47 protein-coding genes and 1 pseudogene (1 of these 48 only partly in view) are annotated in these 52,364 nt (G+C 68.8%); 23 read left to right on the top strand and 25 right to left on the bottom strand.

The genetic code is table 11. The annotated features are described in order from the left end of the window. A protein-coding gene (locus tag OEJ37_RS28355; protein WP_174418214.1) for an SDR family oxidoreductase crosses the window boundary here: on the top strand, nt 1–224 show its final stretch. 538 nt of this gene lie to the left of the window's left edge; only the last 224 of its 762 coding nucleotides appear in the window; its start codon lies beyond the left edge, outside the window; its stop codon occupies nt 222–224. Between the two features lie 228 nt (nt 225–452). Continuing rightward, a complete protein-coding gene (locus OEJ37_RS28360) occupies nt 453–2,345 on the top strand; it encodes an ArnT family glycosyltransferase (protein ID WP_174418213.1) in 1,893 nt (630 codons plus the stop codon). Between the two features lie 189 nt (nt 2,346–2,534). Here the strand turns inward: OEJ37_RS28360 and OEJ37_RS28365 are convergent, their stop codons facing one another. The 14 genes from OEJ37_RS28365 to OEJ37_RS28430 form a co-directional block, all read right to left on the bottom strand. Beyond that, a complete protein-coding gene (locus tag OEJ37_RS28365) occupies nt 2,535–3,152 on the bottom strand; it encodes a DUF924 family protein (RefSeq protein ID WP_263347744.1) in 618 nt (205 codons plus the stop codon). Then, a complete protein-coding gene (locus tag OEJ37_RS28370) occupies nt 3,149–3,880 on the bottom strand; it encodes an alanyl-tRNA editing protein (RefSeq protein WP_174418211.1) in 732 nt (243 codons plus the stop codon). Before OEJ37_RS28370 ends, OEJ37_RS28365 begins: the two co-directional genes overlap by 4 nt. 105 nt (nt 3,881–3,985) lie before the next feature. Next, nucleotides 3,986–4,396 carry a group II truncated hemoglobin gene (locus OEJ37_RS28375; RefSeq protein ID WP_174418210.1) on the bottom strand — a complete coding sequence of 137 codons (411 nt, stop codon included), beginning with the start codon at nt 4,394–4,396 and terminating at the stop codon, nt 3,986–3,988. A gap of 43 nt (nt 4,397–4,439) precedes the next feature. Then, nucleotides 4,440–7,001 (bottom strand): ABC transporter permease, encoded by a 2,562-nt coding sequence (locus tag OEJ37_RS28380; RefSeq protein ID WP_263347746.1) that lies wholly within the window; start codon nt 6,999–7,001, stop codon nt 4,440–4,442. Nucleotides 7,002–7,048: 47 nt separating this feature from the next. Beyond that, on the bottom strand, nt 7,049–7,666 hold the full coding sequence (locus OEJ37_RS28385) for a DUF4126 domain-containing protein (protein WP_263347747.1): 618 nt from the start codon (nt 7,664–7,666) through the stop codon (nt 7,049–7,051). Nucleotides 7,667–8,059: 393 nt separating this feature from the next. Beyond that, nucleotides 8,060–8,380: a quaternary ammonium compound efflux SMR transporter SugE gene (sugE, locus tag OEJ37_RS28390; RefSeq protein ID WP_152856397.1), complete on the bottom strand. Its 321-nt coding sequence runs from the start codon at nt 8,378–8,380 to the stop codon at nt 8,060–8,062. Between the two features lie 165 nt (nt 8,381–8,545). After that, on the bottom strand, nt 8,546–8,827 hold the full coding sequence (locus OEJ37_RS28395; RefSeq protein WP_034184857.1) for a DUF333 domain-containing protein: 282 nt from the start codon (nt 8,825–8,827) through the stop codon (nt 8,546–8,548). 159 nt (nt 8,828–8,986) lie between these two features. Beyond that, nucleotides 8,987–9,685, bottom strand: a complete 699-nt coding sequence (gene kdpE, locus OEJ37_RS28400) for a two-component system response regulator KdpE (protein WP_111016467.1) — start codon at nt 9,683–9,685, stop codon at nt 8,987–8,989. After that, complete coding sequence (locus tag OEJ37_RS28405) at nt 9,678–12,521, bottom strand: sensor histidine kinase (RefSeq protein ID WP_174418207.1); 2,844 nt, start codon at nt 12,519–12,521, stop codon at nt 9,678–9,680. The genes kdpE and OEJ37_RS28405 overlap by 8 nt, the downstream gene beginning before the upstream one ends. Nucleotides 12,522–12,764: 243 nt before the next feature. Next, nucleotides 12,765–13,346 (bottom strand): potassium-transporting ATPase subunit KdpC, encoded by a 582-nt coding sequence (gene kdpC / locus OEJ37_RS28410; RefSeq protein ID WP_174418206.1) that lies wholly within the window; start codon nt 13,344–13,346, stop codon nt 12,765–12,767. 18 nt (nt 13,347–13,364) lie between these two features. Beyond that, complete coding sequence (gene kdpB, locus OEJ37_RS28415; RefSeq protein ID WP_263347753.1) at nt 13,365–15,449, bottom strand: potassium-transporting ATPase subunit KdpB; 2,085 nt, start codon at nt 15,447–15,449, stop codon at nt 13,365–13,367. A gap of 54 nt (nt 15,450–15,503) precedes the next feature. Continuing rightward, complete coding sequence (gene kdpA / locus OEJ37_RS28420; protein ID WP_263347755.1) at nt 15,504–17,309, bottom strand: potassium-transporting ATPase subunit KdpA; 1,806 nt, start codon at nt 17,307–17,309, stop codon at nt 15,504–15,506. Continuing rightward, nucleotides 17,306–17,398: a K(+)-transporting ATPase subunit F gene (gene kdpF, locus OEJ37_RS28425; RefSeq protein ID WP_006752209.1), complete on the bottom strand. Its 93-nt coding sequence runs from the start codon at nt 17,396–17,398 to the stop codon at nt 17,306–17,308. The genes kdpA and kdpF overlap by 4 nt, the downstream gene beginning before the upstream one ends. A 299-nt stretch (nt 17,399–17,697) precedes the next feature. Beyond that, on the bottom strand, nt 17,698–18,672 hold the full coding sequence (locus OEJ37_RS28430) for a quinone oxidoreductase family protein (protein ID WP_175919308.1): 975 nt from the start codon (nt 18,670–18,672) through the stop codon (nt 17,698–17,700). 267 nt (nt 18,673–18,939) lie between these two features. Here OEJ37_RS28430 and OEJ37_RS28435 point away from each other — a divergent pair, with 267 nt between their 5' ends. Further along, nucleotides 18,940–19,347, top strand: coding sequence for a hypothetical protein (locus OEJ37_RS28435; protein ID WP_174418202.1), 408 nt, complete (start codon nt 18,940–18,942; stop codon nt 19,345–19,347). Between the two features lie 94 nt (nt 19,348–19,441). Here the strand turns inward: OEJ37_RS28435 and OEJ37_RS28440 are convergent, their stop codons facing one another. Beyond that, nucleotides 19,442–19,834 (bottom strand): methylglyoxal synthase, encoded by a 393-nt coding sequence (locus OEJ37_RS28440; RefSeq protein WP_152856404.1) that lies wholly within the window; start codon nt 19,832–19,834, stop codon nt 19,442–19,444. 55 nt (nt 19,835–19,889) lie between these two features. After that, nucleotides 19,890–20,669 carry an SDR family oxidoreductase gene (locus OEJ37_RS28445; protein WP_174418201.1) on the bottom strand — a complete coding sequence of 260 codons (780 nt, stop codon included), beginning with the start codon at nt 20,667–20,669 and terminating at the stop codon, nt 19,890–19,892. Between the two features lie 209 nt (nt 20,670–20,878). Here OEJ37_RS28445 and upp point away from each other — a divergent pair, with 209 nt between their 5' ends. The 13 genes from upp (at nt 20,879) to OEJ37_RS28510 (ending at nt 32,448) form a co-directional block, all read left to right on the top strand. Beyond that, on the top strand, nt 20,879–21,529 hold the full coding sequence (gene upp / locus OEJ37_RS28450; protein ID WP_047898646.1) for a uracil phosphoribosyltransferase: 651 nt from the start codon (nt 20,879–20,881) through the stop codon (nt 21,527–21,529). A 221-nt stretch (nt 21,530–21,750) separates the two neighbouring features. Then, nucleotides 21,751–22,479, top strand: a complete 729-nt coding sequence (locus OEJ37_RS28455; protein ID WP_111016453.1) for a YebC/PmpR family DNA-binding transcriptional regulator — start codon at nt 21,751–21,753, stop codon at nt 22,477–22,479. Nucleotides 22,480–22,583: 104 nt separating this feature from the next. Then, nucleotides 22,584–23,864 (top strand): phosphoribosylamine--glycine ligase, encoded by a 1,281-nt coding sequence (gene purD / locus OEJ37_RS28460; RefSeq protein WP_131946540.1) that lies wholly within the window; start codon nt 22,584–22,586, stop codon nt 23,862–23,864. A gap of 118 nt (nt 23,865–23,982) precedes the next feature. After that, complete coding sequence (gene hemF, locus OEJ37_RS28465) at nt 23,983–24,906, top strand: oxygen-dependent coproporphyrinogen oxidase (protein ID WP_175944955.1); 924 nt, start codon at nt 23,983–23,985, stop codon at nt 24,904–24,906. A 14-nt stretch (nt 24,907–24,920) separates the two neighbouring features. Continuing rightward, entirely contained in the window at nt 24,921–25,646 is a 726-nt protein-coding gene (locus OEJ37_RS28470; protein ID WP_175944953.1) for a nicotinate-nucleotide adenylyltransferase, read from the top strand. 4 nt (nt 25,647–25,650) lie between these two features. After that, nucleotides 25,651–26,100 (top strand): ribosome silencing factor, encoded by a 450-nt coding sequence (gene rsfS, locus OEJ37_RS28475; protein ID WP_174418198.1) that lies wholly within the window; start codon nt 25,651–25,653, stop codon nt 26,098–26,100. Nucleotides 26,101–26,119: 19 nt separating this feature from the next. Beyond that, entirely contained in the window at nt 26,120–26,590 is a 471-nt protein-coding gene (gene rlmH, locus OEJ37_RS28480; RefSeq protein WP_006484265.1) for a 23S rRNA (pseudouridine(1915)-N(3))-methyltransferase RlmH, read from the top strand. A gap of 51 nt (nt 26,591–26,641) precedes the next feature. Then, complete coding sequence (locus tag OEJ37_RS28485; RefSeq protein WP_263347771.1) at nt 26,642–27,274, top strand: Maf family protein; 633 nt, start codon at nt 26,642–26,644, stop codon at nt 27,272–27,274. An 8-nt stretch (nt 27,275–27,282) separates the two neighbouring features. Then, on the top strand, nt 27,283–28,752 hold the full coding sequence (gene rng, locus OEJ37_RS28490; RefSeq protein ID WP_152856411.1) for a ribonuclease G: 1,470 nt from the start codon (nt 27,283–27,285) through the stop codon (nt 28,750–28,752). A 126-nt stretch (nt 28,753–28,878) separates the two neighbouring features. Further along, nucleotides 28,879–29,214 (top strand): YggL family protein, encoded by a 336-nt coding sequence (locus tag OEJ37_RS28495; RefSeq protein ID WP_174418196.1) that lies wholly within the window; start codon nt 28,879–28,881, stop codon nt 29,212–29,214. 392 nt (nt 29,215–29,606) lie between these two features. After that, the gene (locus tag OEJ37_RS28500) at nt 29,607–30,575 is read left to right on the top strand and encodes a PRC-barrel domain-containing protein (RefSeq protein WP_175919305.1); all 969 of its coding nucleotides are present in this window, start codon (nt 29,607–29,609) and stop codon (nt 30,573–30,575) included. Continuing rightward, nucleotides 30,572–31,840 carry an MFS transporter gene (locus tag OEJ37_RS28505; RefSeq protein ID WP_174418194.1) on the top strand — a complete coding sequence of 423 codons (1,269 nt, stop codon included), beginning with the start codon at nt 30,572–30,574 and terminating at the stop codon, nt 31,838–31,840. Before OEJ37_RS28500 ends, OEJ37_RS28505 begins: the two co-directional genes overlap by 4 nt. A gap of 41 nt (nt 31,841–31,881) precedes the next feature. Then, nucleotides 31,882–32,448 (top strand): FUSC family protein, encoded by a 567-nt coding sequence (locus OEJ37_RS28510; protein WP_174418253.1) that lies wholly within the window; start codon nt 31,882–31,884, stop codon nt 32,446–32,448. 48 nt (nt 32,449–32,496) lie between these two features. Here the strand turns inward: OEJ37_RS28510 and OEJ37_RS28515 are convergent, their stop codons facing one another. Next, a complete protein-coding gene (locus tag OEJ37_RS28515) occupies nt 32,497–32,880 on the bottom strand; it encodes an RcnB family protein (protein WP_174418193.1) in 384 nt (127 codons plus the stop codon). Nucleotides 32,881–32,973: 93 nt separating this feature from the next. After that, nucleotides 32,974–34,725: a lipid A export permease/ATP-binding protein MsbA gene (gene msbA, locus OEJ37_RS28520; RefSeq protein ID WP_244130754.1), complete on the bottom strand. Its 1,752-nt coding sequence runs from the start codon at nt 34,723–34,725 to the stop codon at nt 32,974–32,976. Nucleotides 34,726–34,964: 239 nt separating this feature from the next. Between msbA and OEJ37_RS28525 the strand changes: the two genes are divergently transcribed. From OEJ37_RS28525 to OEJ37_RS28535, 3 genes are all read left to right on the top strand, one after another. Further along, the gene (locus tag OEJ37_RS28525; RefSeq protein WP_175919304.1) at nt 34,965–35,717 is read left to right on the top strand and encodes a glycosyltransferase family 2 protein; all 753 of its coding nucleotides are present in this window, start codon (nt 34,965–34,967) and stop codon (nt 35,715–35,717) included. Between the two features lie 143 nt (nt 35,718–35,860). Further along, complete coding sequence (locus tag OEJ37_RS28530) at nt 35,861–36,703, top strand: glycosyltransferase family 2 protein (RefSeq protein ID WP_263347781.1); 843 nt, start codon at nt 35,861–35,863, stop codon at nt 36,701–36,703. Nucleotides 36,704–36,835: 132 nt separating this feature from the next. Then, a complete protein-coding gene (locus OEJ37_RS28535; protein WP_175944943.1) occupies nt 36,836–38,116 on the top strand; it encodes an O-antigen ligase family protein in 1,281 nt (426 codons plus the stop codon). Between the two features lie 131 nt (nt 38,117–38,247). Here the strand turns inward: OEJ37_RS28535 and OEJ37_RS28540 are convergent, their stop codons facing one another. From OEJ37_RS28540 to dnaE, 3 genes are all read right to left on the bottom strand, one after another. Then, nucleotides 38,248–39,426, bottom strand: a complete 1,179-nt coding sequence (locus OEJ37_RS28540; protein ID WP_263347785.1) for a glycosyltransferase family 9 protein — start codon at nt 39,424–39,426, stop codon at nt 38,248–38,250. A 204-nt stretch (nt 39,427–39,630) separates the two neighbouring features. Next, a complete protein-coding gene (locus OEJ37_RS28545; protein ID WP_175919345.1) occupies nt 39,631–40,719 on the bottom strand; it encodes a glycosyltransferase family 9 protein in 1,089 nt (362 codons plus the stop codon). A 270-nt stretch (nt 40,720–40,989) separates the two neighbouring features. Beyond that, nucleotides 40,990–44,523: a DNA polymerase III subunit alpha gene (dnaE, locus tag OEJ37_RS28550; RefSeq protein WP_263347788.1), complete on the bottom strand. Its 3,534-nt coding sequence runs from the start codon at nt 44,521–44,523 to the stop codon at nt 40,990–40,992. A 216-nt stretch (nt 44,524–44,739) separates the two neighbouring features. Here dnaE and OEJ37_RS28555 point away from each other — a divergent pair, with 216 nt between their 5' ends. Both OEJ37_RS28555 and gluQRS read left to right on the top strand, forming a co-directional pair. Next, a complete protein-coding gene (locus OEJ37_RS28555) occupies nt 44,740–45,594 on the top strand; it encodes a sulfurtransferase (RefSeq protein WP_174418185.1) in 855 nt (284 codons plus the stop codon). A 19-nt stretch (nt 45,595–45,613) separates the two neighbouring features. Further along, entirely contained in the window at nt 45,614–46,507 is an 894-nt protein-coding gene (gluQRS, locus tag OEJ37_RS28560) for a tRNA glutamyl-Q(34) synthetase GluQRS (protein ID WP_175919301.1), read from the top strand. A gap of 171 nt (nt 46,508–46,678) precedes the next feature. Here the strand turns inward: gluQRS and OEJ37_RS28565 are convergent, their stop codons facing one another. From OEJ37_RS28565 to purT, 4 genes are all read right to left on the bottom strand, one after another. Continuing rightward, complete coding sequence (locus OEJ37_RS28565; RefSeq protein WP_175919300.1) at nt 46,679–48,250, bottom strand: DEAD/DEAH box helicase; 1,572 nt, start codon at nt 48,248–48,250, stop codon at nt 46,679–46,681. Between the two features lie 388 nt (nt 48,251–48,638). After that, a complete protein-coding gene (locus OEJ37_RS28570; RefSeq protein ID WP_174418182.1) occupies nt 48,639–49,019 on the bottom strand; it encodes an MliC family protein in 381 nt (126 codons plus the stop codon). Nucleotides 49,020–49,085: 66 nt separating this feature from the next. Then, a complete protein-coding gene (locus OEJ37_RS28575) occupies nt 49,086–49,271 on the bottom strand; it encodes a DUF6726 family protein (RefSeq protein WP_263347794.1) in 186 nt (61 codons plus the stop codon). A gap of 18 nt (nt 49,272–49,289) precedes the next feature. Next, a complete protein-coding gene (gene purT, locus OEJ37_RS28580; RefSeq protein ID WP_175944934.1) occupies nt 49,290–50,504 on the bottom strand; it encodes a formate-dependent phosphoribosylglycinamide formyltransferase in 1,215 nt (404 codons plus the stop codon). 214 nt (nt 50,505–50,718) lie between these two features. Between purT and OEJ37_RS28585 the strand changes: the two genes are divergently transcribed. Both OEJ37_RS28585 and OEJ37_RS28590 read left to right on the top strand, forming a co-directional pair. After that, nucleotides 50,719–51,264: an META domain-containing protein gene (locus OEJ37_RS28585; protein WP_175919298.1), complete on the top strand. Its 546-nt coding sequence runs from the start codon at nt 50,719–50,721 to the stop codon at nt 51,262–51,264. Between the two features lie 177 nt (nt 51,265–51,441). Then, nucleotides 51,442–52,364: pseudogene (locus tag OEJ37_RS28590) on the top strand (DNA translocase FtsK); the annotation flags it as partial.

Here is a 52,364-nt window from a genome sequence, read left to right on the forward strand (position 1 = left end):
TCGGTCCGCACGGCGTGCGCGTCAACGCGGTGCGCCCCGGCCTGATCGAGACCGAAATACACGCGAGCGGCGGCCAGCCGGGCCGTGCGGCCCGCCTCGGCGCGCAGACGCCGCTCGGCCGCGCGGGCGAAGCGCAGGAGATCGCCGAAGCGATCGTCTGGCTGCTCGGCGACGCGGCGTCCTACACGACGGGCGCCCTGCTCGACGTCGGCGGCGGCCGGTAGCCGCACGCGCAGCACATCAAAATCGCCGCCTCGAACAATTTGTCGTCACGGCACCACAAATCTCCACAATTTCCTGACGGCTTCAGTAAACATTCGTAATCGTTCCGTGATCTACTAGCGGAAATTCTGACGGGCGTGATAATCGCCTGTTTCTTGCCGCCCTGATGTGGCCCTTATCGGTCCGGCCCATGTCGCCGAACCGGCTCGACTCGACCCGAGATCTTTTCCATGCCTGGAACCGCAGCGCCCAGCCGGCGACGCACGTCCGTGCCGGCTCCGGACCCGCACACCCGCTCGACCGCCAACGCCGACCTCACCGCGAAGCTGGACGCCGCCGGCACGCCCGTCGTCGCCGCGACCACCGCAGCCGGCACCACGCGCGACCGCTCGCTCCTGCTCGGCTGGCGCGCGTGGCTGCTCGTCGCCGCGCTGGTCTGCGCGTATGTGCTGCCCGGCGTGCTCGGCCATGATCCGTGGAAACAGGACGAAACCTACACGTTCGGCATCATCCAGCACATGCTCGAGACGGGCGATTTCGTCGTGCCGACCAATGCCGGCCTGCCGTTCATGGAAAAGCCGCCGCTTTACGCGTGGGTCGCGACCAGCCTCGCGTGGCTGCTGCAGCGCGTGATGCCGCTGCACGACGCGGCACGGCTCGCGAGCGCGCTGTTCGCGGCACTCGCGTTCGGCTTCATCGCACGCGCGGCGCGCGTCACCAGCCGCGCGGACAGCTGGTTCGACCTGCGCGTGATCGGCCCCGTCGTGCTGAGCGCGGGCACGCTCGTCGTCATCAAGCACATGCACGACATGATGACGGACGTCGCACTGTTCGCCGGCACCGCAATGGGCTTCTGCGGACTGCTCGAACTCGTGATGCGGCACGTCGCGCGCGCGCAGCAGATGCGGCACGGGCTGCCGGTCCGGCCGTCGGGCCGCTGGGCCGCGCCGATCTTCGGCGCGGGCGTCGGCATCGCGCTGATGACGAAGGGGCTGTTCGTGCCGCTCGTGTTCGCGGCCACGCTCGTCGGCACACTGGTGCTCTACCCGGCTTGCCGCACCCGCTCGTTCGCGCGCTCGCTCGGCGTCGCCGCGCTCGTGTTCGCGCCATTCGCGCTGATCTGGCCGACCGCGCTGTTCCTGCGTTCCGAGACGCTGTTCATGACATGGTTCTGGGACAACAACGTCGGCCGCTTCTTCGGCTTCTCCGTCCCCGAGCTCGGTGCGGAAAACGACAAGCCTTTCTTCATCCTGCGTGCGTTCCTGCTCGTCGGCTTCCCGGTCGCGCCGCTCGCGATCGTCGCGCTCGCGCGCGGTGCGTGGCGCGACTGGCGCACGCCGCGCATCGCGCTGCCCGTGCTGTTCGCCGGCATCGGGCTCGCGGTGCTGCAGGTGTCCGCAACATCCCGCCAACTCTACATCCTGCCGTTCTTCGCGCCGCTCGCGCTGGTCGCCGCACAGGCGATCGAACGCATTCCGCGCACGCTGCATCTCGCGTGGGACTACTTCAGCCGCGTGCTGTTCGGCACGGCCGCCGCACTCGCCTGGGCGATCTGGGCAGTGATGGCCGATCCGGCCGCGTCGCGCGCGGATCTCGCGCCGCTCGGCCGCTGGCTGCCGCTCGACTGGACGATGCCGATCGAGCCCGCGCTCGTGATCGGTGCGCTCGCACTGACGGTCGGCTGGCTGTCGCTGCTGCCGAAGCTGCGCACGACGGGCCTTTGGCGCGGCGCGCTGTCGTGGAGCGCCGGCGCACTCGTCGCGTGGGGGCTCATCTATACGCTGCTGCTGCCGTGGCTCGACGTCGCGAAGAGCTACCGCTCGGTGTTCGACGACCTGAACGCGCATCTCGCGCTCGAATGGAACGACGGCGACTGCATGGCGAGCCTGCACGGGCTCGGCGAATCGGAAGCGCCGATGCTGTACTACTTCTCCGGCATCCAGCACACGCCGATCGACGACGCGAAGACGACGCGCTGCACGTGGATGATCGTCCAGGGTGTGCGGGCCGTCGATCCGGCGCCCGGCAGCGAATGGAAGCTGTTCTGGACGGGCGCGCGCCCGGGCGACAACGACGAACTGCTGCGCGTCTACGTGCGCACGCCCGAACAGCACCTGCAATGACGCAGGACGGCGCCGCGCGCCGTCTTGCCTGCCTTCATCTCCGGCAACAAGGTCGAGACCGGCTGCCCGAGCAGTGCGCAACCGCCGGGCGATGCGCCGTGCCGCCGTCCGGTTTCCCCGACCGCCAACGCACCCGCGCGAATCTGCGGGCTCGCCCCTCCCTCTCCAGTCACGCAACCGCCCTGGTCGTCAGAACGACGAACCGGGTTCACGAAGAAACGTCGTCTCCTCGTCGGTCGATGCACGGCCGAGAATCGCGTTCCGGTGCGGAAAGCGACCGAAGCGCTCGACGACGGCCGCATGCAGCAACGCGAAGCGGTGATAGCCCTCGCATCCTGCCTCGTCGCGAATGCCCGCGCACAGGCGCACGGCTTCGCGCTGGCTCTCGGCCGATTCGTCGTGCTCGAACGGCAGATACGCGAACGCGCGGTGATGGCCGCTCGGCAGTTGCGCATCCCAGCCGGCCGCGACGACGCGGCGTGCGAGCGCGAGCGCCTTCGGATCGGCGGCAAACGCGCGCGGCGTGCCGCGATGGATGTTGCGCGAAAACTGGTCGAGCACGACGATCAACGCAAGCGCACCCGACGGCGAGCCGGCCCAGTCATCGCATGCGCCGTCGCACGCGGCGTCGAGCAGCGCGCCGCAGCGCGTGCGCAGCACGTCGTCGAACGCCGTGCCGCCGTTGAACCAGACCTTGCGTTCCTGCCCGAATTCGTCCGAGCCCGGTTCGCCGAACCAGAAATCCAGAATCTCCCGCGCTTGCGGATCCAGCGTCGCCGCGCCCGCCACCCCGGTGTCGATCGTCATGCAAACTCCAGTACGAGGCGCCGCGTGCGCGCGCTCTTCTTTTCAAGTTTCGCGACGCGCAGGTCGCCGATTTCCGAGGTGTTGCGCACATGCGTGCCGCCGCACGGCTGCAGGTCGACCTGCTCGATGCGCAGCAGCCGCACGCGGCCGAGACCCATCGGCGGCTTCACGCTCATCGTGCGTACGAGTTCGGGACGCTCGGCCATCTCGTCGTCGGTGATCCATTCGGTCGTGACCGGATGCGCACCGACGACCAGGCCGGCGAGGCGCCGCTCGACGTCGTCGCGGTCGATCGCATCGGATGTCGCGAAATCGAGCCGCACGTAGTCGGCCGTCACGCTGCAGCCGTCGACCGCGTACGGCAGCACCGCGCACATCAGGTGCGCGGCCGTATGCAGGCGCATGTGCCGATAGCGGCGCGGCCAGTCGATCGCCGCGACCACGCGCGTGCCGGGCACGAGCGCCGCGACGCGCGCCTCCTGCCCCGATGCCGGCACGTGCACGGCGTCGTCGGGCGTCGCGCCGTCGAACTTTGCCTTGCGCGTATCGGCGATCGCGATCGTGCTGCCGTCGGGCAGCGTCAGCGTACCGGTATCGCCGGCCTGGCCGCCGCCGAGCGGATAGAACACGGTGCGGTCGAGCCGGATGCCGTCGTCGCCGACAGCCTGAACGATCGCGTCGCATTGCGTGAGGTACGCGTCTTCGCGAAACAGCGCTTGGGTCGTCATCGGGCGAGCCTCGTATCGATTGGGGGAAATGGCCAGTGTCGCGCCGCACCGCGTGCGCGCCCAGACGCAGATCGCCCCGCGCGCGGGCAGCGGCGTACCGGTCGATCAACCGGGCCGGTTGCGCATCCAGTCGGCCGTGTCGTAGAACGAATGCATGAGCCGCTCGCGCAGCGGCTCGGGCAGCCCGACATCCTCCATCGCCCACGCCATGCAGCGCAGCCACTGGTCGCGCTCGACCGACGCGATCGGGAACGGCAGGTGCCGCGCGCGCAGCCGCGGATGGCCGAACCGGTCGATGTAGTGGTCGGGGCCGCCGAGCCAGCCGCACAGGAACCAGAACAGCTTGTCGCGCGAACCGTCGAGCGATGCCGGGTGCAGCGCGCGAATCTGCGCGAACTCGGGCTCGAGGTCCATCAGGTCGTAGAAGCGGTCCACCATTTCGCGCACGCGGGCTTCGCCGCCCACGAGCTCGAACGCCGTCGGCTGCGCCGGCGTATCGTCATTCACATCGGTCATACGGATAGTCGGAAAACGGGATCTTCGGGGCCGCCGGCGACGCTCATGCGTCGCGCAGCGACTGCAGCGCGGGGCGCCGCAACACATTATGCAGGCTCAGCCAGCCGGCCGCACCGGCGCACGCGACGCCGGCCACGATACCGGCCGGCACGAGCCACGGATCGACGGCGAGCCGGAAGTCGAACACGCGCGACGCGAGCACCCAGCCGACCGCGATCGCGCCCGCCGACGCCAGCGCGCCGGCCAGTGCACCGACCACGACGAATTCCGCGCGCTGCACCGCATTGACCTGCGCGCGCGACGCGCCGAGCGCGCGCAGCAGCGCGGCCTCGCGCACCCGCTCGTCGCGCGAGCCGGCGAGCGCCGTGTACAGCACGAGCACGCCGGCCGCGAGCGTGAACGCGAACAGGAACTGCACCGCGCCGACCACCTGCAGCATCATCCGCTGCAGCTGCGCGAGGATCGGCGCGACGTCGATCGCGGTCAGGTTCGGGTAGCGCGCGATCAGCGGATCGAGCAGCGCGGCGTCGGATGCGGGCAGATGGAAGCTCGTGAGGTAGACGGCCGGGAAATCCTTCAGCACCGGCGGCGGCATCAGCACGAAGAAGTTGACGCGGAACGTGCCCCAGTCGAGCTTGCGCACGCTCGTGATCGGCGCGTCGACCGTCAGCCCCGTCACGTCGAAGCGCAGCGTGTCGCCCGGCTTCACGTTCAGCATCTTTGCGAGGCCATCCTCGATCGAGATCTGCGGCGTGGCCGCGGTGCCGAACCAGTCGCCTGCGACGATCCGGTTGTCGGACGGCAGCTCGGTCGTGTACGACAGGTTGAACTCGCGGTCGACGAGCCGGCGCGCCTCGTCGGACGGGTAGGCGTCCGGATTCACCGGCTTGCCGTTGATCGCGACGAGGCGGCCGCGCACCATCGGCGCGGGCACCGCGTCGCGCACGCCGTGCGCGGCCAGATAGGTCGCGACGTCGTCGCGCTGGTCGGGCTGGATGTCGATCAGGAACTGGTTCGGCGCATCGGGCGGCGTCGACTGCCGCCAGCCCGCGACGAGATCATTGCGCGTGATCGCGATCAGCAGCAGGCACATCAGGCCGAGTGCGAGTGCGGTGATCTGCAACGCGCTGGTCGTGCCGCGCCGGTGTAGCGACGCAAGCGCGTAGCGCCAGCCGACGCCTGCGGCCACGCGCGCGTTGCGCACCGCGCGCGCGGCTGCGAACAGCACAAGCCGCGCGATCAGCGCGAAACCGACCAGCGCGCCGGCGAAGCCGCCCGCGACGATCAGGCCGAGCTTCAGGTTGCCGGCGGCCACGATCAGCAGCCCCGCGAACAGCAAGACGCCGACCGCATACGCGGCCCACGCGGTGCGCGACGCATCGCCCCACTCGCGCCGCAGCACGCGCACCGGCGGCACGCGCGTGAGCGGCACGAGCGGTGGCAGCGCGAAGCCGAGCAGCAGTACCAGTGCGGCGCCCACGCCGATGAGCGCCGGCCACGGCGTGGGCGGCGGCAACACGACTTCGATCAGGCCGCCGAGCGCGGCCAGCAACGCCCAGTGGCCGCCGTAGCCGAGCACCGCGCCCGCGGCGCCCGACACGATCCCGATGCCGACGAATTCGAGCGCGAACAGCGCGCCGAGCGTTCGGCGGCTCACGCCGAGGCAGCGCATCGTCGCGCAGCCATCGAGATGGCGCCGCATGTAGCGCTGCGCGGCCATCGCGATCGCGACCGCCGCGAGCAGCGCGGTCAGCAGCGCAACGAGCGTCAGGAAATGGCGCGCGCGATCCAGCGTCTGCCGCACCTGCGGCTGGCCTTCCTGCAACGATTCGAGCCCGACGCCGCGCAGCTTCCCGCCGTCGACGCGCTCGTGCGCATAGGTTTCGAAGCGTGCGACGGCCTGCGCGTCGCCGGCGACCAGCAGCCGGTACGTGACGCGGCTGCCGTAGCCGGTGAGCCCCGTCGCGGCGAGCTCGTCCGCGCGCATCATCAGCCGCGGCGAAAAATTGACGAACGAAAAACCGCGATCGAGTTCGCGGGAGATCGACGCGGCGACCGTGAACGTGCGCAGCCCGACCCGCACCGTATCGCCCGCCTTCAGGTGCAGCGCATCGAGCAGCGCGGGATCGGCCCATACGGTGCCGGGCGCGGGAATCGCGGTCGCCTTGTGCGCGACGGCCGCGCCGGCCGGCAGGATCTCGACCGCGCCGCGCAGCGGATACCCGGGCGACACGGCCTTCACCGCAGCGAGGCGCGCGGGCGCCGCACCGCTCGCCTGCCCGCCCGCGGCGGACGCGATCATGCTCGGGAAAATCGCGGTCGTCGCGGTACGCAGGCCGAGCGCGCGGGCCTGACGGTCGAACGACGGATCGACGGGACGGTCGGCGCGCACGACGAAATCGGCGCCGAGCATCTGGCGCGCGTCGCGCTCGAGCCCCTGGCGCAGCCGGTCGGCGAGAAAACCGACGCTCGTCAGTGCCGCGACCGCGAGCACCAGTGCGAGTACGAGCAGCGTCAGCTCGCCCGCGCGCCAGTCGCGCGCGGTCATCCGCGCGGCCTGGCGGATCAGGTCGCGCAGGCCGAAGCGACCGGCATGCGCGGGCATGTCATGGCCGGATTGCCCGGCCGGCGGCTGCGCGTGTTGCGGCCCCTTCAATCGCGCTTACCCCCGATCGAGTTGAGCCGCGACACCATGTGGTTCGCCATCCCGCGAAAACCGCCCGACACGCCGCGCCACAGGCGCGGCAGCGCCCAGGCCGAAGCGGCGATAAAGGCCGCGAGCAGCACGAGGAACGCGAGCGGGACGAAAAACGCGAGCGCGAGCCCGCCGACCACGAGGCCGTCCTCGGTCGACGACGCGACCCAGTTCGAAATCGGTTCGGGAGACAGGTTGATCAACGCGCGCGTACCGGCCTTCGCCACGTGCGCGGCGCCGGCAAGCGAACCGCCGGCAAGGCCCGCGACCGCGAGCACGGTCGGATCGGCATGGCCGAGCGCGCCGGCCGCGAGCACCGCACCGGCCGGGATGCGGATGAAGGTATGCACGGCATCCCACAGCGAGTCGAACGCGGGGATCTTGTCGGCAAGGAATTCGGTGACGGTGAGCACGGCGGCGGCGCCGATGACCCACGGCGACATCAGGACGGCCAGCGTGTCGGGCAGATGGAGCCAGCCGACCCGCGCCAGCACGCCGGTGATCAGCACCGTCAGGTACAGGCGCAGCCCGCTCGCCCACGCGAGCCCCGCGCCGAGCGAAATGGCTTCGATCATGGCCCTCTCCTTGCACTTTCCGTGCGCTTTGCCGATCGATCGGGTCGGTCAGAGCGGCCGCGCGGCGCGTGGCGACCGGCGCCGCAGGCCGCGAACGGCACAACGACATTCAGGCCCGAATGCGTTCCATTATAGACAGGTTGGGACCTGTTCCCGCTAATAACGGGCTTGCGAACGTACGTTGCCGGTCGGAGTGCAACAAGCAAGGAGCGCCGTTTGGCCGAGCCAAACAAGCGACGCGCGACGCCGCAATACGGCTGGCAAGGCACGTTCCCCTGTTTGGAGAAAATCATTCGTGGGGCTGGCCCGTTATTAGCGGGAACAGATCCTGACGGGCAGCCGGCGCAATTCCGCAGCGCGGTGCCCGGAACTCCGTCGTCCGGGATTCCGGCGTCAGGCGGCCGACGACAGCTTGAGGCCAATCAGTCCGGCGACGATCAACACGGCGCTCGCGACGCGCGCGACGGTCAGCGCCTCGCCCATCATCACGATGCCGAACACGAACGCGCCGACCGCGCCGATGCCCGTCCACACCGCGTACGCGGTGCCGAGCGGCAACTGACGCATCGCGACCGCGAGCAGCCCGAAGCTGGCCAGCGCCGTCACGATCGTAAACACCGACGGACCGAGCTTCGTGAAGCCGTCCGACGATTTCATGCCGGCCGCCCAGGCCACTTCCAGCAAACCGGCAATCAACAACAATACCCACGCCATCTCGACGTACTCCGTATCGGATGGGGCCGTCCCCGTCAAAGCGAATGACCCGGGGTCGTCCCCGGGCGGCGCCGAGTATAACAAGATGCTTACGGACACGCCGGACACGGCACACTGCCGGCGGCCGATTCGGGGCAGGATCGGCCGGGCCCGATCAGTTCGACATCAATTCGACACGCGTTTCGGCGCGACGCCGCCGACGCAGCGGTCGTCGCGGTACAGCGCCCACTCCTCGCAGACGCGGCCATCCTTGAACATGCACATCCCGACCTGCCCGCTCGGCAGGCTGCGGATCACGTGGCGACCGCCGAGCTTCTCGCAGTTGACCGACGCGGGATTGGCGAGCGCTGCCTGGGCGGGCGGCTGTTGCCCCGGCGGCAGCGGTTGGGCGAACGCGCCGGGCGCAGTCAGCGCCAGCGCACAGATGACGACCAGACGGACGGACATTGCACGCTCCTCGTTGTTTGTTCGCGGAACGGTCAGCATAACGGGGAATGCGCGGCCGGTGTACAAGGCCGGCGCCGGCCGCGCGACTGTCGCGCCGACGCAACCCTGCCGGCGCGCGGCGTCACGCCGGCCCGGGCTACCGCCGCCGCTCGATGCCCGTCACGCGGCGCCGACCAGCCGGTAGCCAACGCCCGTTTCGGTGACGATGTACTCGGGCTGCGCCGGGTCGCGCTCGAGCTTCTGGCGCAGGTGCGCCATGTAGATGCGCAGGTAGTGATGGCTCTCGACGTGCGACGGCCCCCACACGTCGCGCAGCAACTGGCGGTGCGTGAGCACGCGCCCCGCGTGCCGCACGAGCGTCGCGAGCAGCCGGTATTCGAGCGGCGTCAGGTGCACGATCTCGCCGTCGCGCCACACCTGGCGCAGCGCGAGATCGACGCTCACGGTGCCGAAGCTCACCTTCGGCGTCTCGTTCGCGCCGCCCTGGTTGCGCCGGCGCAGTTGCGCGCGGATCCGCGCGCGCAGCTCGGACACGCCGAACGGCTTGGTCAGGTAGTCGTCGGCGCCCGCGTCGAGCGCCGCGACCTTCTCCTCTTCCTGCGTGCGCGCGGACAGCACGATCACCGGCACCTCGGACCAGCCGCGCAGCTCGCGGATCACGTCGAGTCCGTCGGTATCGGGCAGGCCGAGGTCGACGATCACGAGATCGGGCTTGCGCGTCGCCGCGTCGATCAGCCCCTGCTTGCCCGTCTCGGCCTCGAACACGGCGATGTCCTCCTCCTCGAGCGCGGCACGCACGAAGCGGCGGATCTGCTTTTCGTCCTCGATCAGGACAACGGTCAGGCTGGGTTCACTCATGGTCTGGCAATGGCTCGGATGGGGACGATGCGCCCGGCACGTCGGATTCGTCGTCAGGCACGGCGGGCGCGGCCGGCGGTGTCTCGACCGGCAGCGTGAACCAGAAGCGCGCGCCCGTCACGCGGCCGTCGGGCGCGGTGCGGTTGAGCGCGCCGATTCTACCGCCGTGCGCCTCGACGATCGCGCGGCAGATCGCGAGGCCGAGCCCGATGCCCGGCGTCGCCGATTCCTTCTCGCCGCGCGTGAACTTGTCGAAGATTCGCGTTTCCATGCCGGCCGGCAGGCCCGGGCCGTGATCGTCGACGTGCACGCGCACAAACGGCAGCCCGTCGTCGGTCACGCGCTCCGCGCCGATCTCGATCGAGGTGTCGGGCGGCGTGTACTTCGCCGCGTTCTCGAACAGGTTGGTAAAAAGCCGCTCCATCAGCACCGCGTCCATCTGCAGCAGCGGCAGGTCGGCCGGCAGCGACACGCGCGCGGGATGGCGCGCGAGCACGCGCTTGCACGCGGCGAGCGCGGCGCCGACGGTTTCCTCGAGCAGCGACCACTGGCGCTTGAGCTGCAGGCTGCCGGCCTGCAGCCGCGCCATGTCGAGCAGGTTCGTGACGATGCCCGTCATCCGCAGCGCCTCGTCGTGGATCGCGTCGACGAGTTCGCCCTCGCGCTGCGCGAACCGTTCGGCCGCCGCGGCGTCGCCGCCCTGCGCGGCCGCGCGCCCGTTCGCGAGCATCGACGAGAAGCCGACGATCGTCGTGAGCGGCGTGCGCAGGTCGTGCGAGATCGCCGACAGCAGCGAGTTGCGCAGCCGCTCGGATTCCATGTTGACGAGCGCGTCGCGCGCGATCTCGACGTAGTGCACGCGTTCGAGCGCGAGCGCGATCTGCGCGGCGAATGCGTCGAGCATCCGCTGCTGCTCCGGCACCTCGAGTTCGCGCGGCTCGCGCGACACGACCGCGAGCACGCCGCGCGTGCGCATCGGCGCCTTCAGCGGCAGGTACAGCGCGGCCGTTGCGGGCAGCGTGTCGGTACCGCGGCCGGCCGGCTTCTGCTGGTCGTACACCCACTGGCCGACGTCGCTGTCGAGATCGGCGCCCGTCAGCGTGACGGCCGCGTCGGGTTCCTCGATCTTCTGGCGCACCTTGTCCGCGCTGTCGGGCAGCAGGAACGCGACACGCGCGCGGAACACCTCGCCCACGTGGCGGCTGCCGATCTCGACGATCTGCTCGGTCGTCAGCGCCGCGCCCAGCTCGCGCGCCATCGCGTAGATCGCGCCGGTGCGGCGCTCGCGGCGCTGCGCGATGCTCGCCTGGCGCGTCAGCGTCGACGTCAGGTGGCTGATCACGAGCGACGTCAGCAGCATCCCGAAGAAGGTCAGCAGGTATTGCGTGTCGCTGACCGAGAACGACATGCGCGGCGGCACGAAGAAGAAATCGAATGCGGCCACCGACAGGAACGACTGCAGCACGCCCGGGCCGCGCCCGAGCCGCACGGCCGAGAACACGACGCCGAGCAGGTACAGCATCACGAGGTTCGTGAGGTCGAGCCGCTCGGACACGACGTTTGCGACGACGGTGATCGCCGCGCAGATCGCGGCCGCGTACACGTAGTGCCGCGGCGGCGAACGGTGCGTGCCGAACTTCGCGAACGCATCGCGCCAGTCGCGCGCACGCGGGTCGAGCGGCGCCGCGCGCGCCTCGTCGCTCGCGGACGCACGGATCAGCATCAGGTCGACGTCGCCCGCGCGTTCGGCGAGCTGCTCGCCGAACGGCCGCGCGAAGCGGCGCATGAGCCCGACCTTCGGCGAGCCGCCCGCGACGATCTTCGACACGTTGCGCACCTTCGCATAGCCGATCAGCGCGGCGACCGCGTCGCCGCCGGCGAGCGTGGCCGTTTCCGCGCCGAGCTCGGCCGCGAGCTTCAGCGCGTCGAGCGTGCGCTGCCGCTGCGCGTCGGGCAACCGCTGCAGGCGCGGCGTCTCGACATACACGGCGATCCAGTCGGCCTTCAGGCTCGCGGCGAGCCGCGCGGCCGCGCGCACGAGCGTCGGCGCCTCGGCACCCGGACCGACGCATACGAGCAGCCGCTCGCGCGCCTGCCAGATACGCTGGATCGAACGGTCGGCGCGGTATTCGCGCATCTGCGCATCGACGCGGTCGGCCGTGCGCCGCAGCGCCAGCTCGCGCAGTGCGATCAGGTTGCCCTTGCGGAAGAAGTTGCGCACCGCGCGCTCGGCCTGCTGCGCGAGATAGACCTTGCCGTCGCGCATCCGCTCGAGCAGTTCCTCGGCCGGCAGGTCGACGAGCGTGACTTCGTCGGCCGCGTCGAACACGCGGTCGGGCACGGTCTCCCACACGCGGATGCCGGTGATCGCGCCGACCACGTCGTTCAGGCTTTCGAGGTGCTGGACGTTGACGGTCGTATACACGTCGATGCCCGCGTCGAGCAGTTCGTAGACGTCCTGCCAGCGCTTCAGGTGCCGTGCGCCCTGCACGTTCGAATGCGCGAGTTCGTCGACGAGGATCAGTTGCGGCTGGCGCGCAAGCGCGCCATCGAGATCGAATTCGGCGAGCGTGCGGCCGCGATAGTCGATGCGCGCGAGCGGCAGCACGTCGAAACCGTCGAGCAGCGCGGCGGTTTCGCTGCGGCCGTGGGTCTCGACGATGCCGACGACGACGTCGACGCCGTCCTGCAGGCGCTGGCGCGCGGCCTGCAGCATCGCGTAGGTCTTGCCGACGCCGGCCGATGCGCCGAAGAAGATCTTGAGCTGGCCGCGCCGCTGCTTTTCTTCGTCTCGCTGCAGCTTGTCGAGGAGTTGGTCTGGATCGGGACGGTTCATTCGTCAGGAAGGCGGAGCGCCCGGATGCGCGCGAGTACGAGCATTGTTGTTCTAAATCGCCGCAAAAGGCAAAGACGGCGCATGCGCCGTCGGAAAAAATGCGTCCGGGCAACCGCCATCCGGCGCGGCTCGGGCCGCGCCGGATGCCCGGATGCCCGGATGCCCGGATGCCCGGATGCCCGGATGCCCGGATGCCTGGATGCCTGGATGCCCGGATGCCGGGCCGGAAGCCCGGACGCGCGATCAGTGCGCGGCCTGCGCCGCGTCGAGCGCGAGGTTCAGCTTCAGCACGTTCACGCGCGGCTCGCCGAGCACGCCGAGCTGGCGACCCGTCGTGTTCGCGGCGACGATCTGCGCGACCGCGTCGGGCGCCAGGTTGCGCGCCTTCGCGACACGCTCGACCTGGTACGCGGCGGCGGCCGGCGTGATCTCCGGATCGAGGCCGCTCGCCGACGCCGTCACGAGGTCGACCGGCACGGGCTTCGACATGTCGGTGCCGGCATCGCGCAGCGCGGCGATGCGCCCCTTCACCTGGTCGGCGAGCGACGGGTTCAGCGGGCCGAGGTTCGAGCCGCCGGAACCGGTCGCGTTGTACGGCATCGGCGACGTGGCCGACAGCCGGCCCCAGAAGTACTTCGGCGCATCGAACTGCTGGCCGATCAGCGCGGAGCCGACCGCCTTGCCGTCCTTCTCGATCAGGCTGCCGTTCGCCTGCGACGGGAACACGGCCTGGCCGAACACGGTCATCACGGCCGGGTAGGCGAGCCCCGTCACGGCGGTCAGGACGACAAAGATCACGACGAGCGGACGAATCAACGTTTTCATGATGTTTCCTTCAAGACCTCAGGCCCAGCCGAGTGCGGCGAGCGTCATGTCGATCAGCTTGATGAACGGGAACGGCAGCAGCAAGCCGCCGAGGCCGTACACGAGCAGGTTGCGGCGCAGCAGCGACGCGGCGCCGAGCGGCCGGTACGCGACGCCCTTCAGCGCGAGCGGGATCAGCGCGACGATGATCAGCGCGTTGAAGATCACCGCCGACAGGATCGCGGACGCCGGCGACGTCAGGTGCATGATGTCGAGCACGCGCAACTGCGGGTACGTCGTCACGAACGCGGCCGGGATGATCGCGAAGTACTTCGCGATGTCGTTCGCGATCGAGAACGTCGTCAGCGAACCGCGCGTCATCAGCATCTGCTTGCCGATCTCGACGATCTCGATCAGCTTCGTCGGGTTCGAATCGAGGTCGACCATGTTGCCCGCTTCCTTCGCGGCCTGCGTGCCCGTGTTCATCGCGACCGCCACGTCGGCCTGCGCGAGCGCCGGCGCGTCGTTCGTGCCGTCGCCCGTCATCGCGACGAGGCGCCCCGCCGCCTGATGCTCGCGAATCGTCGTGAGCTTGGTTTCCGGCGTCGCTTCCGCGAGGAAATCGTCGACGCCCGCTTCCGCCGCGATCGCCGCGGCCGTCAGCCGGTTGTCGCCCGTCACCATCACCGTCTTGATGCCCATCTTGCGCAGTTCCGCGAAGCGCTCCTTGATGCCGCCCTTCACGATGTCCTTCAGCTCGATCACGCCGAGCACGCGCGCCGCCCCCTCATGCAGGTCGGCCACGACGAGCGGCGTGCTGCCGCGGCGCGCGACGTCGTCGACCGCGCGGCGCACTTCTTCCGGGAAGCGGCTGCCGTGCGTCTCGACGTAGCGGCGGATCGCGTCGGCCGCGCCCTTGCGGATCTCGCGGCCGGGCAGGTCGACACCGCTCATCCGGGTCTGCGCGGAGAAGCCGATGAACGTCGCGTGCAGTTGCCCCATGTCGCGCTGGCGAATGTTGAAGCGCTCCTTCGCGAGCACGACGATGCTGCGGCCTTCCGGCGTTTCGTCGGCGAGCGACGACAGTTGCGCGGCATCGGCCAGCGCTTCCTCGGTCACGCCCGGCGCGGGCACGAACGTCGATGCCTGGCGGTTGCCGAGCGTGATCGTGCCGGTCTTGTCGAGCAGCAGCACGTCGACGTCGCCGGCCGCCTCCACCGCGCGGCCCGACGTCGCGATCACGTTTGCCTGCATCATCCGGCTCATCCCCGCCACGCCGATCGCGGACAACAGCCCGCCGATCGTCGTCGGGATCAGGCACACGAGCAGCGCGACGAGCGCGGTGATCGTCACCACGTGGCCGGACTTCATCGCTTCGACCGCGAACGTCGAGAACGGCAGCAGCGTCGCGGTCGCGAGCAACATCACGATCGTCAAGGCCACCAGCAGGATCGTCAGCGCGATTTCGTTCGGCGTCTTCTTTCGCTTCGCGCCTTCGACCATCGCGATCATCCGGTCGAGGAACGCCTCGCCCGGATTGACGGCAACCCGCACGACGATCCAGTCGGACAGCACGCGCGTGCCGCCCGTCACCGACGAGAAGTCGCCGCCCGATTCGCGGATCACCGGCGCGGATTCGCCGGTGATCGCCGATTCGTCGACCGATGCAACGCCGTCGACGACCTCGCCGTCGGCCGGGATCACGTCGCCGGTCTCGACGAGCACGACGTCGCCACGGCGCAGGTCGGATGCGGTCATGATGCGGATCGGCGACTTCGGATGCGGCTCGTTGAGCTTCTTCGCCATCACGTCTTTCTTCGCGCTGCGCAGCGATGCGGCCTGCGCCTTCGAGCGCCCTTCGGCGAGCGCTTCGGCGAAGTTCGCGAACAGCACCGTGAACCACAGCCACAGCGCGATCGCGAGGATGAAGCCCGAGGGCGCCTCGGCCTGGCCGGCGAGCGCCGCGATCCACAGGATCGTGGTCAGGATGCTGCCGACGTACACGCAGAACATCACCGGGTTGCGGAACTGCGTGCGCGGCGTGAGTTTCTTGAACGAATCCACGATCGCCGGGCGCAGCAGCGCCGGATCGAACATGGACCGTGTTGCGGAATGTTGAGTCATTGCGATCTCTTCAATCTCTTCAGTCTTTTCAATGTGTGACCATGCGGGCGCGCGTCATGCGCCCAGCCACATCATCAGGTGCTCGACGCCGGGGCCGAGCGCAAGCGCCGGCACATAGGTCAGCGCGCCCACCAGCAGCACGGTGCCGAGCAGCAGCACGACGAACAGCGGGCCGTGCGTCGGCAGCGTGCCGCTCGTCACCGCGATGCGCTTCTTCGCGGCGAGCGAGCCGGCGATCGCCAGCACCGGCACGATCGTGCCGAAGCGGCCGAACCACATCGCGATCGCGGTCATCCAGTTGTAGAACGGCGTGCCGACCGTCAGGCCCGCGAACGCGCTGCCGTTGTTGTTCGCGGCCGAGCTGAATGCGTACAGGATTTCCGAGAAGCCGTGCGGGCCCGGGTTCGCGATGCCGGCCTTGCCTGCATCGGCGAGCACCGCGATCGACGTGCCGACCAGCACCAGCAGCGGCGTGAGCAGCACGACGATCGACACCATCTTCATCTCGTACGACTCGATCTTCTTGCCGACGTATTCCGGCGTGCGGCCGATCATCAGGCCGGCGACGAACACCGCGAGCAGCGCGAACACGAGCATCCCGTAGAGACCCGAGCCGACCCCGCCGTAGACCACCTCGCCGAGCTGCATCAGCAACATCGGCACGAGCCCGCCGAGCGGCGTCAGCGAATCGTGCATCGTGTCGACCGCACCGCACGACGCGGCCGTCGTCGCGACCGTGAAGATGCCGCTCTGCGCGATCCCGAAACGCGTTTCCTTGCCTTCCATGTTGCCGCCCGACTGCAGCGCGCTCGCCGACTGGTCGACGTGCAGCGCGGCGAGCGTCGGGTTGCCGGCCTGCTCGGCGTTTACCTCGACGCCGACCGCGACCGCGAACGCAACCGTCATCGCCGCGAGCACCGCGATGCCCTGGCGGCGGTCGCCGATCACGCGGCCGAACACGAGGCACAGCGCGGCCGGGATGATCAGGATCGAGAAGATCTGCAGGAAGTTCGCGAACGGCGTCGGATTCTCGTACGGGTGCGCCGAGTTCGCGTTGAAGAAGCCGCCACCGTTGGTGCCGAGCATCTTGATCGCTTCCTGCGACGCGACCGGGCCCATCGCGAGCGTCTGCTTCGTGAGCGGGGTCGGCACCGTCACCGGGTTGCCCTTGTCGTCCTTCACCGGGTTGCCCTGCGCGTCGAGTTTCGGCGCCGCGTAGGTACTGGCTTGCAGCACCGGCACGTCCTGGTAAGCCTTCATGTTCTGGATCACGCCCTGGCTCATCAGCAGCGCGGCGACGATCATCGACATCGGCACGAGCACGTACATCGTCACGCGCGTGAGGTCGACCCAGAAGTTGCCGATGGTCTGCGACGTATGTCGCGCGAAGCCACGGATCAGCGCGATCACCACCGCGATGGCAGTCGCGGCCGACAGGAAGTTCTGCACGGTGAAGCCGAGCATCTGCGCCAGATAGCTGACGGTCTGCTCCGGTGTGTAGTCCTGCCAGTTCGTGTTGGTGACGAAGCTGACGGCCGTGTTGAACGCACCGTCGACCGTCATCGCGCCGAACTGCTGCGGGTTGCCGGGCAGGAAGCCCTGCAGGCGCAGCAGGCCATAGAGGAACAGCGCGCCGAGCGCGTTGAACGCGATCGTCGCGATCGCGTACTGCTTCCAGTTCATCTCGCTGCCGGCGTCGACGCCGGCGATGCGGTACAGCGCGCGTTCGAGCGGCCCGAACACGCGCACGACGCGCGAGCTGCCGTCCATCACCGCCGTCAGGTAGCGCGCGACCGGCACGGCCGCCGCCAGCAGCACGACGATGAAGAGCAGCATCTGCAACAGGTTGTTCGCGTTCATTCGATGTCCTCCGCGCGCAGCAGCGCAAAGACGAGATACGCGAACAGCAGGGCCGTCGATGCGCCCGCCAGCCAAAGCATCCAGGTCATGCTCGCCCCCCGCGACCGTATTGCACGAGCTTCTCGCAACCGGCAATCAAACCGAGGATCAGCGCGGTGAAAAGCACCAGGGCGCCGATAAAAACCCCATCCATTTTTGTGTTCTCCGTCGTCGAAGTCAGACGACTAGAACCTTATGGGAACGCACGTAAAGGACGGGTCAAAGGTATCGGGGCGGATATAAAAAACGTGTAAACGCGAGGCGGGAGAAAAACGGAGGCAGGACGGGCGGCGCCGCAGCACCGCCCGCGAAGGCGCGTGCCGGCATGGCGCCGGCACGAAAGGAACGCTCAGGGAACGAGGATCGTCGAGCCGGTGGTCTTGCGCGCTTCGAGATCTTCATGCGCGCGGCCGACTTCCGCGAGCGGATAACGCTGGTTGATGCTCGTCTTCACCTTGCCCGACAGCAGCACGTCGAACAGCTCGGCGGCGGCGGCTTCGAGATCGGCGCGCTTCGCGATGTACGAGAACAGCGTCGGCCGCGTGAAGAACAGCGAGCCGCGCGACGAGAACTCCTTCGAGTCGATCGGCGGCAGCGGGCCCGACGCATTGCCGAAGCTGACGAACAGCCCGAGCGGTGCAAGGCTGTCGAGCGAGCCGATGTAAGTGTCCTTGCCGATCGAATCGTAGACGACCGGCACGCCCGCGCCGCTCGTGATCTCCTTCACGCGCTGCGTGAAGTTCTCGCGCGTATAGACGACCGGATGGTCGCAGCCGTGCGCCTTCGCCAGCTCGGCTTTCTCGTCGGAGCCGACCGTGCCGATCACGGTCGCGCCGAGCGCCTTCGCCCACTGGCACACGAGCAGGCCGACGCCGCCGGCCGCCGCGTGGATCAGGATCGTGTCGCCGGCCTTCACCCGGTACGTGCGGCGCAGCAGGTAGTGCGCGGTCAGGCCCTGCAGCATCACCGACGCCGCATCGTCGTAGCTGATGCCGTCCGGCAGCTTCACGAGCCGCTCGGCCGGCATCACGCGCTCCTGCGCATACGCGCCGGGCGGCTGCCCGACATAGGCGACCCGGTCGCCCACCTCGAGCGCGGTCACGCCGTCGCCGACGGCCGTCACCTCGCCCGCCGCCTCCATCCCGAGGCCGCCGGGCAGCGGCTGCGGATAGAGGCCCGTGCGGAAATACACGTCGATGTAGTTGAGCCCGACCGCGTGCTGCCGGATGCGGACTTCGCCCGCCTTCGGCTCGCCGACCTCGACATCGACCCACTTCATCACGTCGGGGCCGCCCGGTTGGTCGTATCGGATTGCTTTCGGCATGCGTCGTACTCCTGGATGGGATGTTCAAGGGAGAGTCGGCCGTCTGACGACGGAATGCATGATTGTCGCGCGTTGGCGAATTCCTTGCTCGCATCGGGAAGGCGGCGAGGCGGCTAGCTGCGATCGATCAAACAGGCCCGCTCGATAAAACCGCATGAAAGCATAAAGATAGGCTCATGTATGCCGTAAAGAAAGAGATCGGCCAATCACGCCGATGTGCAAATGTGCCGTCCAACTTCAATCACAATCAAACCGAGGATCCGAGTCATGCGCATTCCCGTCGTTGCATCCGTCCTGCTTGCCCTGGTCTCCTACACCGCACAAGCCGCCACTTCGGTCATGATCGACGCGAAGCAGAACTGCCTTCAAAACGCGATCACGCCAGGCCCGTCATACGGCAGTTCGGCGGCCTTTCAGCTCGCCCCTGGCCGCTACGTAATGTCGCTGTCGACGAACGCCATGAGCTGCACGGGCGGAAGCGGTTGCCTGATCGACAGCGTGCATGTGGTGGGCGGCATGGGCACTTCGCGATGGGGCGTGTCGGTGACGAAGCAGCCGATCATCGTCGACGTACCTCCTGTCGCGAGCGTCCTCACCCTGTGGGGCTTCGTCACCGACGACGCCTGCTCCGACAATACCGGGCAAGCCACCCTGCTGATCCAGACGGCCAACTGATCCGCCCGCGGCGATTCAACCCTGAAAGTGCACGAACGGCCGCCGACGGCCGCACCGTCGCAATCGTTCGAGCAGCGGGCGGCGAGGCCGGTGCCTAGCAGACGTCCTGCATGTTCCGCGCCAGATCGTCGAGCAGCATCCGCGCCGTCGCAACGTTGGTCGCGACCGGCACGTCGTGCACGTCGCATGCGCGCACGAGCGCGGTGATGTCGGGGTCGTGCGGCTGCGCGGTCATCGGGTCGCGCAGGAACACGACGATGTCGATGCGGCCGTCGGCCAGCTCCGCGCCGATCTGCAGGTCGCCGCCGAGCGGCCCCGACAGCTTGCGCTCGACCTCCAGCCCGTGCGCGGCCGCGATGCGGCCGCCCGTCGTGCCCGTCGCGACCAGCCGGCATTGCGCGAGCGTCTCGCGAAATTGACCCGCGAGCGCGACGATCTCGTCCTTCTTCGCGTCGTGCGCAATCAGTGCGATGCGGGGTTTGCTCATCTCCGGTTCCTTTGTCGTTTGGTTTTTGTCGTGATCGTGATTCGGCGAGCGCGCGTCAGAACGTGCCCGGATACGCGCCGCCGTCGAGCAGCCAGTTCTGCCCGGTGATATAGCCGGCATGTACGCTGCACAGGAACGCGCACGCCGCGCCGAATTCCTCGCGCGTGCCGAGGCGGCCGGCCGGGATGTCCTTCGTGCGCCGCGCGCGCATTTCGTCGACCGTCACGCCCTGCGCCTGCGCCGACGCCTCGAGCGTGGTCGCGATCCGGTCGGTGTCGAACAGCCCCGGCAGCAGGCTGTTGATCGTCACGCCCTGGCCGGCGACCTTGCGCGACAGCCCCGCGACGAAACCGGTCAGCCCCGAGCGCGCGCCGTTCGACAGCGCGAGCACGTCGATCGGCGCCTTCACGGCCGAACTCGTGATGTTGACGATCCGGCCGAAGCCACGCGCGATCATCCCGTCGATGGTCGCGCGGATCAGCTCGATCGGCGTCAGCATGTTCGACTCGAGCGCGCGGATCCAGTCGTCGTGCGAGAAGTCGCGGAAGTCGCCCGGCGGCGGGCCGCCCGCATTGTTCACGAGAATGTCCGGCTGCGGGCACGCGGCAAGCGCGGCCGCCCGCCCGTCGGGCGTCGTGATGTCGCACGCGACCGCCGTGACCGACACGCCCGACGCCGCGCGGATCGCGTCGGCGGTGGCTTCGAGCGTGTCGCGCGTGCGCGCGACGATCACGAGGTTCACGCCCTCGGCGGCCAGCGCTTCCGCGCAGCCGCGCCCGAGGCCCTTGCTTGCCGCGCACACGAGCGCGGTCTTTCCTGCGATGCCGAGATCCATCGTCGACTCCCTGGTGGCGACGCGCGCCGATGCGGCCCCGTGTCGCGCCGGTGGGCGGGCGAACGGGCGCGCGCGGCGCGCGGATTGTCGTGAGACGTCGATAATATCCGGATCATGCGACGCGCCTTGGTAAAATTGCGGCCATAAGCGGCGGCCGGCTTGCGCCCGCCACCGCACCGATCCCCTTTTGCCGCCAGGGCGCCCCCGTCATGAAACAGGACAGCCGTTTCCCGAATCTCTTCATCCTCGATCACCCGCTGATCCAGCACAAGCTCACCCACATGCGCGACAAGGACACGTCGACGCGCACGTTCCGCGAACTGCTGCGCGAGATCACGCTGCTGATGGGCTATGAGATCACCCGTAACCTGCCGATCACGACCAGACGGGTCGAAACTCCGCTCGTCGAGGTCGATGCACCCGTGATCGCGGGCAAGAAGCTCGCGATCGTGCCCGTGCTGCGCGCGGGCATCGGGATGTCGGACGGCCTGCTCGACCTGGTCCCGTCCGCGCGCGTCGGCCACATCGGCGTGTACCGCGCCGAAGACCACCGCCCGGTCGAATATCTCGTGCGCCTGCCCGACCTCGAGGACCGCATCTTCATCCTGTGCGACCCGATGGTCGCGACCGGCTATTCGGCCGTGCATGCGGTCGACGTGCTCATGCGCCGCAACGTGCCGGCCGCGAACATCATGTTCGTCGCGCTCGTCGCCGCGCCCGAGGGCGTGCAGGTGTTCCAGGACGCGCACCCGGACGTGAAGCTGTATGTGGCTTCGCTCGATTCGCACCTGAACGAGCACGCGTACATCGTGCCGGGCCTCGGCGACGCGGGCGACCGCCTGTTCGGCACCAAGAACTGACGTGCCTGCGCGGCCGCGCGGCGCGCCGTCGGGTGCCCCGCCGCAGCCGGCCCGGCCGTTCGGCCATGCGCGGCGGCCCCGATTCGACGGTCGCCGCGTGATAAAATCTCGATCCACTCGACACGCGCGGCCCCGCGGCTTCACGCCCGCCGAAACGGCCGCCGATTCAACGACACATTGGCACAATCGCCCGCGCAGCGCGCCCGGGCACGGAGAAAGGTATGGCTGGTCATTCGAAATGGGCCAACATCAAGCATAAGAAGGCAGCGGCCGACGCGAAGCGCGGCAAGGTCTGGACCCGCCTGATCAAGGAAATCCAGGTCGCGGCCCGCCTCGGCGGCGGCGACGTCGGCTCGAACCCGCGCCTGCGTCTCGCGGTCGACAAGGCGGCCGACGCGAACATGCCGAAGGACAACGTCAAGCGCGCGATCGATCGCGGCGTCGGCGGCGCGGACGGCGCGAACTACGAGGAAATCCGCTACGAAGGCTACGGCATCAGCGGCGCGGCGATCATCGTCGACACGCTGACCGACAACCGCACCCGTACGGTCGCGGAAGTTCGCCACGCGTTCTCGAAGTTCGGCGGCAACATGGGCACCGACGGCTCGGTCGCGTTCATGTTCGATCACGTCGGCCAGTTCCTGTTCGCGCCCGGCACGTCGGAAGACGCGCTGATGGAAGCCGCGCTCGAAGCCGGCGCGAACGACGTGAACACGAACGACGACGGCTCGATCGAAGTGCTGTGCGACTGGCAGGAATTCTCGAAGGTGAAGGACGCGCTCGAAGCTGCCGGCTTCAAGGCCGAACTCGCCGAAGTGACGATGAAGCCGCAAAACGAAGTCGAATTCACCGGCGACGACGCGGCGAAGATGCAGAAGCTCCTGGACGCGCTCGAGAACCTCGACGACGTGCAGGACGTGTATACGAACGCCGTCATCGTCGAGGAATGAAATGCCGGCCGCCGTGCTCCTGTCGCGGCGGCGGCCCGACCGAATCCGCGGCCGGCGCGCCTGAGCGTGCCGGCCGCCCTGTTTTCTAGTCTGCGGGGAATCCCATGAAACTACTCGTCGTTGGCTCCGGCGGCCGCGAACATGCGCTGGCGTGGAAGCTCGCGCAGTCGCCGCGCGTCCAGATGGTCTACGTCGCACCCGGCAATGGCGGCACGGCGCAGGACGAGCGTCTGAAGAACGTCGACATCACGTCGCTCGACGAACTCGCCGATTTCGCGGAACGCGAAGGCGTCGCGTTCACGCTCGTCGGGCCGGAAGCACCGCTCGCGGCCGGCATCGTCAACCTGTTCCGCGCACGCGGCCTGAAGGTGTTCGGCCCGACCCGCGAAGCCGCGCAGCTCGAAAGCTCGAAGGATTTCGCGAAGGCGTTCATGAAGCGTCACGGCATCCCGACGGCCGACTACGAGACCTTCTCCGATGCGGCTGCCGCCCACGCGTACATCGACGCGAAGGGTGCGCCGATCGTCGTGAAGGCCGACGGCCTCGCGGCCGGCAAGGGTGTCGTCGTCGCGATGACGCTCGAAGAGGCGCATGCCGCCGTCGACATGATGCTGTCGGGCAACAAGCTCGGCGACGCCGGCGCGCGCGTCGTGATCGAGGAATTCCTCGACGGCGAGGAAGCGAGCTTCATCGTGATGGTCGACGGCAAGCACGCGCTGGCGCTGGCGTCCAGCCAGGACCACAAGCGCCTGCTCGACGAGGACCGCGGCCCGAACACCGGCGGCATGGGCGCATATTCGCCCGCGCCGATCGTCACGCCGCAGATGCACGCACGTGTGATGCGCGAAATCATCATGCCGACCGTGCGCGGGATGGAGAAGGACGGCATCCGTTTCACGGGTTTCCTGTATGCGGGCCTGATGATCGACAAGGAAGGCAATCCGCGCACGCTCGAGTTCAACTGCCGGATGGGTGACCCGGAAACGCAGCCGATCATGGCGCGCCTGAAGAGCGATTTCTCGAAGGTCGTCGAACAGGCGATCGCGGGCACGCTCGACACGGTCGAGCTCGACTGGGACCGCCGCACCGCGCTCGGCGTCGTGCTGGCCGCGCACGGCTACCCGGACGCGCCGCGCAAGGGCGACCGCATCAACGGGATCCCGGCCGAGACCGAACAGGCCGTCACGTTCCATGCGGGCACGACGCTCGGCGATGGCGACAAGCTGGTGACGTCCGGCGGCCGCGTGCTGTGCGTGGTCGGCCTCGCCGATTCGGTGCGCGAAGCGCAGCAGCATGCGTACGACACGATCAACCAGATCAATTTCGAAGGCATGCAGTACCGCCGCGACATCGGTTTCCGCGCGCTCAACCGCAAGAGCGTGTGACGATCGCTTCGGGCACGCCGCAAGGCTGCGCGCCCGCTCCTCTGCCGGGGTTCGATAGAATGCCCGGCAGATGCCTTTTTTACGGCCCCCGCTTCGAGCGGGGGCACCCAGTCCAGACATGACCGATTCGACCTACGACGTGGCGCGCGTGCGCACGTACCTCCAGGGCCTGCAGGCACGCATCGCCGACGCGCTCGGCGCGCTCGACGGCACGCCGCTCGCGACCGACGCCTGGCAGCGCGGGCCGACCGAGCGCCTGCGCGGTGGCGGCTGCACGCGGATTCTCGAAGGCGGCCGCGTGTTCGAACGCGCGGGAATCGGCTTTTCCGACGTCGCCGGCGACGCGCTGCCGCCGTCGGCGAGCGCGGCGCGCCCGCAGCTCGCGGGCCGCGGCTTCGAGGCGCTCGGCGTGTCGCTCGTGCTGCACCCGCGCAATCCGTACTGCCCGACCGTGCACATGAATGTGCGGATGCTGATCGCGACGAAACCGGGCGAGGATCCCGTGTTCTGGTTCGGCGGCGGCATGGATCTGACACCGGTTTACGGCTTCGAGGACGACGCGCGGCATTTCCACCAGACCTGCAAGGATGCGCTCGACCCGTTCGGCGCCGAGCTCTACCCGCGCTTCAAGAAATGGTGCGACGAGTATTTCTTCCTGAAGCACCGCAACGAGATGCGCGGCATCGGCGGGATCTTCTTCGACGATTTCTCCGAGCCCGGTTTCGAACGCTCGTTTGACATGATGCAAAGCGTCGGCGACGCGTTCCTGCAGGCCTACCTGCCGATCGTCGAGCGCCGCGCCGACCTGCCGTACGGCGAGCGCGAGCGCGACTTCCAGGCCTACCGCCGCGGCCGTTACGTCGAATTCAACCTCGTGTTCGACCGTGGCACGCTGTTCGGCCTGCAAAGCGGCGGCCGGACCGAGTCGATCCTGATGTCGATGCCGCCGGTCGCGAACTGGCGCTACAACTGGCAGCCCGAACCGGGAACGCCTGAAGCGCGCCTGTACAGCGACTTCATCGTGCCGCGCGACTGGGTCTGAGCCCGCGCGCCCCGATGCCCCAAGAAAAGGACGCGTTTCTGGACACCACCGCCCGCCCCGCCCCGCTGCCGCGTCGTATCGGCTTGCTGGGCGGCACTTTCGACCCGATCCACGACGGCCATCTCGCGCTCGCGCGCCGGTTTGCCAAACTGCTCGGGCTGACCGAGCTCGTGCTGCTGCCCGCCGGGCAGCCGTACCAGAAGCGCGACGTGTCGGCCGCCGAGCACCGGCTCGCGATGACGCGCGCGGCCGCGGATTCGCTCGTGCTGCCGGGCGTGACCGTGACCGTCGCGACCGACGAGATCGAGCACGCCGGCCCGACCTACACGGTCGACACGCTCGCGCGCTGGCGCGAGCGTGTCGGCCCGGATGCGTCGCTGTCGCTGCTGATCGGCGCCGACCAGCTCGTGCGCCTCGACACGTGGCGCGACTGGCGCAAGCTGTTCGACTACGCGCACATCTGCGCGTCGACGCGCCCGGGCTTCGAGCTCGGCGCGGCGCCGCCGGAGGTTGCGCGGGAAATCGCCGCGCGGCAGGCCGGCGCCGACGTGCTGAAGGCCACGCCGGCCGGCCGCCTGCTGATCGACACGACCCTCGCGTTCGACATCGCCGCGACCGACATCCGCGCGCACCTGCGCGAATGCATCGCGCGCCATGCGCAAATGCCCGACGCATCGGCCGAACATGTACCGGCCGCCGTATGGGCCTATATTCTTCAACATCGCCTCTACCACACCTGATTCCATGGATATTCGCAAACTGCAGCGCGTGATCGTCGACGCCCTCGAAGACGTCAAGGCGCAAGACATCAAGGTGTTCAACACCAGCCACCTGACCGAACTGTTCGACCGCGTGGTCGTCGCATCGGGCACCTCCAACCGCCAGACCAAGGCCCTCGCGTCGAGCGTGCGCGACAAGGTCAAGGAAGCCGGCGGCGACATCGTCAGCTCCGAGGGCGAGGAAACCGGCGAATGGGTGCTCGTCGACTGCGGCGACGCCATCGTGCACATCCTGCAGCCGGCCCTGCGCCAGTACTACAACCTCGAGGAAATCTGGGGCGACAAGCCCGTACGGATGAAGCTCGGCGGCGGCAAGGGCCAGAACGGCTTCGCAACGGCCAGCGAAGACGACGACGAAGAGGAAGAAGCCGCGCCGGCCCGCCCGGCACGCAAGACGGCCGCCCGCCGCCGTTAAGTCGTCACGAATCGTCCCGATGAAGCTTTTCATCCTCGCGGTCGGCCACAAGATGCCGGGCTGGATCGCATCCGGCTTCGACGAATACACGAAGCGGATGCCGCCCGAGCTGCGCATCGAGCTGCGCGAGATCAAGCCCGAACTACGCTCGGGCGGCCGTAGCGCCGAGAGCGTGATGGCGGCCGAGCGGCAGAAGATCGAGGCCGCGCTGCCGAAGGGCGCGCGGCTCGTCGCGCTCGACGAGCGCGGCCGCGACTGGACCACGATGCAGCTCGCGCAGGCGCTGCCCGGCTGGCAGCAGGACGGCCGCGACGTCGCGTTCGTGATCGGCGGCGCCGACGGGCTCGATCCGGAACTGAAAGCGCGCGCCGACGTGCTGTTGCGCATCTCGAGCATGACGCTGCCGCACGGGATGGTGCGCGTGCTGCTCGCCGAACAGCTTTACCGGGCGTGGAGCATCACGCAGAATCACCCCTACCACCGCGCATGACGCGTCGTCCTCGCGACGCGCGCCTCGCGCGCTCACCGAGATAACGACACCATGCCGTCCAGCACGTCCCCCGCGCTTTTCCCGATCCTTTACCTCGCTTCGCAAAGCCCGCGCCGCCAGGAGCTGCTGCAGCAGATCGGCGTACGCTTCGAGCTGCTGCTGCCGCGCCCCAACGAGGACGCCGAGGCGCTCGAAGCCGAACTGCCCGGCGAAGCCGCCGATGCGTACGTGCGGCGCGTGACCGTCGCGAAGGCCGAAGCCGCGCGTGCGCGCCTCGTCGCGAGCGGCAAGCCGGCCGCGCCGGTGCTGGTTGCCGACACGACCGTCACGATCGATGGCGCGATCCTCGGCAAACCGACCGACGCCGATGACGCACTCGCGATGCTGACGCGCCTCGCGGGCCGCGAACACGCGGTGCTGACCGCCGTCGCCGTGATCGATGCCCGCGGCGAACTGCTGCCGCCGGCGCTGTCGCGCTCGTCGGTGCGCTTCGCGGCGGCGCCGCGCGACGCCTATGCGCGCTACGTCGAAACGGGCGAGCCGTTCGGCAAGGCCGGCGCGTATGCGATCCAGGGACGCGCGGCCGAATTCATCGAGCGGATCGACGGTTCCCATTCGGGTATCATGGGTCTGCCCCTTTTTGAGACCGCGGCGCTGTTGCGCGCCGCGCGTGTCGCCTTCTGAAGCCCACCATGAACGAAGAAATCCTGATCAACCTCACGCCGCAGGAAACGCGGGTCGCACTCGTCCAGCAAGGCGCGGTGCAGGAGCTTCACGTCGAGCGCACGCTGTCGCGCGGGCGGGTCGGCAACATCTATCTCGGCAAGGTCGTGCGCGTGCTGCCCGGCATGCAGTCTGCGTTCATCGACATCGGCCTCGAGCGCGCGGCGTTCCTGCACGTCGCCGACATCTGGCATCCTCGCCTCGCGGGCGAGCCGCAATCGAGCGCGCCGCACCAGCCGATCGAGAAGACCGTGTTCGAGGGCCAGACGCTGATGGTCCAGGTGATCAAGGATCCGATCGGCACGAAGGGCGCGCGGCTGTCGACGCAGGTCAGCATCGCGGGCCGTACGCTCGTCTACCTGCCGCAAGAGCCGCATATCGGCATCTCGCAGAAGATCGAGAGCGAGGCCGAGCGCGAGGCCGTGCGCGCGCGCCTGACGGCCGTGATCCCGCCGGACGAGAAAGGCGGCTACATCGTGCGCACGATCGCCGAGGATGCGACCTCCGACGAGTTGGCCGGCGACGTCACGTACCTGCGCAAGACATGGGCGACGATCGTAGGGCTTGCGCAGCGGCTGCCGGCGACGAGCCTGCTGTACCAGGATCTCGATCTCGCGCAGCGCGTGCTGCGCGATTTCGCGAACGACGACACGACGCGCATCCAGGTCGATTCGCGCGAGACGTACCAGCGGCTCTCCGAATTCGCGTCCGAGTTCACGCCGGCCGTGAGCCCGAAGCTGCACCACTACACGGGCGAGCGTCCGCTGTTCGACCTGTACAACATCGAGACGGAGATCCAGCGCGCGCTGTCGCGCCGCGTCGACCTGAAGTCGGGCGGCTACCTGATGATCGACCAGACCGAGGCGATGACGACGATCGACGTGAACACGGGCGGCTACGTCGGCGCGCGCAACTTCGACGACACGATCTTCAAGACCAACCTCGAGGCCGCGCACACGATCGCGCGGCAGCTGCGGCTGCGCAACCTCGGCGGGATCATCATCATCGACTTCATCGACATGGAGAACGCCGAGCATCGCGACGCGGTGCTGTCCGAGCTGAAGAAGGCGCTGTCGCGCGACCGCACGCGCGTGACGGTCAACACGTTCTCGCAGCTCGGGCTCGTCGAGATGACGCGCAAGCGCACGCGCGAATCGCTCGCGCACGTGCTGTGCGAGCCGTGCCCGACCTGCCAGGGCAAGGGCCAGGTGAAGACGTCGCGCACCGTGTGCTACGACATCCTGCGCGAGATCCTGCGCGAATCGCGACAGTTCAACCCGCGCGAATTCCGCGTGATCGCCGCGCAGCAGGTGATCGATTTGTTCCTCGACGAGGAGTCGCAGCATCTCGCGATGCTGATCGACTTCATCGGCAAACCGGTATCGCTGCAGGTCGAATCGAACCTGAGCCAGGAGCAGTACGATATCGTGCTGATGTAACGTTCCGCCCATCCGCCGCCGGCATCGCCGCGCGGCGCTTCGATGCGGCGCCCGGGCCGCTCGCGCATCCCGCGCCAGCGCCCGCCGCCGCCCTTTTACTTACCCTTTTCGTATTCATCACGCACCATGAGCCAAGGCCACAACCGCCGCCAGCGCAAGAAACTCCATATCGGCGAGTTCCAGGAACTCGCGTTCAACGCGACCGCGCATTACCGCAACGAGATGACCGACCTCGAACGCGGCCAGCTGATCGACGCATTCATCGACTTCGTCGAAGCGAACGGCCTGCTGACCGTCGCGTCCGCGGACGAAGGCATCGGCGCCTACGTGATCTCCGGCGCGCCGCGCGGCACGACGACCGACGCCGATCGCGAGATCGTGCGCGGCTGGCTGGCCGCACGGCCGGAACTGACCGACGTCAAGGTCAGCGAATTCACCGACGCGTGGTATCCGGACGCCTGACCTTCCGGTTTCCCCCTGCAGCGGGCAGCGCCCGCGCCTGCCCGCCGTAACGGCGGGCCAGGCCGGCGCCTGGATGTCCCGCCTTCTCTTCCACCTCCCTTATCCGTCTCCCGACACCCCGCAACCGGCACCGGCTCGCACGATTCACGCCGTGTCGACCGTGAATACCCCTAATCAGTCGCCGCAACCTCGACCTCAACCGTCATTCGGCATCCCCCGCCCCGCCTCCGATCCCTTCCTTTTCCCGACAATCCGCCTCCAAACGGCCATCGAAATCGGTCCTGAAAGCAAGACACGTTAAACTCTCACCTCGCGTGGTGCGCCGCCCGCACCCGCCATCCATCGCCAGCCGCGTGCCCTCGGGCCGCCCCCGACCCATGGAGTGAGTGTCAATGAGCGGCGGACTTCCGTTTCCCGCATCCCGCAAGTCGTTTCCGTCGTCGACGGTCTTCCTGATTCTCGCCGCCGCCGTGCTGCTGTCCGGCTGCGGGCTGCTGCCGGTCCAGAATCCGCCCGCGCCGATCAGCGAGGCGCTCGTCGAACCCGTCGAGGAAACCGCCGGCGAGCCGCTGACGATGCCGCCCGTGCCGGCGCCGACGCAGCCGGAAGAACCGGAAGCGCCGAAGAAGCCGCATCGCGAGGTGACGCGGCCGAAGCCCGTGCAGCGCCCCGAAACGCCGACGCCGCCGCCTCCGCCGCCCGCGCCGCTCGTCGCGACGCGCACGCTCGACCGCACCCAGATCCACGCGCTGCTCGACAGCGAAGTTGCGCGCCGCAACGGCAAGGTGATCGGCCGCGCGGTCGACATGGTGGCCGACGCGAGCGGCAAGCCGCGCGAGATGGTCGTCAATCTGCAGGGTTTCATGGGCGTCGGCGACCGCAAGGTCATCTTCCCGTGGAACGTGTTCCGCTTCACGCCGGGCGGCAAACAGGAGCCGATCGTGCTCGACGTGCCGTCGGGCGACCTGCCGCCCGCCGCGCGGCCGAAGGCCGTGCCGCTGTCGGGCTCCGCCGCGGCATCGCCCACGACGCGGCTGCCGATGCTCGACAGCGATGTCGAGCGCCCGAACGGCACGAAGATCGGCCGCATCGTCGACGTGCTGATCGACCGCGCCGCGCAACCGCAGGCCGTCGTGCTCGACCTCGGCGGGCTCGTCAATACCGACCGCCGCTCGATCGCCGCGAACTGGGCCGCGCTGCGCTTCGTCACGCGCGACAAGGCGCTGCATCCGCAGCTCGACCTGAACGACGCGCAGATCAAGGCGTCGCCGCCCTACGCGGCCGACAAGCCGATCGTCGCGGTCTCGCCGCCGCCCCCTGCCGCCCCCGTGCCGGCTTCGTCTGCGAGTGCCACGCGATGACGATCAAGCATTCCGTCAGCGTTCGCAGTCTGCGGTCCCTCGACTGGCTCAACTTCTTCGTTGCAAACGTTCAAACCGGGTTCGGTCCGTTCATCGCGTCCTACCTCGCGTCGCACAAGTGGACGCAGGGCGAGATCGGCATGGTGCTGTCGATCGGCACGATCAGCGCGATGGTCAGCCAGGTGCCGGGCGGCGCGGCCGTCGATGCGCTGAAGAACAAGAAAGGCGCGGCCGCGTGGGCGATCGCGGCCATCATCCTGTCCGCGGTGCTGCTCGCGTCGAGCCCGACGATCGTGCCGGTGATCGCCGCCGAGGTGTTCCACGGTTTCGCGAGCTGCATGCTCGTGCCGGCGATGGCCGCGATCTCGTTCTCGCTCGTCGGCCGCGCCGATCTCGGCGACCGGCTCGGCCGCAATGCGCGCTGGGCGTCGATCGGCAGCGCGGTCGCGGCGGGCCTGATGGGGCTCACCGGCGAATACTTCTCCGCGCGCGCGGTGTTCTGGTTGACCGCGGTGCTGGCGCTGCCCGCGCTGTTCGCGCTCGCGATGATCCAGCCGACGCACGAGGTGATTCCGCAGTCGTCGAAGCCCGACGACCATGGCGATCACGACGAAGCCGGCGAGCGCGAAACGCTGCTCGAACTGCTGCGCGACCGCCGGATGCTGATCTTCGCAGCGTGCGTCGTGCTGTTCCACCTGTCGAACGCGGCGATGCTGAACCTTGCGGCCGGCGAAGTCACGGCCGGGATGGGCGAGAACGTGCAGCTCGTGATCGCCGCGTGCATCATCGTGCCGCAAGCGATCGTCGCGATGCTGTCGCCGTGGGTCGGCCGCTCCGCGCAACGCTGGGGCCGCCGGCCGCTCCTGCTGCTCGGCTTCTCCGCGCTGCCGGTGCGCGCGCTGCTGTTCGCCGGCGTGAGCAGCCCGTACCTGCTCGTGCCCGTGCAGATGCTCGACGGCATCAGCGCGGCCGTGTTCGGCGTGATGCTGCCGCTGATCGCGGCCGACGTCGCGGGCGGCAAGGGCCGCTATAACCTGTGTATCGGGCTGTTCGGGCTCGCGGCCGGGATCGGCGCGACGCTCAGCACGGCCGCGGCCGGCTATGTCGCCGATCACTTCGGCAACACGGTCAGCTTCTTCGGGCTCGCGGGCGCGGGTGCGCTCGCGGTGCTGCTGGTCTGGCTCGTGATGCCCGAAACGCGCGTCGAGAACGGCGACGCGGCGGCCGACGAGCCGGCCGCCGCGTCTCCTGAACAGGCGCACTGAGGCCGGCGCGCCGCCGTTACCCGCTTCTTGGCCAACTCATGATGGATACGATCAGGACACTCAACGAAGCCCGCCAGCAGATCCAGCAGTCGGTCTTCGATCTGTTCAAGGGACTGACCTTCGGCGAGCGTTTCGTGCAAGGCGTGCTGATGGCCGTCCAGGCCGTCTGCGGCGCGTGCCTCGCGTACACGATCGGGCGTGCGCTGCACACCGAGCAGGCCGTGTGGGCGGCGATCACCGCGATCGCGGTCACGCAGCACAACTACTCCGACACGATGTCGCTGTCGCGCGACCAGTTCATCGGCGCGATGATCGGCGGCGTGCTCGGCTTCGCGGGCGCCGCGCTCGGCGGCGATCGCCTCGTCGCCTATGCGCTCGCGGTCGCGCTCACGATCGTCTGCTGCTGGTGCCTGAACGTGGGCAGCGCGGCACGGCTCGGCGGCGTGACCGCGACGATCGTGCTGCTGTTTCCGGGCAACGGCCCGCTGTGGGACATTCCGCTGATGCGGCTCGGCGAGGTGACGCTCGGCACCGTGTGCGCGCTGGGCGTGTGCTGGGGGATGTCGAGAATCGAGCGACGCTGGTTCCGCCGCGCGGCGGCAAAATGACGCGGCTGCCGGGCGCGAGCCCGGCAACCGGATGAACGGCGGGAAACGTTACTCGCCGATCTGCAGCACGATGCCCGAGCCGATCTGCACGAGCAGGTGATCGCCGCCCACGCCGACCCAGTGATAACCGCGCGGCGGCGGGCTCAGGTGGTAACCGCGCCAGTCGTCGATCACGTACTGGCGGTCGCGGAATTCGTCGGGCAACCGGTCGCCCTTGTGCCAGTCGCGGCGCGGCTGGTCGGCCCAGCGCGGCGGCACGTCATCCTCGCGGTGCATCGCCTGGCCGGGCGGCATGTGTTTCGGGCCATGGCCGCGATGCATGCCGTGATTGTCGTGGTTGTCGTAACCGCCGTGATCCTGCGCCATCGCGGCCGGCGCGGCAAAACCCGCAGCGATCAGCGCGGCCAGCATCATGCTGTGCATCTTCTTCATCGTGCCTTCCCTCCGTGTTGTCACGTCGTAGCAAACGTACCGGGCCTGCTCAATCAAGACTAGCACACCGACATGATGCCGACGGAACGCGCGTCACGCCGCCTGCTGCTGGTACTGGATCCGGTGCAGGTGCGCGTAGAGGCCGCCATGGCGCAGCAGTTCGTCGTGGCTGCCCTCTTCGACGATCTTGCCGGCCTCGAGCACGAGGATGCGGTCCGCGCGCTCGATCGTCGACAACCGGTGCGCGATCACGAGCGTCGTGCGGCCTTCCATCAGCCGTTCGAGCGCGGCCTGCACGTGGCGTTCCGATTCGGAATCGAGCGCCGACGTCGCTTCGTCCAGGATCAGGATCGGCGCGTCCTTGTAGATCGCGCGTGCGATCGCGAGCCGCTGGCGCTGGCCGCCGGACAGCCGCATCCCGTTGCCGCCGACGAGCGTGTCGAGCCCGTCGGGCATCGCGGCCACCGCATCGGCGAGGTTCGCGGCCTCGAGCGCGGCCTGCACGCGCGCGCGGTCGGGCGTCTGCCCGTACGCGACGTTCGCGGCGATCGTGTCGTTGAACAGCACGACGTCCTGGCTGACCATCGCCATCTGCCCTCGCAGCGCGTGGAGGTCGTAGTCGGCAACCGGCACGCCGTCGACCAGGATCGCGCCGTCCGTCGGGTCGAAGAAGCGCGGCAACAGGTTCACGAGCGTCGTCTTGCCGCTGCCGGACGGGCCCGCGAGCGCGATCATCTCGCCCGGCGCGACCTTGAACGAAATGCGGTCGAGCGTCGGCCGCTCGGCCGCGCCGTAGTCGAACGACACGCCGCGGAACTCGATCTCGCCGCGCGCCTGCGGCAGCGGCCGGCCGCCGCCCTGCGGCTCGGCCGGCTCGTCGATCAGCCCGAATATCAGCTCGGCCGCCGTCATCCCGCGCTGCAGCGGCTGGTTGACGTCGATCAGGTGCTTGAGCGGCGAGATCACCAGCAGCATCGACGTGACGAACGCGACGAACCCGCCGACCGTCGTCTGGTCGTTGGTCGACTGCACCACCGCGATCGTGATCACGACCGCGAGCGCGATCGACGCGAGGAACTGCGTGAGCGGCTGCGCGAGACCGCCCGAGATCGTCATGCGCATCGCGTAGCCGCGCAGTCGCTTGCTCATCGCGGTGAAACGGTCCATCTCGTAGGTTTCGCCGTTGTGTACCTTGACGACCTTGTAGCCGCCGACCGTCTCCTCGACGATGTACGACAGTTCGTTGGTCAACGTCTGGTGCTCGCGGTTCAGGCGGCGCAGGCGGCGGTTGATCTTGCTGACGAGCCAGCCGATGCCGGGCAGGATCACCGCGACGATCAGCGTAAGCCGCCAGTTCAGGTAGAACAGGTAGCCGAGCAGGAAGATCACCGTCAGTGAATCGCGCACGAGCGTGACCATCACGCCCGTCAGCACCGACAGGATCTGGTTGACCTCGAACACGATCGCGTTGATCACCGTGCTCGCGGTTTCGCGCTGGAAGAACGACGCGCCCGTGTGGAGCATCCGCTGGAACATCTCGAGCCGCAGTTGCAGCAGGATGCGGTTCGATACGTAGTTGAGCAGGTAATTCGATGCGTACTGCGATACGCCGCGCACGAGCGCGAGGCCGATCACCGCGATCGGCACGTACCATTTCGCGCTGTCGCTGCCGTGCACGCCGAAACCGTGGTCGAGGAGCGGCTTGAGCAGCGCCGGAATGCCGGCTTCGGTGGCCGCGACGACGCCCATCGTCATCACGGCGAGCACCACGATGCCGATGAGCGGCCGGATGTACGGCCACAGGCGCTTGAGGACCGTGACCGGCGAGGTGCCGGTGCCGTCCATCGGTTTGCGAAGAGTGTTCTGGGTTTCCAAGGCAATCCTTCTTGAGCCGCGAAGCGGCGCCCGGCGCGTGGCCGCCCGGGATTTCGCCCCTGTCGGGCGGGTGCCGAAAAGGGCTCAACATTATAGCCGCACCGCCCCCGCCGGCACGGTCATGGCCGATGCGGCCGGCGGCCGGCGGCCGGCGGCCGGGCCGCGGGTATACTGCCGCTCACCGTTTTCTCCGCCTTTCCGACGATCTCATGGCTGAACCCTCCCTCGGCGTCGCCCTCATCGCCCTCAACGCGTCCGCGCGGCTCGCCCAGTGCCTCGATGCGCTGTCGTTCGCCGACGATGTCGTCGTCATCGACGGCGGCAGCACCGACGATACCGTGGCAATCGCGCAGGCGCACGGCGCGCGCGTGATCGTCGAGCGCGACTGGCCGGGCTTCGGCCCGCAGAAGAACCGCGCGCTCGACGCGCTCGGCACCGACTGGATCCTGTCGCTCGATACCGACGAAATCGTCAGCCCGGAGCTCGCGCAGTCGATCCGCGACGCGATCCGCGCGCCGGCCGCGCAGGTCTACGCACTCGACCGGCTGTCGAGCTTCTGCGGCCAGTGGATCCATCACAGCGGCTGGTATCCCGACTGGGTGCCGCGCCTGTTCCGGCGCGGCTCCGCGCGTTTCTCCGACGATCTCGTGCACGAGCGCCTCGTGTTCGATACCGCCGCGCAGCGCCTGCCCGGCAAGCTGATGCACTACTCGTACGAGGACTTCGAAACCGTCGTGCGCAAGCTCGACGCGTATTCGACGGCCGGCGCGCGCCAGCGCCGCGCGGCCGGCCAGCGCGGCGGCTTCGGCAAGGCGCTCGCGCGCGGCGCCTGGGCGTTCGTGCGCACCTACGTGCTGCGGCGCGGGTTCCTCGACGGCCGCGCGGGCTTCATGATCGCCGTGTTCAATGCGGAAACCGTGTATTACCGCTTCCTGAAGCTCGGCCACGAACCGGCACGCTGAGCGCCCGCCCCTGCACGCTGCCAGCACGCCGCCGGCACGCGGCCGGCCCGGCGTTACAATGCCGGGCTGCCCGCGCCGCGCGTACCCGCCCCAGCGGCCGCACCGCGCGCCGCCCGCCACGACGACCACCGAATCCGACCGCCATGTTCTCCATCATCATCCCGACCTGGAACAACCTGCCGTACCTCAAGCTCGTCGTCGACAGCTTGCGCCGCCACTCCGCGTACGACCACCAGATCATCGTGCACGTGAACGACGGCTCGGACGGCACGCTCGACTGGGTGCGCAGCGAAGGGATCGAGCACACCGCGTCGCCGGCCAACATCGGCATCTGCCATGCGGTGAACCTGGCCGCCGCGCGCGCGACGCGCGACTACGTCGTCTACATGAACGACGACATGTTCTGCTGCCCCGGCTGGGACGCGGCGCTCGTGCGCCGCATCGAACAGATGCCGACCATCCTCTTCATGCTGTCGGGCACGATGATCGAGCCGGTCGACACGCGCAACCCGTGCGTCGTCGTCAGCAATTTCGGCCGCGACGCCGAGCATTTCGACGCGGCGGGCCTCGTCGAAGCGACCCCGCGGCTCGCGCGCGCGGACTGGCTCGGCTCGACCTGGCCGCCGACGCTCGTGCACCGCGACTGGTGGAACCGCATCGGCGGCTACAGCAGCGAGCTGTCACCCGGCATGAGCAGCGACAACGACTTCTCGATGAAATTCTGGGACGCCGGCTGCCGGATCTTCCTCGGCGTCGGCGACAGCCTCGTCTACCACTTCCAGCAGAAAAGCACGGGCAAGATCGTCAAGAACGACGGCCGCCGCCAGTTCCTGAACAAATGGGGCATGACCCAGGCGACGTTCGACCGCTACTACCTGCATCGCGGCGAGCCGGCCGGCACGCGCGTCGCACTCGACACGCCGGTGGTCGACGGGCGCCTGAAGCGCGCGCTGCTGCGTTCGCGGATCAAGCGCGCATTCAGCTGATCGGGCCCTGAAAACGGCACAGAAACGCCGCCTGCTTCGCGTATACTGCGCCGTTCGTCCCGGAGCTCCCGCCGGGACGCGCGGCGCGAGCATGATGTCCGCAAGCCGCATTCGTCCATTCGACAGGTTCCGATGCTTTCGTTTTCCACTCCCGCCACGCGGCGCCTGACCGCCGCTCGCGCCTTCGCCGTCGCCGCGCTCTGCATGGTGCCGGTCTCGACCGCGCTGACCAATGTGTTCTGCGGACTGTTTGCCGCCGCGCTCGTGATCTCCCCCGAATTCTGGCGCGACCTGCGCTCGTTCGTGACCGACCCGGCCTCGCTCGCGGCGCTGCTGATCCTCGCCGCGCTGACTGCCAGCGTCGCATACACGGTCGCGCCGCACAACAAGGCGTGGAACTGGGTCGCCAAATACGACAAGCTGCTGCTGCTGCCGTTCGCCGTGCTCGCGTTCCGCCATTCGAACTGGGCGCCGATCGTGCGGCGCTGCTGGTTCGGCACGCTGTGCATGGTCCTGCTGCTGTCGACGACCAACTATCTCGGGCTGACCGCGATCGGGCCCGCGCACGCGACCGATCTGCCGCTGTCGCGCGCCTGGGTGTTCAAGAACCACATCGCCGCCGGCATGTTCGGCGCGCTGCTGTTCTATCAGGCGGCCGATCTCGCGCTTGCCGCCCGCACGGCGCTGTCGCGCGCCGCGTATGCGGGCGTCGCCGCGTGGTCGCTCGTCAACGTGTTCGTGATGCTGCAGGGACGCACGGGGCAGGTCATCGCGCTGCTGCTGATCCTCGTCGTCGCCGTGCGTTTCGTGCTGTTGCTGCGCCGGCAATCGGCGCTGCGCGCGGGGCTCGCCGCCGGCGCGCTCGTCCTGTTCGGCGCCGCGCTCGTGGTCGCCGCATGCACGGTTCACAACGGCCGGCTCGTGAAGGTCGTGACGGAAGTGCAGCAATACCGGCAGAGCGATGCGGTCACGTCGACCGGGTTGCGCCTCGAGTGGTACAAGAAGGGGCTTGAGCTGTTTCGTCAGCGTCCGGTGATCGGTTACGGCGCAGGCGGTCTCGAATCCGAATTCGAGAAGCTCACGGCCGGCAAGACGGCCGCCGAAGGCCAGCTCACCTCGAACCCGCACAACGAATACCTGCTGATGGCCGTGCAGCTCGGCTCGGTCGGCCTGCTGCTGTTCATCAACCTGATCGTGCAGATCGCGCGCGGCAGTCGCACGCTCGATCCACGCTCGCGGCATTTGCTGCTCGCGTGGCTTGCCATCTTCGCGATCGGCAGCCTTGCGAATTCGCTGCTGCTCGATTTCGCCGAAGGGCACCTGATCGTGCTGCTGGCCGGCATCCTGCTCGGTTGCGGCGAGCGCGGCGAGGCGCTGCCGCGCGAGACGTCGGCGATCCGGCGCAGCGCGTAACGCGCGACGGCATATGCTCTGCTGCCTTCCGGCTTCGGCGGCAGAGGAGGCCCGCCGGCAAAGCAAACGGGTTGCACGGCTCGTCGCCCCCCCTGCAACGACGCAAGAACGCGTCGCCCGCGCGTCAATCGTCAGTCGGATCCGGCGCGATGCAATCGCGACGTGTCGACAACGGCCTCGGCCGGGCCCGGCGGATTCAGCCCGAGCATCTCGGCCGCCGCGGCTTTCACGCGCTGCGCGCCGAGATTGACGAGGCAATCGCTGCGGCTGTCGACCTTGCGCTCGCAGCCCTCCTGCCGGCACGGCACGCAATCGCCCTCCCCCTGCAGCAGCCACACGTTTCCGTGCCGCCCCGAGCCGCGCAGCGGCCACGGATTCTCGGTCGCGGGCCAGTGCTGCGGCCACGGCCCCCAGCGCACAGGGTCGGACGGGCCGAACAGCGCGATCGTGTCGGTGCCCGTCGCGGCCGCGACGTGCGTCGCGCCGGTGTCCGGCCCGATGAAGAGGCGCGCGCGACGCACGAGCTCCGCGCTTTCGCCGAACGTGAGGCGACCGACCAGGTTCAGCACGTCACCGCCCGCTTCGGCCGCGACCTGCTCCGCATACTCGCGCTCGCGATCGGCCGGGCCGCCCGACAACGCGACCGCGAAGCCGTGCTCGCGCAGCCATCCGATCATCTCGACCCAGCCCTCGAGCCGCCATTGCTTGTAACGGAACATCGGATACGGATGCAGAACGACCAGCGGCTTGCCGTCTCGGATCGCCGGCGATTCCGCGAGCCATGCGTCGAAGCGCGCGCGCCGCGCGGGATCGTCGCCGATGCCGGGCGCGACGACCTCGGACACCGGCTCGATGCCGATCACGGGTGCGAGCGCGAGCGTGCTGACGACCGTATGCGCGGATTCGTGGTGATTGATCGCGATGCCGTTCAGCATCATCCGCGTGAGCCACGTGACGCGGTCGGGATCGACGAGGCCGACCCGTTTGCGGCCGGCGAACCAGCTATAGAAACGCGGCCGGTCGGAACTCAGCGCCGCGCACGCGAGATCGTAGCGGCGCCATATCGACAGCGCGTCGCACAGCCGCTCACGGAATCCCGCGCGCTGCGCGACGACGATCACGCGCCGCACGTCCGGATTGTGCTCGAGCACGCCCTCGGTGCCTCGAAACACCAGCATGTCGATCTGCGCATCGGGCCAGCGGGCCTTCAGCGAACGCACGAGCGGCGTCGTCAGCAGCACGTCGCCGATACGGCGCGGCGCGGCAACGAGGATGGTTCTGGGCGGGCGGGCGGAAGAAAACAGGGCCACGGCAATCGGTCTGTCTAGCTGGCTGAACAAGGCTGGCAATGTACAGGATTTTGCAGCAGCCGGCGCGGCATCGCGAACCGGCCGTGCGGGACGCGTTGACGTGACCCTGATGCGGCCCTGCCGGCAGGACGCGGTGCGGCAAGCGCCGGCGCACAGGCGCTTGCACCGTGCGCGGCGCTTCGGGTGCTTCCGGTGCTTCCGGCGCTACGAAGCGATGGTCAGGGCCGCGGATGTCGCAGCGGCCGCGCGGCGCGCGCGCCCGGCATCGGCCACCGGCTCGTCGCAATGGCCGGCCTGCGGCAGCAGATGACGCACGGCGCGCTCGACCGCGTCGACACCGATCGCGTCGACGGTCGCGCCGGCGCGCAGGATCACATGCGGCACGCCGAGCGGATGCCAGCGCAGGTATTTCTCGGGACGGTCCTCGAACAGCGCGGCGACCGGCACGCCGAGCGCCGACGCGAGATGCACGGGCGCGCTGTCGGCCGAGACGATCGTGTCGAGCAGGCTCGCGGCGGCCACCAGATCGGCGACCGACGACGGCGCGACATGGCGCGCGCTTACATCGCGCCACGCATCGTCCTCGGCGGTATTGCGGATGGCCGGATCGCGGAACACGATCACGTCGGCGAACGGCGCGAGCCGCTCGCCGAGGTCGCGCCAGCGATCCGCGGGCCAGCGGCGCTCGGCCGCCTTGTTCGACACGAACAAACCGACGCGCGGCTTCGTGCGCTCCCCGAGCAGGCGATACCACGCATCCTGCAGCGCGCGGTCCGGATGAACCGACAGCTCGAGGCGGTCGAGATCGGCGCGACCGAGTTCGGGCACGAGCCGGAACCCCGACAGCGCCTCGTGGCACATCGGCCGCTGCGCGACATGCTCTGGCTTGCGATCGTCGAATTCGGTCTCGGCATCGTGCCAGCGGCAATCCTTCGCGCGCAGCTGGCGCGCGAACTGCATGCTGCTGCGATGCATGCCGCCGTTCGGCACGACCACGAGGTCGAACCGCAGGCGACGCAAGCGGCGCACGAGCCGCAGCCGGTCGAAGAACGCGCGCATCCGCCCGGGACGGTCGTTGCGCTCGCATTGGCGGCTGTACACGTACGTGTGAACCGTGTGCACGTCCGGGTTGCCTGCCAGCGCGGCCGCGTTGTAGCGGTTTGCGACCACATGCAGTTCAGCGCCGGGCCAGCGCTCCTTCAGCGCACCGAGGAATGCGGTCGTGCACAGCATGTCGCCCAGAAAATCAATCCGGATCACGAGGATCCGCCCCGTCAGGTTCCCGTTGGCCATGGTCATGTGGGTGACAGTCAGTTTTTTATCGCCGCGACGGGCCGATGCCCCGGCATCCTGTTCCGGGACGGCCTGGTCGCGCGCTACCGCTCGTCGCATGGATCCGCCCCCGTTTGTGTGCGCGCGCGAGCGCGGCTTGCGCCGGATTGTATAGCGTCCGGTTGGCCTGCCCAAGACCTGCAGGCCGGAAGATGCAAAAACGGCCCGCCGCACCGCATGATCGCGATGCGACGGGCCGCGTATCGCGACAGCCGTCCGGTCGGGACACCGTCAGTAAGTAATTTCGACGACACTACCGTCGAACGCCGCGCGCAGTTCCGTGAGCAGCATGTCGCTCGGCTTCACGCGCCACGCGTCGCCGAGACGCATTTCGCCTTGCGCCCGCGCGTTGGTGTAGTGGATCTGGACCGCGAGCCCGTTCGGCAGCGGCGCCTGCGGGCGACGGCCGCCGTCGCGCCCGCCGCCGCGCGGCGCGGGCGCTTCGACCGCGTGCGCGGCAGCCGGATCGTCCTTCGACACGTGCGGCTCGAGCACGCGGCGCAGCGCGCCTGCATCGGCGTTGCCGTTCATCGTCAGCCGGACGGCCTGCGCATAGCGGCTGCGCGCGCGTTCGAGATCCATCACGGTATCGGCCGTGAAGCGGATGCCGCCCGTGAATGCGTCGTTGCGCGCCTGCCCCTGCACGATCAGCAGTTCGTCTTCCTTGAACAGCGCCTTGTTCGCCTCGAACTGCTCGTTGAAGATCGTGATCTCGCACTGGCCCGAACCGTCGTCGAGCAGCGCGATCAGCATCTTGCCGCGCTGGGTCATCTGCGTGCGCAGCGACGCGATGATGCCAGCGACGAGCTTGTCGCGCCCTTCCTTCAGGTCGCCGACCTTTTGTCGCACGAAGCGGCGCACCTCGTCGCGATACGCGTCGAACAGGTGGCCGGACAGGTAGAAGCCGAGCGCGCCCTTTTCTTCCTGCAGACGACGCTTGTCGTCCCACGCCGGCTCATCGACGAGCGCATGCGCGTGCGGCGACTCGGCGCCCATGTCGAACAGCCCGGCCTGCATCGCGTTCGCCTCGGCCTGATCGGCCGCTTCCATCGCGAGCGGCACCGACGCGAGCATCTGCGCGCGGTTCGCGTTCAGCGAATCGAACGCGCCGGCGCGGATCAGCGCCTCGACCGTGCGGCGGTTGACGACGCGCCGGTCGATCCGTTCGCAGAAGTCGAACAGGTCGGTGAACGCCTTTTCCTCGCGCGCGCGCAGGATTTCCTCGATCGCGTTCTGGCCGCTGCCCTTCACTGCGCCGAGGCCGTAGCGGATCGTGCGCGAACGCTTGCCGTCGGCTTCGGCAACGGGCTCGAACCGGTAATGCGACCGGTTGATGTCGGGCGGCAGCACGGCGAGGTTGTTCACGACGCAGTCGTCGAACAGGATCTTCACCTTGTCGGTGTCGTCCATCGCGAGCGTCATGTTGGCCGCCATGAATTCGGCCGGATGGTGCGCTTTCAGCCACGCGGTGTAATACGCGAGCAATGCGTACGCGGCCGCGTGCGACTTGTTGAAGCCGTAGCCCGCGAACTTCTCCATCAGGTCGAAGATCTCGTCGGACTTCTCGCGCGTGAGGCCGTTCTTCGCCGCACCCTCGGCGAAGATCTCGCGGTGCTTGGCCATCTCCTCGGGCTTCTTCTTGCCCATCGCGCGACGCAGCAAGTCAGCGCCGCCGAGCGAGTAGCCGCCGATGATCTGCGCCATCTGCATCACCTGCTCCTGATAGACCATGATGCCGTAGGTCTCTTTCAGGACGGGTTCGACGCGCGGATCCGGATAGTCGACCTTCTCGCGTCCGTGCTTCCGTGCGCAGAAGCTCGGGATCAGGTCCATCGGGCCCGGACGGTACAACGACACGAGCGCGATGATGTCCTCGAAGCGGTCGGGCTGCGCATCCTTCAGCATGCCCTGCATCCCGCGGCTTTCCAGCTGGAACACCGCGACCGTGTTCGCCTTCTTCAGGATCTGGAACGAAGCAGGATCGTCGAGCGGCACCTGCGCGAGCGACCAGTCGGCCTTCGACGGATCGAGGCGGCGAATGTAGCGCTCGGCCCAGTCGAGGATCGTCAGCGTCGTGAGGCCCAGAAAGTCGAACTTCACGAGGCCGACGGCTTCGACGTCGTCCTTGTCGTACTGGCTGACGACGCCGCCTTCGTCGCCCTGCGTGTACAGCGGGCAGAAATCGGTCAGCTTGCCGGGCGCGATCAGCACGCCGCCCGCGTGCATCCCGACGTTACGCGTGAGGCCCTCGACGCGCTGCGCGAGATCGAGCAGCTGGTGGACTTCGTCCTCGTGGTCGTAGCGCTCCTGCAGCTGCGGCTCTTCCTTCATCGCGTCGGCGATCGTCACGTGCTTGCCCGGCTTGAACGGGATCAGCTTCGCGACGCCATCGGTGAACATGTAGCCGAGGTCGAGCACGCGGCCGATGTCGCGCACGGCCGCCTTCGCGGCCATCGTGCCGAAGGTGGCGATCTGCGACACGGCGTCCGCGCCGTACTTCTCCTTCACGTACTGGATCACGCGGTCGCGGCCGTGCTGGCAGAAGTCGATGTCGAAGTCGGGCATCGACACGCGTTCCGGGTTCAGGAAGCGCTCGAACAGCAGGTTGTAGCGCAGCGGGTCGAGGTCGGTAATGCCGAGCGCGTATGCGACCAGCGAACCGGCGCCCGAGCCGCGGCCCGGGCCGACCGGCACGCCGTTGTTCTTCGCCCAGTTGATGAAGTCCGCGACGATCAGGAAGTAGCCGGGAAAGCCCATCTTCGTGATGGTCCCGCACTCGAATTCGAGGCGCTTGTAGTACGTGTCGCGCTGCGCGTCGCGTTCGGCTTCGGCCGGATAGAGCTGCACGAGCCGCGTCTCGAGCCCTTCCTTCGACAACTGGACCAGGTAGTCGTCGAGCGACATGCCGTCCGGTGTCGGGAACAGCGGCAGTTTCGGCTTGCCCAGCTCGAGCTTCAGGTTGCAGCGTTTTGCGATCTCGACCGTGTTCGCGACCGCGGACGGCAGGTCGGCGAACAGCGCTGCCATGTCGTCCTGCGTGCGGAAATACTGGTCGGTCGTGAAGCGCTTCTGGCGCCGCGGGTTCGCGAGGATGTCGCCTTCCGAGATGCACACGCGCGCCTCGTGCGCGGTGAAATCGTCGTCGGTCATGAACTGCGTCGGGTGCGTCGCGACGACCGGCAGCTTCAGCGACGCGGCGAGCGTCGCGGCCTGCTGGATGTACGCCTCGGCGCCCGGCTGGCCGTACCGCTGCAGCTCGATGTAGAAGCCGCCCGGAAACACCTTCGACCAACGCTCGGCGTGACGGCGCGCTGCTTCTTCGTTGCCGGCCGCGAGCGCGAGCCCGATATCGCCCTGCTGCGCGCCCGACAGCGCGAGCAGCCCCTGCGCGAGCTCGCCGTCGAGCCAGCTCGCGTCGAGTTCCGCGCGACCGCGATACTGGTTCGTGAGCCATGCCTTCGACAGCAGCTCGCAGAGATTCAGGTAACCGACCTTGTCCTTCACGAGCAGCAGCAGCCGCGACGGCTTGTCGCGATCGTCCGGATTCATGATCCAGACGTCGCAGCCGGCGATCGGCTTGATGCCCTTGCCGCGGGCTTCCTGGTAGAAACGGACGAGGCCGAATGCGTTGCCGAGATCGGTGAGCGCGAGCGCGCCCTGGCCGTCTGCGGCCGCCGCCTTGACGATGTCGTCGAGACGCACGATGCCGTCGGCAATCGAGAATTCGGAGTGAACGCGAAGATGAACGAAGCGGGGATCTGACATGGGCGTTATTGTAGCCGCGTCGCCGCGCAGGCTGCCCAAAAAATCCCCGCACTGGCCGTTCGGCCGACGCGCGCGACGCCACGTCGCGCGGCTGGCCAAACGGCTGGATGCCGGTACGTGCGCGGTTTGCGGGATAATACGGGTTTTCGAATCATCGCCACGGCTTCGCACCCTTTTTTTGCGGGCCGCCGTGCGGCCGTTTCCCGTCGGACCATCATGACCATCGTCAACCTCGCCGCCTACCACTTCGTATCGCTCGACGCGAACGAGCAATGGCGCCCGCTCGTCACCGCCCGTTGCAACGAACTCGACCTGCGCGGCACGATCCTGCTCGCGCCGGAAGGCATCAACCTGTTCATCGCCGGCACGCGCGAAGCGGCCGACGTATTCATCGACTACCTTCGCCACGATCCGCTGTTCGAGGGCAAGTTCGCGACGCTGCAGTTCAAGGAAAGCCTGTCCGACTCGCAGCCGTTCCGCCGCATGCTCGTGCGCCTGAAGCGCGAGATCATCACGATGAAGAAGCCGGCGATCAAGCCGGAGCTCGGCCGCGCGCCGTTCGTCGACGCGCGCACGTTGAAGGCGTGGCTCGACCGCGGCCACGACGACGCGGGCCGCCCGGTCGTGATGCTCGACACGCGCAATGCGTTCGAGGTCGACGTCGGCACGTTCGACGACGCGCTCGACTACCGGATCGACAAGTTCAGCGAGTTCCCGGAAGTGATCGACGCGAATCGCGCCGATCTCGACGGCAAGACGGTCGTGTCGTTCTGCACGGGCGGCATCCGCTGCGAGAAGGCCGCGATCCACATGAAGGAAATCGGCATCGAGAACGTGTACCAGCTCGAAGGCGGGATCCTGAAGTATTTCGAGGAAGTCGGCGGCGCGCACTATCACGGCGACTGCTTCGTGTTCGACTACCGCACCGCGCTGAACCCGCAACTCCAGCCCACCGAGAACGTCACGTGCTTCGCGTGCCGCGCGGTCGTCACGCCGGAAGCGCAACAGTCGCCGAGCTACGTGTCCGGCAAGTCGTGCCCGGCCTGCGCGCAGGCAGCCAGCGCCGCGTAAGCGCGCGCCCCGCTCCCCGATGAACGGCTATCGCGGCCGCTTCGCGCCGTCGCCCACCGGGCCGCTGCACTTCGGCTCGCTGGTCGGCGCGCTCGCGAGCTGGCTCGACGCGCGCGCACACGGCGGCGCATGGCTCGTGCGCATCGAGGACCTCGACGGCCCGCGCACGGTACCCGGCGCGGCCGACGACATCCTCGCGACGCTCGCGCATTTCGGCATGACGCCCGACGAGCCGCCCGTATGGCAAAGCACGCGCGATGCCGCGTACACGGCCGCGCTCGAGCAGCTCGTCGCAGCGGGGCTCGTCTATCCGTGCGGCTGCACGCGCAAGGAAATCGCCGACTCGCTGCGCGCCGCGCACGAGCGCCACACGACGCTCGCGTATCCGGGCACCTGCCGCACCGGTCTGCACGGCAAGCCTGCACGCGCATGGCGGCTGCGCGTACCGGACGGCGACGCGGCGATCGTCACGTTCGACGACCGCTGGCAGCACACGCAATCGCAAAACCTCGCGACCGAAGTCGGCGATTTCGTGTTGAAGCGCGCGGACGGGCAATGGGCCTATCAGCTCGCGGTCGTCGTCGACGATGCCGATGCGCGCATCACGCACGTCGTGCGCGGCGCCGACCTGCTCGATTCGACCGCGCGCCAGATCCATCTGCAACACTGCCTTGGCGTGCCGACGCCGCGATATCTGCACGTGCCCGTCGTCGTCGATGCAAACGGCGAGAAGCTCAGCAAGCAGACGGGCGCGACCGCGCTCGAGCGCGACGATCCGCTGCCGGCGCTGCAGGCCGCGGCCGCGCATCTGGGCCTCGCGCCCGATGGCGCGCTCGCGGGCACGACGCTGGATGTGTTCTACACGGCCGCGACGGTCGCGTGGGCACGGCGCTTCGGGCCGCTGGCCGGCTGAAGCGCCCGGCGAGTCGGCTTCGCGCCGATCGCATGTCGGTTGCATCTTCCGCCAGCGCCCTCTCCCCATCCCCCACCAAACCACGGCCCCAATGAAAAACGGGCACATGCTCGTCGCATGCACCCGCTTTTCCGGCAGCGCTCGCGCGCCGCACCGCCATGTCCGCCCGGCTTACGCCGACGGCTTGCGCGGCATCCCGAACCCGCCGAGCAGCGCGGCGACCTGGCGCTTCGGCCCTTTCTTCTCCGGCTGCTGCGCGGGCTCCGCATCATCCGACTGCTTCGCCGCCGCCGACGGTTCATACGGCTTCAGGAAGAAATCGTCGACCGGCGCTTCGTGGCGACGATGATGACCGCTGCGCTCGGAACCGGCCGAGCGGCGCCCCGACGCACCGCGATGCTCGTCGCGTTCGCGCCGGCCACCGCGCTCGCCGCCGCGTTCGCTGTTGCGGTCGCCGCTACGCTCGCCGCCGCGCTCGCTGCCACGATCGTCTTGACGATGGCGCGCCGGCTTGTCGAGCGCGAGCGTCTGCACTTCGAGCGGACGCTTGATCAGCTTCTCGATATCGGCGAGCTGCTTGCGCTCGTTCGGGCTGCACAGCGACAGCGCGTCGCCGGTCGCGCCCGCACGGCCGGTACGGCCGATCCGGTGCACGTAGTCTTCCGCGCTGAACGGCAGGTCGAAGTTGATCACGGCCGGCAGTTCGACGATGTCGAGGCCGCGCGCGGCCACGTCGGTCGCGACCAGCGCCTCGATTTCGCCGCGCTTGAACGCGTCGAGCGCCTGCATCCGCTCGATCTGCGTCTTGTCGCCGTGGATCGCCGACGCGACCACGCCGTCGCGCTCGAGATTGCGCGCGAGCCGGCTCGCGCCGATCTTGCTGTTGCAGAACACGATCACCTGCTTGAGCCCGCGATCGCGCAGCAACTGCACGACGGCCGCCTGCTTGTCGCCTTCGGCGACGTCGTAGACGATCTGCGTGACGTTCGCGTTCGTCGAGTTGCTGCGCGCGACCTCGATCGTCTGCGGGTTGCGCAGGTAGGTCGACGCGAGCTTCTTGATTTCCGGCGAGAAGGTGGCCGAGAACAGCAGCGTCTGGCGCTCCTTCGGCAGCAGGTTCAGGATGCGCTGCAGATCAGGCAGGAAGCCCATGTCGAGCATCCGGTCGGCTTCGTCGAGCACGAGCATCTGCACCTGGCCGAGGTTCGCGGTCTTCTGCTGCACGTGGTCGAGCAGGCGGCCCGGCGTCGCGATCAGGATCTCGACGCCGCGGCGCAGTTCGGCCATCTGCGGGTTCATGTCGACGCCGCCGAACACGACCGCGCTGCGCAGCGGCGTGTGCTTCCCGTACGCATGCACGTTCGCGGCGACCTGGTCGGCGAGCTCGCGGGTCGGCGTGAGGATCAGCGCTCGCACGGGGTGGCGCGCCGGTGACGCGCTCGTGTTGGCTTGCGGCAGCAGGCGCTGGATGATCGGCAGCGAGAAGCTCGCGGTCTTGCCGGTGCCTGTTTGCGCGGCGCCCATGACGTCGCGGCCGGCGAGCACGACCGGAATGGCCTGCGCCTGGATCGGCGTCGGCGTCGTATAGCCCTGCTCCACAATGGCTTTCAGGATATCGGCGGCTAGGCCGAATTGGTCGAAGGTTGCGTCGACGGGCTTGGCGACAGAATCGGACATGGTGGCGTTTCGCTCAAAAGGCGCGGCGGGGACATCGTGCGTCAGGCCAGCCGGGCCTGCGCTCATCACAATTCGGAAATAGACGGAGCCGCGGCGCGCCGCGCGGCGCCGCTCTGGCGCTTGGGACCGGTTCAATGCGAACACTGGACACCAGGCCGTGCGGACTCCGTTCGGCGCGAATGCCGGCGGAAAGGGCCGTATTGTAGCACTGCGCGGCCATCTGTCCGTGACAACGCCGCGAACGGCCGTAACGGCGGTTCGCGCGGCGGGCCCGGACAGCGCCGCACGGCCGGCGCACGGCCCGGCCGGGTTATCCCGATCGGTCGTTGAGCGATATCAGGGGCCCGATCCCGAATTGCGTTGCCCAGGCGTCCGCGGCCGGCCTGAGCGCCGGACCTTCAGGTCCGGCAGCCGGCAGGCGCCGGCGGGCACGATCCACGATCGCGCCCGGCGCTCAGCCCTTCTTCTTTTTCTTCTCGACCTGCACGCAGTCGCCAAGCAGCGGCGGCGACTTCTGGTCGGCGATCTCGTCGCGCAGCGTCGCTTCCTTGCCCTTCGTCCACCACGTATAGCGGCCGGCCTGATAGCGCGCGCCCGAGGCCGACACGGTATCGACGAACAGCATTTGCCGGCCGTTGACCGGCACCAGCGCGAAGCTCTGGCCGTTGCCCGCGAGCCAGTACGACACGCGCACGGGCTGCTTCTGGTTCGCGCACTGGTAGACGGTCTGCTGGCGCGCATCGGCGTCGATCTCTTCGACGGTCAGTTGCGCGGCATGCGCGACGGAAACGGCGGCGCCGGCGAGCGCGAGGGCGGCGACGGTTTGGCGAATCATGCAGATCCTCTCACGGGACGGGTTCAGACGCGCCCTCACGGGCGCGCGGTTATTGTCGGTTCGTCGTCAGGGATCGATGACGTCGGCGCACGCGTCGGTCGGCGCGGCCGCGACATGGCCGACGAGCGGCACGATCTTGAGCCCGGCCGATGCGACCCGGCACGGCGCGGCCGCGAGGCCACACCCGGCGAGACTCGCGACAAGCGCCACCGCGGCGCCCAGCTTTCCGATACGCAGCCAGATCGGCGCCATCGCCCTCTCCTCGTTCCGTCAGCGGGCCGACACGGGCCGGACGGCCGCGGCGGCGCGCTTCGCGCGTTCGCGGGCTTCGTCGACGGTCGCGCCGGTCGCCAGCGCGACGCCCATGCGCCGCTTTGCAAAACTTTCCGGCTTGCCGAACAGGCGCAGGTCGGCGCCCGGCACCGCGAGCGCGTCGCGCACGCCTTCGAACGCGATCCCGCGCTCGTCGAGCCCGCCGTAAATCACGGCCGACGCGGCCGGCGTACCGAGCGCCGGATCGACCGGCAGCCCGAGAATCGCGCGCGCGTGCAGCTCGAATTCCGACTGGCGCTGCGACGCGAGCGTGACGAGGCCCGTATCGTGCGGCCGCGGGCTCACTTCCGAGAACCACACGTCGTCGCCGCGCACGAACAGCTCGACGCCGAACATCCCGCGCCCGCCGAGCGCCTCGGTAACCTTGTGCGCGATCTCGCGCGACTTCTCGAGCGCCACCGCGCTCATCGGCTGCGGCTGCCACGACTCGACGTAGTCGCCCGCGACCTGCACGTGGCCGACCGGTTCGCAGAAGTAGGTGCGCGTGCCGAGCGTCGCCGGGTCGATCGCGCGCACGGTCAGTTGCGTGATCTCGTATTCGAAATCGATGAAGCCCTCGACGATCACGCGGCCGTGGTTCACGCGTCCGCCCGCCATCGCGTAGTCCCATGCGGGCTTCACGTCGGCTTCGGTCTTCACGACCGACTGCCCCTTGCCCGACGACGACATCACCGGCTTCACGACGCACGGCATGCCGATCTTCGCGACCGCCGCACTGAATGCCTCGAACGAATCCGCGAACGCATACGGCGACGTCGGCAGCCCGAGCTCCTCGGCCGCGAGCCGGCGGATCCCTTCGCGGTTCATCGTGAGTTGCGTCGCGCGTGCGGTCGGGATCACCTCGGCGAGGCCGGCCGCCTCGATCGCCGCGAGCGCGTCGGTCGCGATCGCCTCGATCTCCGGCACGATCAGGTGCGGGCGCTCGGCCTCGACGATCGCCCGCAGCGCGGCGGCGTCCGTCATGTCGATCACGTGCGCGCGATGCGCGACCTGGTGGCCCGGTGCGTCCGGATAGCGGTCGACCGCGATGACTTCTACACCGAGCCGCTGCAACGCAATGATGACTTCCTTGCCGAGTTCGCCGGCGCCGAGCAGCATGACGCGCGTGGCCGAGGGCGAAAGCGGCGTACCGAGCCGCTGACCGATCTGCATGTGATTTCCCGCTTTCTGGTGGAGGACGAAAACGGCCCCGATGTTAACACGCGCCGCGGCGTCGGTTTGGTGCGTTTCGCCGCGCCGCGGCCCGGCCGCGCGCCGCGCGCGGGCAGGCCGCGAACGTTTTCACGCGCGAAGTGTCCGCTCGCCTGCCGCGGGGCGGGTGCGTTACTCTTACGCCTTGATCAGAATCCGATGAGGAACGAGGCTCATGTCCCACCTGTTCGCAGCCGTACGCGCCCGCACCGGCCTGCTTCGTCCGTTGCGCGCGCCGCTCTGCGCGTTGACGCTTGCCACGCTTCTCGCCGCCTGCGCGATGCCGACCCATCCCGATTCCGCCGCCCCCGCACCCGACCCGTACAACCCGGCCGCCGTCCAGTTGCTCGACGACACAAGCTGGGAACTCACCAGTTGGCTGAATGCCGACGGCACGCCGCGCACGATCCCGCACGGCGACAACGGCGAGCCGATCAAGCTCGCGCTGTCGACCGATTCGGGCATCCGGCGCGCCAGCGGGTTCTCGGGCTGCAACCGCTATATGGGCACCTACGCGATCAAGAACGGCCTGCTGAGCTTCGGGCCGCTCGCCGGCACACGGATGGCCTGCCCGAATACGCTCGGCGGCCAGCTCGAACCCGCCTACCTCGATGCACTTGCCCACATCGAGAAGACCGGCGTGCAGATGCGCGAGCCCAAGCAATTGCAGATCGTGACCGATTCCGGCGCAACGCTGACCTTCACGCACCGGAGCCCCTGATGCACCGCGCGCGCGAAGGCCGGCCGACCGCCTTCGCGTTGCGCGCCGCGCGCGTGTGCCGGACGCACGCGCCGCACGGCGTGAAACGAATTCACGCCGTCTTAGAATCTGGTTCGCCGGCCGGTTAAACTCGGCGGGTCGCGCCCCGCGCGCCCCTCCCCACTCCTGTTTCAAAGCATGCACACGGTTGTCTTCGGCTGGTTCGGCATCTCCGCCGTCTGGTTCCTCCTTCTCTTCTGGCGTCTCGTACAGGCGATGCTGCCCGGCGGCGGCGGCCTCGCCGGCCGCGGCTCGATCCGCCTGTGGCTCGGCTTCGCCGCGGTGTTCGTCGCAAGCTGCACGCTCACGAGCGCGCTGTCGGGCCCCGACACGAACGCGCTCGGCCACGCGTTCTCGACAGGCTTCGCACATGTGCTCGGCCCGATCGGCACGCCGGTCGCGATGGCCGTGCTGTTCTTCGCCGGGCTGCCCTGGCTGACCGGCATCGGCTGGCGCCAGTTCGCCGCATGGGTCGACACGTCGTTCGGCGTGAAGCTGTCGCGCGAGCGCGACGACGACGATGCCCGCGGGATCGCCGACCTGCCGCGCAGCGCGCTTCATCGCGACGACGACGTCGTGCAGCCGACCACCGCGCATACCGTCAACTCGATGGCGCCGCGCCAGAACGGCCGGTATTCGCGCCCGACGCTGTGGAAACCCGACCCGCAGGCGCGGCCGAAACCGCGCGGCAAGACGGCCCCGCGTCCGAACGCGGAACCCGTCGCGCCGTCGGGCTGGCTGAAGCCGACCGCGACCGGTCGCAGCATGCCGGCGCCGCCCGCGCCGATTCCGACCAGCGCGATGCCGCCGCCGACAACCGGCAGCACCGCCAGCCTCGCGCGCGCGGCGGCGAACTCGCAAGTGCCGCGCCCCGATCCCGCCCCGCTTCCGGTCGGATTCGAACCCGTCCGGCCGCGGCCGACGGCTGCGCGACCGGCCACCGCTGCGCTGAAGCAAGCCGCTCCGCACACCACTGTCACGCCGCGGCCGGCCAGCGCGCCGCCACGCCCGCCCGTGCGACCGGCGGCGGGGATCGGCGCGGCCGGTTTGCCGCCGGACGC

This window comes from Burkholderia sp. BKH01 (assembly GCF_025685725.1).
GTDB lineage: Bacteria > Pseudomonadota > Gammaproteobacteria > Burkholderiales > Burkholderiaceae > Burkholderia > Burkholderia pyrrocinia_C.

Bases quoted from the DNA above. Each gene is read 5' to 3' on its own strand.
- OEJ37_RS28360 (WP_174418213.1), top strand. From the start codon at position 453: ATGCCTGGAACCGCAGCGCCCAGCCGGCGACGCACGTCCGTGCCGGCT.
- OEJ37_RS28365 (WP_263347744.1), bottom strand. From the start codon at position 3,152: ATGACGATCGACACCGGGGTGGCGGGCGCGGCGACGCTGGATCCGCAA.
- OEJ37_RS28370 (WP_174418211.1), bottom strand. From the start codon at position 3,880: ATGACGACCCAAGCGCTGTTTCGCGAAGACGCGTACCTCACGCAATGC.
- OEJ37_RS28375 (WP_174418210.1), bottom strand. From the start codon at position 4,396: ATGACCGATGTGAATGACGATACGCCGGCGCAGCCGACGGCGTTCGAG.
- OEJ37_RS28380 (WP_263347746.1), bottom strand. From the start codon at position 7,001: ATGCCCGCGCATGCCGGTCGCTTCGGCCTGCGCGACCTGATCCGCCAG.
- OEJ37_RS28385 (WP_263347747.1), bottom strand. From the start codon at position 7,666: ATGATCGAAGCCATTTCGCTCGGCGCGGGGCTCGCGTGGGCGAGCGGG.
- sugE (WP_152856397.1), bottom strand. From the start codon at position 8,380: ATGGCGTGGGTATTGTTGTTGATTGCCGGTTTGCTGGAAGTGGCCTGG.
- OEJ37_RS28395 (WP_034184857.1), bottom strand. From the start codon at position 8,827: ATGTCCGTCCGTCTGGTCGTCATCTGTGCGCTGGCGCTGACTGCGCCC.
- kdpE (WP_111016467.1), bottom strand. From the start codon at position 9,685: ATGAGTGAACCCAGCCTGACCGTTGTCCTGATCGAGGACGAAAAGCAG.
- OEJ37_RS28405 (WP_174418207.1), bottom strand. From the start codon at position 12,521: ATGAACCGTCCCGATCCAGACCAACTCCTCGACAAGCTGCAGCGAGAC.
- kdpC (WP_174418206.1), bottom strand. From the start codon at position 13,346: ATGAAAACGTTGATTCGTCCGCTCGTCGTGATCTTTGTCGTCCTGACC.
- kdpB (WP_263347753.1), bottom strand. From the start codon at position 15,449: ATGACTCAACATTCCGCAACACGGTCCATGTTCGATCCGGCGCTGCTG.
- kdpA (WP_263347755.1), bottom strand. From the start codon at position 17,309: ATGAACGCGAACAACCTGTTGCAGATGCTGCTCTTCATCGTCGTGCTG.
- kdpF (WP_006752209.1), bottom strand. From the start codon at position 17,398: ATGACCTGGATGCTTTGGCTGGCGGGCGCATCGACGGCCCTGCTGTTC.
- OEJ37_RS28430 (WP_175919308.1), bottom strand. From the start codon at position 18,672: ATGCCGAAAGCAATCCGATACGACCAACCGGGCGGCCCCGACGTGATG.
- OEJ37_RS28435 (WP_174418202.1), top strand. From the start codon at position 18,940: ATGCGCATTCCCGTCGTTGCATCCGTCCTGCTTGCCCTGGTCTCCTAC.
- OEJ37_RS28440 (WP_152856404.1), bottom strand. From the start codon at position 19,834: ATGAGCAAACCCCGCATCGCACTGATTGCGCACGACGCGAAGAAGGAC.
- OEJ37_RS28445 (WP_174418201.1), bottom strand. From the start codon at position 20,669: ATGGATCTCGGCATCGCAGGAAAGACCGCGCTCGTGTGCGCGGCAAGC.
- upp (WP_047898646.1), top strand. From the start codon at position 20,879: ATGAAACAGGACAGCCGTTTCCCGAATCTCTTCATCCTCGATCACCCG.
- OEJ37_RS28455 (WP_111016453.1), top strand. From the start codon at position 21,751: ATGGCTGGTCATTCGAAATGGGCCAACATCAAGCATAAGAAGGCAGCG.
- purD (WP_131946540.1), top strand. From the start codon at position 22,584: ATGAAACTACTCGTCGTTGGCTCCGGCGGCCGCGAACATGCGCTGGCG.
- hemF (WP_175944955.1), top strand. From the start codon at position 23,983: ATGACCGATTCGACCTACGACGTGGCGCGCGTGCGCACGTACCTCCAG.
- OEJ37_RS28470 (WP_175944953.1), top strand. From the start codon at position 24,921: ATGCCCCAAGAAAAGGACGCGTTTCTGGACACCACCGCCCGCCCCGCC.
- rsfS (WP_174418198.1), top strand. From the start codon at position 25,651: ATGGATATTCGCAAACTGCAGCGCGTGATCGTCGACGCCCTCGAAGAC.
- rlmH (WP_006484265.1), top strand. From the start codon at position 26,120: ATGAAGCTTTTCATCCTCGCGGTCGGCCACAAGATGCCGGGCTGGATC.
- OEJ37_RS28485 (WP_263347771.1), top strand. From the start codon at position 26,642: ATGCCGTCCAGCACGTCCCCCGCGCTTTTCCCGATCCTTTACCTCGCT.
- rng (WP_152856411.1), top strand. From the start codon at position 27,283: ATGAACGAAGAAATCCTGATCAACCTCACGCCGCAGGAAACGCGGGTC.
- OEJ37_RS28495 (WP_174418196.1), top strand. From the start codon at position 28,879: ATGAGCCAAGGCCACAACCGCCGCCAGCGCAAGAAACTCCATATCGGC.
- OEJ37_RS28500 (WP_175919305.1), top strand. From the start codon at position 29,607: ATGAGCGGCGGACTTCCGTTTCCCGCATCCCGCAAGTCGTTTCCGTCG.
- OEJ37_RS28505 (WP_174418194.1), top strand. From the start codon at position 30,572: ATGACGATCAAGCATTCCGTCAGCGTTCGCAGTCTGCGGTCCCTCGAC.
- OEJ37_RS28510 (WP_174418253.1), top strand. From the start codon at position 31,882: ATGGATACGATCAGGACACTCAACGAAGCCCGCCAGCAGATCCAGCAG.
- OEJ37_RS28515 (WP_174418193.1), bottom strand. From the start codon at position 32,880: ATGAAGAAGATGCACAGCATGATGCTGGCCGCGCTGATCGCTGCGGGT.
- msbA (WP_244130754.1), bottom strand. From the start codon at position 34,725: ATGGACGGCACCGGCACCTCGCCGGTCACGGTCCTCAAGCGCCTGTGG.
- OEJ37_RS28525 (WP_175919304.1), top strand. From the start codon at position 34,965: ATGGCTGAACCCTCCCTCGGCGTCGCCCTCATCGCCCTCAACGCGTCC.
- OEJ37_RS28530 (WP_263347781.1), top strand. From the start codon at position 35,861: ATGTTCTCCATCATCATCCCGACCTGGAACAACCTGCCGTACCTCAAG.
- OEJ37_RS28535 (WP_175944943.1), top strand. From the start codon at position 36,836: ATGCTTTCGTTTTCCACTCCCGCCACGCGGCGCCTGACCGCCGCTCGC.
- OEJ37_RS28545 (WP_175919345.1), bottom strand. From the start codon at position 40,719: ATGGCCAACGGGAACCTGACGGGGCGGATCCTCGTGATCCGGATTGAT.
- dnaE (WP_263347788.1), bottom strand. From the start codon at position 44,523: ATGTCAGATCCCCGCTTCGTTCATCTTCGCGTTCACTCCGAATTCTCG.
- OEJ37_RS28555 (WP_174418185.1), top strand. From the start codon at position 44,740: ATGACCATCGTCAACCTCGCCGCCTACCACTTCGTATCGCTCGACGCG.
- gluQRS (WP_175919301.1), top strand. From the start codon at position 45,614: ATGAACGGCTATCGCGGCCGCTTCGCGCCGTCGCCCACCGGGCCGCTG.
- OEJ37_RS28565 (WP_175919300.1), bottom strand. From the start codon at position 48,250: ATGAGCGCAGGCCCGGCTGGCCTGACGCACGATGTCCCCGCCGCGCCT.
- OEJ37_RS28570 (WP_174418182.1), bottom strand. From the start codon at position 49,019: ATGATTCGCCAAACCGTCGCCGCCCTCGCGCTCGCCGGCGCCGCCGTT.
- OEJ37_RS28575 (WP_263347794.1), bottom strand. From the start codon at position 49,271: ATGGCGCCGATCTGGCTGCGTATCGGAAAGCTGGGCGCCGCGGTGGCG.
- purT (WP_175944934.1), bottom strand. From the start codon at position 50,504: ATGCAGATCGGTCAGCGGCTCGGTACGCCGCTTTCGCCCTCGGCCACG.
- OEJ37_RS28585 (WP_175919298.1), top strand. From the start codon at position 50,719: ATGTCCCACCTGTTCGCAGCCGTACGCGCCCGCACCGGCCTGCTTCGT.